Raw genomic sequence first — 56,637 nt, forward strand, 5'->3', positions numbered from 1 at the left:
GTTAATGATGGACGAAGAACCCCAACGCCAAGGTAAACAGCTTGTCTTCGTCCATCATTAACCTTCCCTAGATCAGCAATGCCCTAAGACTACCGTACCCTCGTATCCACTCCAAGTAGCGAGGAGCCCTGCATATTTTAGAAAACAAAATAACCGCCTACTTGGATAAAGCCAAAGATAGTAGCAAGGGATTACCGAAAAATCAAAAGTTATTGGATGCAATTCAAAGTATACACGTAGCAAGCATCAATTCCCTGTGGACGGATGATCTTGATGCTTTTCCAAAAAGCCCCAAAGAAGCATTCTGGTGGGAGGTATGGTTACCGATACGTAGCGACAGATCTGCGGTGATCGAGCAATTCACAAAACTGGCGGAGGGATTAGAATTCCGGGTCGCCAAAGGGTACATTGAGTTTCCTGAACGCACGATTTTGCTGGTCTATGGCTCGCTGGAACAGATGCAGCGATCTGTGTTGACATTGAACAGTATCGCGGAGCTGCGACGGGCGAAAGAAACCGCCGATTTTTTTGATTCTCTGCCACCGGATGATCAGGGAGATTGGGCAGATGAATTGCTACAGCGAGTGACGGTTCCTCCGGCAGGAGGTATCGTACCGCATGTATGTTTACTCGATACCGGGATCAACGACGCCCATCCGCTGCTGACTCCGGCAATTACGCCAACAGACACCCATACCGTTGATCCGGGATGGGGAAAGAACGACGTCGTTGGACATGGCACCGAAATGGCCGGCCTGGCGTTGCTGGGTAATCTGACATCAGCTCTAGCTTCTGCAGGTCCCATTCCAGTTTTTCATCGCTTGGAATCTGTAAAGTTGCTGAATCAGAATCATTCAAACGGCGGCAATCCGGCAAACCATGGCTACCTCACGATTCAGGCCGTTAGCCATCCAGAGATCACTGCGCCGACAAGAAAACGTGTTTTCAGCATGGCCGTCACGGCGCGAGATGCCCGTGACAGGGGGCGTCCTTCAGCATGGTCGGCCACTGTGGATCGGCTTGCGGTCGATTATGACAACCAAGGGGAGACTCCGCGCCTGTTCGTTCTCTCTGCTGGGAATGTCGATGATCCTAATGCTTGGACAAACTATCCGTATAGTAACACTACTGACGGTATCCACGATCCGGGGCAAGCTTGGAATGCGTTGACTGTGGGCGCAAATACGGAGTTGATTCATATAACAGAGCCGGATACTGATGATTACCGCCCAATCGCCCCTATAGGGGGCCTTAGTCCTTTTAGCACCACCTCGCAAACGTGGGCACAACATTGGCCACTTAAGCCGGATGTAGTGTTTGAAGGAGGCAATGCCGCCATTACGTCCTTGTATGGAACGCCTTACGCAGAAACCAAAGCAAGTTTAAGCCTGTTATCTACTTGTGCCGAACTCACAAAACGCCTCTTTACGACTACCAATGCAACCAGTGCTGCATCTGCGCTGACAGCCCGTATGGTGGCCCGACTAATGGCGGAGTATCCCAATCTGCGTTTGGAGACGATCCGTGGATTGATAGTTCATTCTGCGGACTGGACACCGGCTATGAGGAAGCAGTTTCTTACCAATCCTACAAGCCCCAGCAAGAGCGATGTTGTCAATCTGACTCGCCATTGCGGTTTCGGACAACCTGATTTGTCTCGGGCTCTATGGAGTGTCGAGAACTCGTTGACGTTGATTTGTGAAGCCGACCTGAAGCCATTCATAAGGGAGGGATCGAAAGAGCCCAAGCTACGAGACATGAACTTGCATCGCCTACCTTGGCCATTGGCGGAGCTGGAGGAATTAGGTGAAATGGAAGTAGAGATGCGGGTTACGCTTTCTTATTTCATAGAGCCGAACCCTTCGGCTCGCGGTATCAAGTCACGCTATCGCTACGAATCTCATGGGCTGCGCTTCGACGTAAAAAGGCCGCACGAGTCTGAGACTGAGTTCCGTGAGCGAATCAACCTTGTTGCCAGGGATGGGGAGGAAAGCAGCGGTACAAGCAGCAGCAACGATCTGAATTGGATGTTGGGGACACGTAATCGTCATAGGGGTAGCCTGCATTCTGATATCTGGAAAGGTCCTGCAGCAGATCTAGCTAGTCGGGGCATGCTGGCTGTGTTTCCGGTGAGCGGCTGGTGGAAAACACGCCCCAAACTTGAACGTTACAATCAACGCGCGAACTATTCTCTACTTATATCTATCCGGGCACCAGAAATCGATGTAGAGCTCTATAATGCGATAGAGAGCCAAATAAAGGTAGCTGTAAAGGTTTAAGGCATCAATTTCCTCTTGACAGACTTTATTTCCAATAATCTGTATTTGTTCATAAATAGTCATTATCTATGGAGCCTTACCGTCGAGTTATATGCCGTACAGATAGGGCGCGCAAAGCACATGATTCCGGAAGGAGACACTTGTTTCTTCCCCAGATGGCAGGAGTTGTCCTTTCCTGGCACCGCTCGAAATGGACGTGGCGTGTATTACCTGTCCGACCGCAAGATTCTCCGTGCGCGGGCCGCGTCCCATAGCCGGGACGTAGCTATTCTCACACCAATCGGTTGCCAGAGGGGGCATGGCGCAAGGACGTTGCCGCACCCCCCTTCACTCCTGCTCTGACTTGTTATCTTCCATCAGCCCTCTGATAACGCCTCTCTCCGCGTCTCGCTCGCTGGTATCATATTTCCCCTCGCCAGCAGGTTTTTCCCCGGCGAGTGCATTGAGTTCGGACTGAGTGGCTGCCAAGGCTTCCTTCTCTGCGTCTGACACTTCCTCGACAGGCCCCTGCCCATTGGGCGCCTGCTCTTCCGGTTTTTTCTCGATATGGGGGATTGGCAGCGTTCCGCCCGACTCGCCCAGAATGGCTTTGTAGTCTTTCCTGGCCCCGGGGATGGAATCGCTCTTCTCCGGCCACCGAATGGATGCCCGATCGAGCCATTCCGGATTCTTGAAATAGAGCAGCTGCTGTCCATAAATGGGGTGGAAGCCTGCCGCGAATACCAGCATATCGCCCGGGGTCTTGATATTGGAGCCTTCCTTTTCCGGTCCCCGCAAGGTCATGACCTCGTCAGCCGTCAGCAAGGGGCGGGACTGGTAGCTGAGGCTCGTCGAATAGCCCTTGTTCTGGCTGAACATGGAGCCGTCGAAACTCTGGTTGTCGTTTTCCATGGTCACCGTACGGGTGCCCAGCATGTCAGAGATCCACTTGGCCGTCTCCACCTGGTTGGGCGCGTAGGCCGCCCGGATGTGGCAGTTGCCAATGATGGTCTTGGCCCCGGCCTTGCCGTAGCCGTGGCCTTCATCTTCCAGCTGGGCAATGTCCTGGGTGATAAGGTACAGCTTGACGTTGTAGCCTGCGAGGAAGGCGATGCTGTCCAGGAATACATCGAGTTTGCCCAGGCTCGGGAACTCGTCGAGCAGCAAGAGCAGCCGATGCCTTCCCTTGGCGACGATTCGCCCGTCTTTCGCTTCCAGGCGTTCTTCCGCAGTGAACTGGGAGGCAATCTGGTTGAGCACGAGGCGAATGAGGGGCTTGAGCCGGTTCTTGTCTTCCGGACTGGTGACCAGGTACAGAGAGACGGGTTGTTCGGCGTCCTGAAGGTCGGCAATGCGAAAGTCCGAATACTCGGTCCACTTCGCGACGATGGGATCCCGGTAAAGGGACAGGAAGCTCATCATGGTCGAAATGACGCCCGATTTTTCATTCTCGGCCTTGTTCAGCATCTCCCGCGCGGATTGCGCGATGACCGGATGCACTTTGGTGAACTGGCCGTTGCCGTCCCGCCAGCCATATTGCTCATCCGGGTCATGCTCCGTCTGCATCATGCGCTCAAAGGCTACGTCCACGCTTTCCAGCGTGGGATCGTTGAGATAAGCGGCAACGCCCCGCAGGGTCTTGTCCGGCATGGCGTAGAGCACATGCAAGATGATGGACGTGAGCAGGGCAAAGCCTGTTTTCTGCCAGTGATCGTTCAGGCCCTTGCCATCCGGGTCCACAATCATCGTGGCAATGTTCATCACGTCCTTGACTTCGTACTGGGTTCCGACACGCACCGCATCCAGTGGATTGAAGTGGCAACCTTCTTCGGATACCGAGCCTGGTGAAAACTTCAGGATGTGGTGGCCCATGGCCTTGCGGTATCCCGCCGTCAGGTTGAAGTTTTCCCCCTTGATGTCATGCACGACAACCGAGTCTATCCAGCCGTCCAGCAGCGTGGGCAGGACCAGGCCCACACCCTTGCCGGATCGGGTCGGGGCAAAGACCAGGATGTGCTCTGCCCCTGTGTGCTGGAGTGGAGTGGCCACCCCGTTCTCGACAAAGGCCCCCACATAGCAGACATGGGGGGAGTCGAACCGGTCATAAACTGTCGGCTCCGGGATCTCTGACAGGCGTTTCTTCTCGCTCTCCGCCCTCTTCTTCCGCCACTCGGCGGCCTCCTTTTTCCGCTTTTCCTGCCGGTCTTTCCATCGGGCCAAGTCGGAATCTCCCTTGAGCCCCTTCGCAGGGTGCAAGCCAAGCCAGGGGCGCAAGGAGTCCATCACCGTCTTTGGCGGGCAAGCGGGCAGGAGCGCCGCGCGGATCGCGTCGCTCTTGCTCGCCCAATGGGCTGACCCATGCACAGGATTGTCCAGGACGGCTTTTTGCGCGTCCTTGTGCTTTTTCCCGAGTATCCCCGCCGTAAGCATACCCAACACCACCGCTGGCAGACCGGCATCATAGAATGCCTGGTGAATCACCGGGTAATGGATGTTCAGGAGCATGGGTCGCAGGAAAGGTAGGGGATTATACAGACGCCAACCGTAAGGCAACGCGATGTAGGCATGCGCCTTCTGGATAAAATCATCGGTCCACTGGTAGCCAGGAAACACGTCCCTGGCCACATAGGATATGCCTAGCGTGTAACCGAGGACGCCAACCGCAACGCCGACGAGCGTCGTCTTGAGCCTGCCGCCCCGGGCGAGGCGCTGGACCTTGTAGTCGGAGACGGTGGAGTTGGGAGCATGAATCTTGTTTACCATCTCGAAGTCCTTATGGGAGAACCGGCCAGGGGCGGGAGTCGCCTGATGGTGCAGGCTTTACCGCCTGAGCCGGTTTTGCCTGCCAGCGAAATTGAGGAAAGGGATTGATCGGCAGTGCCTTGTTTCCCTGGGAGACGGTGCGCAGTCCGCCGTAGTCGGCAGGCTTGCAGCCGGCAGACGCGAATGCTCCAGCGGCACCCAGTATCCGGTTGGCGTATTGGGCATCCCCCCAGAGCCGCCCGGAGTTGTACGCTTCAAAGGCGTGGTAGAGCGCTTGTTGGCCCCGGTAGCCGCTGGCCAGCGCCTGTTGCCAATCCATGTGCAGGATCTCGCTGCCTGCCCGAAGGTTAGCGCAGGCATTGAAGGCTGTCCTGGGAGTGAGCCCGAAGGCGGCGAAGTTCCCGGTATCCACCTGGGCCAGCCCTACGTCGACCCGCTGGCCAGCGGCCATGGCTTTCCGCAAATACTGGATGGCCTGATTCCGACTGCCGGGAATGACCATGCTCCGCGTGCTGTTGTTCCACATCGCCAACGGGTTACCACCGGACTCCACCTGCACAATGGCGGCCATCGTCCGGGCAGCGACCATAGGGGCGCATTCAGCACTGATCTGGGGCAGAGCGATCATGCCCTCCGCCCGCGCCGATTCCACAGCCACCAGACTCCTCCGATAAACGCAATGCCCAGGACCGCCGCCAGCAGGACTTCTCCGGTGCTCATACCCCGCATGAGGCGAAAAATGGCTCCATAAATCAGCCCATGGATCAGCGCGGAGATGATGGTGTGCGCTAGCCCGTGAGTTGCACCCTGCAAGGGTCCTTCCGGCAATGCCGCATGATAGTAGGCGTGATGCCACATATCAGAGATCCTCTTTTGTCGCCACCCGCTCATCCAGGATGTGGTCAATCAGCGCGGAGACGCTCCATTTTGATCCCTGGAAGCGCTGGAGCCGCTCCAGCACATCTGCAGGCAGGGTGATCGACATGGGGCGAAGGCGGCGCCCCGGGTGCTGTTTCTCCCGGCGCCGGGCCAGCTCTTGCAAGCCCTCATCGGACAGGGAGCGCACTTTCTGTGTCACGATCGTCGTTCGCTTTTCTGGCGAAAGCCCTGTGCAGTCGTGCTCCGTCCGGACGATGATGCTTCCGCGCATTTTCTACTCCTTATCCATAGGGATTGAGATTCGGCCCAAGCGCAGGCTCATTGCCTACCAATCCCGTCTGCATGGCCGGGTTGTAAGGGCCGGGGAACACCATGTCATGCGCCACCACCACCGAGAACAGATAGCCAGGATGAATGGTGATCGTGGGTGCTATGTCGATGTACTTTTCCAGCAGCTGGGATTCGGCTTCCCCAAAGGTCTGTGCCAGGGATTGCTCGCTGTCCTGAAGAGCCACATTCCCGGACATCTGGCCTGTCACACTGGTTGAAGTGGACGGAGAGGCAATCGCCATCCCTGCATCCACGATCGACATCAATAACGCATTCTTGAAGATCAGCCAGGTGTGGTCATTGACCTCCCCGGCGAAGCCTGCGTATCCAGCACCGCCTGCCCCTTCGTATCCCGGCAGGTTCATGGTGGTGCCGTTCGGAAACTCAATGCGTGTCCAGGCAACGGCCAGCCGGTTGATGCCCAGGGCGGTCTGTGTGTCATAGGTGCCTACCAGCCTGGCGCCGGCAGGGATCAGGAGCGTTGCCCCGTTCACGGACGAATAGACATCCTCGCTGACCACCGCCACGATCTCTCCCGGCAGATAGCTCTTGATTCCCGTCTGCAAAACGGCGGGGATGACCGATCCAGAAAGAATCTCGTAGGGGCTCGTCTCCCGTGTCACCAGGGGCGGCGGGGCCTTTTTCTTTGTTTTCTTCGCTGCCGACTGTTCCGCGCCCGGCAGGGATGCTCCCGGCAGGGCCATAGGGAGAACAGTCGAGGCCTGCGCGGACGGCGTTGACCCCTGTGTTTTCCAGGCAAGGCCATCACCGGACCCGCTTCCCGCGTTCCCCGTACCCAGGGCGTACGCGAAGGCGGTGTCCTGCGCTGCGTAGGGATTCTTTTTGGGTCCTGTGGACACTGGGGCTGGCGTTAGATGGGACGGTCCACCCGCGCTGTTCGTGGCCGCGGTTGCCGACGTGCCCGATGCCCCTCCAGGAGCGGTTGGCTTGTGGTAGTGTTTCCGGTGCACCGGGGCGGCAGGTGCACCAGTCCCACTCGCCGGTTGAATGGTTTTGGCCTGCGCCTGCGGCTTGGCGTTCCCGAATAACGAGTGGCTTTGCAGATACTCATAGCCGCCATAGGCGCCCAGTCCGACCACCGCAGCCGCGATATAGAGTGGCGTCCGCTTGATACGTGTCGCCATCTGGTCCCTGTCCGGCTTGACCTCTATCCCGGGCTGACCGGCTTGTGGGCCTTGCTGCCCGCCAGGGCCTTTGCTGCTATCCATGGCGGGCTGTTGCCCTGCGGGCGGCAGCCCCTTCTTTTTCTGGAGCAAATCGGAGAAAAAGTCTTTGCCGCTTTTCATGTTTACTCTCCTGCCTCGTTCGTGAGGCGAATTTCGGCCAGGTGATTCCAGTTACCCGTGAGCAGATCGATGCGGTAAGGGACGGCCCCCACGGCAAGCGTGGGGCCTTCCATGCGGTAGCTCACCAACAAGGACTTTCCCGCTTTGTTTCGCACCAGAACCATCGGGGTTTTTCCGGTGGGCAGGTGAATGAAGGTCGCCTTCTGGTTGCTGACCACGCTGATCGGCTGGATGGGCTTGCAGTCGCCCGTGAAACACTGCGCTTTCCAGTCGAGATCGGCATGTGTGGCATTCACATGCGGAGTATTGGCATGCGAAGCTTTGATGATGAGGGCCGTGGCCTGCTTGTCCTGGTCGCGTGTTACCGCTTCCCGGGGTTGGGGGATAACGTGAGGGACGCGATAGAAGGACAGGACCGGAGTGAACCGGGAGGTGCCGCTGACCAGGCCCACGGTGTACGTCAACGGATAACCATGTGGGCTGGTCGCCACGATCTGGATGCTGCCTTTGAGTCCGGCAAAGCGGGGCATGATTTCCAGAATGGGATGCCTGCCGGCTGCAGTCTCCTTCACGACCCACTCGGCGCTTGGGGCGCCGGCCAGGGATACCGGCTTGACGCCCTTCCCCAGGATGACCACTGAGAAGTTGCCAGGGGCGGTCTGAAGCACCGGCAGGACCTGCCCAAGCGGCACGATGACCTCTCCGCCCGGGCGCGTGAATACGGGGAGTTGTGAGAGCGTGCCCAGGGCAAAGGCCCGCACCGATTGTTGCTCCACCGCCCGGATGGGCTCGCCATAGTGGATGTTCATGCTGTGCTGAAAGATCTGGGCGGTGTTCACGGTCCCGGCAATCGGCGCGGACTGTCCCGCAACCCCCGGCACCTTCACCGTGGATGCCATGGAAGCGGGCACGCTTGCTGCCATAGCAATGGTGGCCATAATCAACACAGAATGTTTTTTCATCGTCAACACAACGTAGCGCATGTTACTTCCCCTCCTGCTGGATGGTGACGAGCTCAGAACCCAGCCGTAACAGGATTTCGGCAGGAACTGAATCGACGACATAGGTGTTGCCACGGATCTGGGTATCGACTCCGATCAGGTGTCCACTGGCATTGCGGGCTTGCAGGATGGGAAATCCCCCGTGGCTCGCCAGCCCCTGGGGCATGTCGATGAAGGTATGGGTCCCATCGTCATACACGCGCAATGGACGAATCGGTTTGCAGTCGTTGGAACTGAACCATCCACCGCCACCGCAATGAATGGACCAGCGAAGATTGACGTGGTTGAGACGGATATTGGGCAGAGGCAGTACACGGGGCGTATTGCCTTTATGGTCGGCAGCCGACTGAGCCGTTGGTGCGTTGTCTGCCGTCTGCAAGTCTGCTGACTGCAAGTCTGTTTTCCAGGAACGGACCTCGCCCCCGCTATCCTCGATCTTCAGGGCGGGAACATAGCGCACTGCGTCACTGACCAGACGGATTTCATAGTTGATGGGCCTGCCCTGGTCGGTCGCGGCCACAACGATGTTTTGGTGGAGCCCCTTGAATTTCGGGCTCAGAAAGATTTCCGGCTGTTTCCCAACCAGCGCCTGTTGCACATTCCATTCCGACTTGCTGATCCCGACGGTCGTCACGGGCTTGACGCCCTCGGGCAGCTCGATGATGCAGGTGTGCAGCGGTGAACAGACCAGCACGGGGCGACCGGCAAGGCTGTTGACGGTCCCGTTCGCGCCGCCGATCACCGGAAGGGTGTCGTCCATCGCCCGTGACGCTGCCAGCGACTGACGGGCCAGCATCCTGGTTGGGGCACTCTCTGGCCCCTCGGGCGGTGTCGCGATGGACTGTTGCCACACCTGCGCCGATGCCATCTGCGCGGCAGCCTCCGGCGAGATGGCCGGGACTTTCTGGCCCGCAGACGTGGTACCGCCAGATGCGGATGGTGTCGCTGACGGATGGACTGCTTCGGTTTTCGTCCCTGCAGGCTTCGTTGCCGGATTCCCCTGCAGCGAAGCGATCGGCTTCACCGGCGGCAGACTGGTATCCACGGCCGCCAACGCCAACCCAGGAAGTACGGCGAGCCCCAAAGAAAGCAATGCCTTGGTTTTCATGTCATCGTCCCCTTACACCTGCGGGCTGAAAGCAAAGTGCGTGATGTAGATGCCGAATGGATTGCCTTTCAGGACATTGGGGTTGTTCGATGGCGGGACCGTCGCGTAAGTAACCGTGCCTTGCCAGTTCTGCTCGCCATCCACGCCGCCATGCGGGCCATAGTGCTTTACCAGGAAATCGACGATGTACGAGCCACCCTTGCCCGTCACCTGCCCAACGGGAACGGCGCTCTGAATCGTGACCGTGTTGCCCTGCGTCTTGTTGGAATAGGCCGCGTAGGGATTGTGCTGCGCGTAGAAGGCATCCAGCGATAGTTCCGCGCTCGATGCGATGTAATGATAGGACTCGTCGATGAAGTGCTTTTGCACGTGCTTGTCCGGGCTGCGCGTGAAAGCGAGCCAGGCAAAGCGGGAAACGATGTGCTGCACCACCGGCTGGGCGAAAGAACCGGCACGCACGGCCTGCGCCAGTTCCACAGCCTTGCCCAGTTTGTCCACTTCGACGACATAGGGCACCACATGGACACGGTCTGCCTCGTACACCATACCCGCCCCAAACAGGGCGGCAATGCCGATGGCCGACAAGGCAGCGATGCGCCAGTTTCGCGCCTGCGCGATGTAGGAGCCGTAGCGCTCAAGCCATTCCTGGCGGGCTGCCAGATAATCGGGATTGCTCGACATGAAAAAACCCTCTCAGTTGATTCCTGAGAGGGTATAGATCAAGGGGTGGGGGGATAACCGGGGCTCGCGCCCGGCGAGCGAGGGTATATCCAGCGGAGTGGATGTTGGGTATCCTGGGTCATGGCTGAATTCTGTAGGGGGGTGCGCATATGTCAGATTATGCCTCAACGGAGCCAGGTGGCGAACCGTTAAGCGCATGGGACTACCGTTCTCTATTCCTTCGGGATGAGACCGCGTTCGATAAATTTTACTGTCCATACTGCGATATCAGGCTAAGTAGTGTGCTGATATATGAAACTGGAGAGCTATCGAAGTCTCCCCACTTCTCAGCAAGGTTTGGTGCCCATAGATATGGGTGCGACGGAACACCTGATAGCGTTCCAAGCCATGTTAATGAACCAACGAAAAGACACTATGTGAAAAGTGTCATGCATGCGCCAGAAGTTCTGATTACTCGTCCTGCACCGCGAGCGAGCAATACCGCGCGCAATAGCAGATCTGAACCTCCGACGCCAGACGAAGTACGAAGAAGACGACGGGAGGCTGGAGTTGCTGGCCTGGCAAGGCCAAGGACATATCTATTGCAACCATTGGTAGAAGTTCGCAACGCTGTTCTTGCCGAAGGCTATGAGTTATTCGGGAGAGACCATCTCCATGAAGGCAAGAGAAACGAATGGTTTAAGAAAAATCTGGAACAAATGCCATTGACGCTGGACGATGATACAAACTATGACGACGCTTTCCGTACCCCCCGATATATCAATTGGAATAATGATCGTATTTATCACGGGAAAGGCGTTGTTATAGGTTTAGATGGATGTTACAAAATAACTAGCGAAATAGCCGCAAAAGTCCCCAATTTGGCTAAGATCCAATTTTTTGTGAAGATAAACACTTCTGCTTTGTTGAACCAAAATTCGCCGCGCTCACATCATGCACTATGTCAAAGGCTAAATGATCTATGCCAGCCAGACAAAACTATTAAGTGGTACGCCTACGGGAGGCCAGCCATTGGGGGGCGTGGCTGTGACGTTATCGTTGATAGCCTTGATTACATTTATATCAAGTAGTTCCGTCGATGATAGATATGACCGCCTCCTGCCAATCTACAAAGAAGTCTCCGTGATCATTCAGAGGATGCAGCACTTTGCAGGAACACCGGAGTTTTGATTCCAAAAGCCTTGTGAGACCGATGATGTAAGCAAACTGCGGAAGCTCAATGGTGGTCTCGCGCTTATTCGGGAATGCGGGTATTGATCCCAGCCTGAAGCAGCCATCAACCTCAGCATAAATTGTACAGAAGATGGTCCTATCTTCCAGCTGACCATGGGAAATCTCGATAAATGGTTGGTGACCATGCGCCCCAAGTACTGGATAACATTCGGGAGTTGGGATTGTTGACACCAAACCATTTACGAAACAGGCCATCTCCAGAAAGTTCGATGACGTGTTGTCATTCGTCATCATATTGCAATGTCCTGCAAATCAAATCGCGCCATGCGGATCTCGAACCAGAGATTGGAGACATTGGCAGGCTGGCCGGCAGGCAGGGGACTGGTCATGGAAAACCCTCTCAGGTGGGATCCTGAGAGGGTATAGATCGGGGCCGGGTGAGATGATCGCGGGGCATGATCAACATCTGTCAACTGCGGTTGACATGCGAGCACATAGCAACTATGGTTGTCATATGCTTGAACTCATAGAAACCAACGTGTTCAGAGAATGGCTCGAAGGTCTGCGCGACCACCAAGCCCGCGCAAGGATTCAGGTGCGGATGCGCCGATTGAGCCTTGGGAATCCTGGAGACGTGAAGCCTGTAGGTGAAGGCATCTCGGAAATGCGGATTGACTACGGTCCTGGCTATCGCGTCTATTTCATGAGGCGCGGACCAGTTGTGGTGGCGCTTCTGTGCGGCGGAGACAAGGGGAGCCAGGAACGGGACATTGCTTTGGCAAAAGCCATTGCAACGCAATGGAAGGAGTAATGTTATCATGGAAGTGCAATTCAGACGCTACGACACCGTGAATTACCTCAAGACTGAGGACGATATTGCGCACTATCTCGATGCTGCGATGGATGATGGCGACCCCGCGTTGATTCTTGCAGCGCTGGGAGACGTTGCCCGCGCCCGCAACCTCAGCCAGCTTGCCCGCGACGTAGGCATGAGCCGCCAAGGATTGGACAAGGCCCTTTCCGGAACAGGGAACCCGAGCCTGGTAACGGTGCTGAAAATAACCCAGGCACTCGGCCTGCGGCTTTCCTTCCAACCAGCACACACAAGCAGTCACCCATCGGCTACAGGGCGGTTCGAAAAACTCCCCATTTCCAGTAAAATGCAGGGAGCCGATTGGAAGGGAGAGCAACCATGGCAGGACTGGTAGGGCAAACAGGATTTTTCCCCGGAGACCGCCGGTTGCGGGAACTGGATTTGCTGGGCGACGGCCTGCCGCTGCTCAACCGGCTCATTCCCTGGGAGCGCTTCCGCCCAATTCTGGAGAGTGTGCCGAAGGCCAAGCCCAAAGGGCCGGGAGGGAGGAAGCCCTACGACCGGATGCTGCTCTTCAAGATGATGGTGTTACAGCAACTGCACAATCTCAGCGACGAACAAACCGAATACCAGGTTCGGGATCGCCTCAGTTTTCAGCGTTTCCTGGGGCTTGGGTTGGAGGAAGCCGTACCCGATAACACGACCTTGTGGCTATTCCGTGAATCACTGGCCCAGGCCAAACTGACGGAGCGACTGTTCACGGCCTTCCATGCTTTTCTGCGGGAAGCCGGCTACGCCGCACGGGCCGGGCAAATCATCGACGCGAGTTTTGTGACGGTTCCACGGCAACGGATGCACCGGAAGGAGCGGGAACAGGTCAATCAGGGCGAAACGCCCCAGACGTGGCAGGATCAGCCCGCCAAGCGCCGCCAGAAAGACACCGATGCCCGCTGGACCAAAAAGAATGGCCGCAGTTTCTTCGGATACAAGAACCATATCAACGTGGACAAGCGCCACAAGCTGATTCATCAGTACATGGTCACGGATGCCGCTGTGCATGACAGTCAGTGCCTGGAAGCGCTTCTGGACCCGGAGAATCAGGGCGTACAGGTTTTTGCGGACAGCGCCTATCGTTCAACGGAAGCGGAGCAAATGCTATGTCAAAAAGGTTACCGCAGCCGAATCCACGAGAAGGCGCAACGCAACCGCCCCTTGACCAAGGCCCAGGAGTTGGCCAACACGCGCCGGTCACACCACCGCGCACGGGTTGAGCATGCCTTTGGCGCCATGGTACAGCAGGGTGGTAAGTTTCTGCGCACCATTGGTATGGCTCGCGCTGAAGTCAAAATCGGCATGATGAATCTGGTCTATAACATGCGGCGATTTACCTGCTTAATGCAGCAATCGGTGGCCAGGTAGGGATCAATCCGTCCAAAGCCCACGAAAAAGGCTAAAAATACTGGAAATACGCAGATAAAGTAGGGATAATGCGTAAAAATCGCCTGAAAGTGGCGAGGAAAGGGGAATATTCCATTCTCAAGTCGTGAAATTTTTGTTATTCGAAGTGCCCTACAGGGGCTTAACCAGAGTTGCTACGGAGCGCTTTCTTGTGCGTCTCATAATAATACGCCGTATAGACTGGCTGCTGACTCCCGCAACCACAATTTCAGCGTGAATCTCCAAAAAAATCTTTATTTATGAATCGGCGCACTTGCTTTGATCTTGGAAGGATGTCGATCATTTTTTGTAACGTCGGCGGGTCAATCCTGACAGGGTGGAGTCTAAAGAGTGTGGTTTCTACATTCTGGCACAGGTCCACTATATTTCTTATTTGCGCATGCGCAAAATCAGCATAGCTGTCATGTGTGACGAATGGGTGGCACCCAACAGGCACTCGGCACTCATGAGAACAGCCAGTGATAGCAGTACAAATTGGAACCAAAAGGAACTGATCCTGATCACCGTAGGCTGGTAACTTTTTGGGACCAAACACAATCACAAATAAATGATCGCCAGATGGCCCGCTTGGAATAAATAGAGCGACGCCAGGAGAAAGAACCATATTAATATAATACGTTATTTTTTGTTTTTTCTTGGATAAATGCCATTTTCTCCAAGTTCTCGCAAATATCCTGTATGGCTACAGGCGTGTAATTCATACTCCTCAGCATGGTCTCCATAGAAATAGGGCGACTGGAATTGCCCGGATCTTCCCATTCCGGGCAGTTTTCCGGGTTATGGGTGTATTCCCTTATATCGTGAGCCGAATAACGACAGAATTGATTCCATAGATTTTCAAGAATGTCCAAATCCGCTTCGCTCAATTCAAGCAAGTCATCAGCATGTTGTATCGGTGCATCGCTGCGTAGATAGAGATAATGCCCGTTTCGTTCTGAAATGAGTTCATCCCAGTGTTCACCACCCTGCCTTTCATCGGGTGCTGAGTTGATGAGGTTCAACGTATTGGATAGAACGGGTCCATGTTGCATCGAAAACAACGCATCCCCAATCATGGGAGAAGCATACTGCTTGTAAGATTCCCGTTCGGCGAGATACATGAGTTTCATGAGCTTCAGAACGGAAACGTTTGCGTCTCTCTCTCGCGCCTTAATAAGAAAGAACGCTGCCACTTGGGCAGCTTTCCGGGCATCGAAAGGAAAGGCCGAAGGTGCTGATATCATGTATCGTTCCATAGGTAATCTCCTGCGTGCTCCTTGTAGCATAAACGTTTGACATGACGCAAGCACGTTCGACCACATGGTCTCTGACCCTTCCTGCACACATCCGAGCCAATCAGGTCCAGAGGGCCGCTACAGGATGAGTGTCCGCAAATGTATCCCGGTACGTCAGGAACAGGGTCGGGTGCAATCATGTCACGCCGCAGCCAATGTCTGCGTCAGATCCCGGACCAGCCAGGTCCAATGGACCGCTGCCGGGTGCCGGATGACATGCGCCTGCCAGTGGGCCAGGAACACCTGAGGCTCCGCGTGGATTTTCAGTACGAGTTCCACCGCCACCCACCCGAATATCAGCAGCAGAGGAGCCACAAAAATCAGGAACAGGAAATGCTTGCCGTAGCCGTAGCGGAAGGGCAGGAACAGGACGAAGGCGAGGGCCTTGATGGGGAGGCTGAAGATATACGCCCAAAGCTCGCCGTCCCCAGGCCGGGCGTGAAGCTCCGCCACCTCGCGTTCTATCTGCTCAAGGTAATGGTCCCGCTCGCCATTAGGTTTATAACGAAAAATCGTTGCGGTCATTTCAGATATCCTGGCCCGTGGCTCTGCCAATCCCGTTGTTAGTGGTATACCGTCACGGATATCCCGCCATGTCAAGAGCAGGCCATCAATCAAAATCTCTTGGGTGACTGGTATCTATGGCGTTCTTCTGGACTTGATTTGATTTTGTTGTAGCTATTTCCTCCACATGTTTTTGAAATCTATCGGCAAAGTCCTCCTTCACCTTATCCACCACCCCCTTCGGCTGCCCCTGCATCTGCTTCATCTGCTCGACCACATCGTCCATCGTGGCACCGCCACTTGCGGGCGCGCTCGGAGCCGGAGCCGCCGTGCTTCCCTGACCGCCACCGCCGGAAGGCGCACTGACGGGCTTAGGAGTCGGAACCGCATTGACCGGAGCGGGCGGCGCATCGGGATGGGGTTCACCCCCTGCAAAGGGTTCGCTTGCGCTCATTTCCTGATCGTTCTGCTTATCCTGGCCCGCTTCCTTTCCAGCTTCCTGGATCGGTGCCTCGACACCCTTGGATGGGTTTTGCTGGCCAGTGGATTGCGTGCTGGTCGCTGGAGCCTGCACAGCCCTGGATGCCTGTGGAGCCTCATCACCCGTCGAACCGCCAGCGCTGGGGGCAGGGACAGCGTTCCCCTCGCCCGCGCCGGAACTCGCACCACCACCTGCGGACATCGCTCCAGCTTCCGGGGCCGCCACACCAGCCGCCGCGCTGGTCTCTCCCGCACCCGCGGCTCCGGCAAGGCCGCCGCCTGCAAGGCTGCCAGCGCCTCCGGCTGCACCGCCTCCAGCGCCCGCCGCTGCGGAGAGTCCACCAGCGGTGAGACCGCCAGCCGCACCAACGCCTAGGGCCGCCACTCCCGCTCCAGCCGCTACCGTACCACCGGCGATCATCCCGCCCTCTTTCGCAAGCTCCCCGCCAGAGAAGCTGGACTGGCCGGAAAGCAGGCTGCTGGCAATACTCGAAGCCTTTCGGGGAAGCAGCGCGATCACCGCGCCCAGAATGAGCACCTCGAACCCCGCCTGGAGCGGATTGGTGACGTTCTCCAGGATCGTCTTGATCAGCGGCACGATGCTGTAGGTCACCAGATACGCCAGCGCGGTCAGGACAAAAAGACGGACACCCACGTTGATGGCGTAATCGAAGTAACTGCCGACATACTTTGCCGTCCAGCGCAGCCCGCCGCCGGCCAGCATGATCACGCCCAGGGCGATCACCAGGTAGCTCTCGATCTGGACCATCAGGAACTCCAGGGCCATGACCAGAATACCCATCCCCGCCAGCAGACCAATGATCCCCGCCAGGAGGGTCTCTACCAGGAGCGATGCCGGATTGCTGCTGGCGACCGTTTTGGCCGCAGAAGAGAAAGCCGCAGAGAAGTTACCACTGAAAATGTCGCTGAAGGTATTGCTCGCGTTGTGGGTGGCGGCAGCTATTGGAGACAGCACGATCCCGAGAAATGCCTGAAGAGCCTCCGTCGCGATCTGCCCGGGCGTCACAGCCGTCACTCCAAGCGCGTGCGCTCCACCGGCCAGACCATTGATGATGTCGGGAATCCAGGTCCCGGAGTTGTCCAGCAGGGTCAGAAAAAACCCCAGCGTCACCACCTTCTTGATGATACCGGCAAAGAGATCTTCGTGCCCACGCTTTTGCAGAACATGGTTCAAAAAGAGGACGGAGAACTCGACCGCCGCCAGGACGTAGAACAGATCCGTGGCCGCCGTTTGCATGACACTTTGCCAGGGAAGAATTTTGCCTCGCAAAAGGCTTTGTACCTGGCCCAACGATCCCGAACCCGCTGCGAATGAAATGGCGGGGACGGCACCCAGAAGCATGCCCACGACCCACGGAAACCTGCGTAGTCCACGCATAAGCCCAACCTCTTTATGGCAGCAATGCAGGGTTGTTCGTGCCGCCAGAGAAGAGTCCAGCCGCCGCCTCTTCATCCGACCGTACCTCGTGCGCCGTCCGGCAGTTCTTTTCCTCGCTGCCTGACAGCTTCTCAGCCTTGGCGCAGAAGGCAATTTCCTTTTTGAGTGCTGCCTTGTGCGTCCGATAATAATGCGCGGTGTATACTGGCTGGTGTGCGCAACCGGCCAACATGGCGCCTAGTACTGCGAGCAATAGGGCTTTTTTCATCATCATCTCCTTCAAGGCAAAAGACTTGGGTTGTTCGTGCCACCGGAAAAGAGCCCGTCTGACGCTTCTTGCGCAGTCACGTTCTTTTCCGCCTTCTTCTGCCGCTGATACGCCAGTACCGCATCCTGTCCAGCCATGGTGATCTGCTCCAGTTGCTGGATCGACTTGGTGGTGACGTTGGCCGCAGCCACGGCGGCAGCGGCCACCTGCTCCCGGCCCTGAGCGGTTTGTGCTTCATTCTGAATCGTCTGCATGGACGAGTCCTGAGTGGCGAAGTTTGCCGCCGCCAAGTGCTGGGACTGCAAGGCGTCTTCCATGTCGGTGTTGGTCGTCTGGTTCCAGTTGGCATAGACGGAGGACAGGTTCTGGATGGAGCTGCCCGCTCCCTGATACTCCTGGGCCAGCTGTGCCCCGATATTCTGCCCGGCATAACCCAGGGCCTGCGCCTGGCTGTAAATGGACGTGAGCTTCTGAATGGATCCCACCAGCGGATTCCAGATCCGCGCGAACATGGACGCAGGCATGTCCAGGGTGTTGGTCACCATGTTCTGATAGCGCTCGATATCGTTGGCGTACATGCTGATCTGTGTCGTCACTTCCTGCGCCTGCTTCGCCAACTGCTCAACAGACGTTGCTTCCTGTACAATCTGTTCTGGGAAAGTGGCCCCGGCTATTTCACTGACGGCAAAGGCTGACGTTGGTAATAGAGCGAGGATCGCGCCCAAAATAAATGCATTGCTTTTGGTGCTCATCGAAAACCTCCCAGCGCCGGTCACGGCGCTATCATCTGGACTCCATGGGTATAGATCAGGGCTGGGTGGAGATGCCTGTCGCTTACTGCGATAGCGATTGCGTCAGCGTATTGGCCTGGGCCGCGAAATTCGCCACGTCGCCGTTTATGGGCACCATGTAGTTGCTGACCTGATTCATGTCGTACCCCAACGCCTTCACCAATTGCGTCCGCTCTGTGTACTGCCCACCCATCAAAGGCCCAGCCGCCGCGAGGCTGCCGCCAGCATGGCCGCCCCCAGCAAGGCTCCACACGGACCCGCCCTCCAGGCTGGCAAGCAAAGGCGCCAGAGCCGGTTCATCCGTCACCGCCTGCTGGGCAGAAGTCAGAATGGTGGACGCCGAAATCTCGGGAATGCTGGCCGATCCTGTCGGGCAACGATCTTCCAGTCGCGGGAATAGATCATTGGAATACCGCAGGTACCAGCCAATCGGTGCCCCATCATCGGGTCCCGGAATCCACTGCACCGCCGAGAGATTCGGGTAACTACCAATGCCCGGGTGCGAGTTGCCCGCCAGAGGAAGCGGTTGGAACGTACTGTTTGGCCCAAAGGCGGCCGCAATCTGCTGCCCCACCCCGTTCAGCAGACGGTCCAGGGCATCGGCCGCCGATTCCACCCGTTTCGATTCCGCCTGCACGGTGGCCAGGCTCGGCGCGGACGAGGTCTTCAACACCTGGCGGGCCTGGGCGTTCATCAGGTCGGCGACATCCTGCACAATCTGCGTGTCGATCGCCTGCATGGCATAGGCTTCCGCCTCCGCATCTCCCGCGAGATTCAATCCGCCCGTGATCAGTTGCCGGATCTGGTCGTCCCATCGCACGTTATGGCATTGCTCAATGCCGAATGGGGTCTGAACACGCGGACCGATGCCCGAGAGTCTGGCGTAAGACGCAACCTGCGCATAATTGGCGGCCTGTTGCTGCACGTTCCCCCAATCACTCGCAAGCCGCTGGATCTGTGCATTGTCCGCCTGGACGGCCTGCAATTCGGAGGATACGGTTCCAACCCCCTGCCCCACTTGGGGAATGGCCTGCAATGACGCCTGTGGGTTCACCGAAAGGTTTCCTGCGATTATCGCGGCGTTCTCCGCCTGTAGCTGCGCTATCGTCGCGGAATCGCCGCCCAGCGCACAAACTGGCAAGACCGCGAACAGGGACCCAAGAACCGCCACTTCGATCTGCTTTTTCATGCTCACTCTCCTTGGTAAAGGGACTCCGCATAGCTCACCCAACCATCCCGGATGCTGGGTGACAGACACTCTTTCAGCCACGCTATCGGCCAGCGATCGCCGTGCTGTGTCTTGAGCTCCGCTACCCGCTTGACCTCACGCGGATCGGAGACACCGCAAAAAGCCAGGGTGACCGGACCCATGCCAAACTGAATCCGGCGCTGACCCTCGGGTGTGGACAGGTAGTAGTCCTGCTTCGGCGTGGACATCGCCAACAGATCGATTTGCCGATCATTCAGCCCCATGTCGATATACAGGGGTCTGAGGTCCTGACTGGAGGCTGCCCGATTGGGCAAGAAGATTTTCGTCGGGCAGGATTCCTTCAGGACCGGGAGCAACGGGCTGTTCTTGAGGTCATTCAGGGACTGTGTGGCAAAAACGACGGCGGCATTTTTCTTCCGCAGTTCCTTCAGCCATTGCCGCAACTTCGCCAGAAACATCTCGTTGTCCAGGAAGGTCCAGGCTTCGTCGAGCAAAATGAGGGTTGGCCGCCCATCCAGCATCTGCTCGATCCGGTGGAACAGATACAGCAGTACCGGAACCGTTACCCGGCGCTCCGCCGGACTGCCATTCATCAGGTGGCTCATCTCGAAAGTGATCATGCTGGCATCGGCCATCGACAGTCCGTCGCTCTCGGCATCAAGCAGCTTCCCCGTTTGCCCGGTCAGGGTGTAATACTGCAAGGCATCCTTGATTCCCCGGTTCTGGATCATCTGGACCAGCGCCGTGAGCGATCGTCCGGATTCCCGGGCCAGGCCATGCACGGCGTCACGAATGGCCGAACGCTCCGTAGAGGTGATCGTCATGCCCTGCAAGGTGGCCAACGCCTCCACCCAATCGGCAGCAAAAGCCGCCTCTGCCGGATCATCGACGTGCTGCAGGGGTGCGAAGCACAGATTGGACGTCGGGCCGTTCAGGTCATAATGCTGCCCCCGCATCGCCTCGGTGAGGGCGTAGAGACTCATACCCTTGTCGAAGCCGATCGCCCGGCTGTCTGGATAGCGTTGCCATTGCGCCGCCAACAGGGCCAGGAGCGTACTCTTTCCGCCCCCGGTCATGCCGGCAACCAGACTGTGCCCCAGATCGCCCACATGGAGATTCAGTCGGAACGGCGTATTTCCCGTGGTCGCCGCGTACAGCAGGGGCGGGGCCTTGCCGCCTGCGAGGGCCCTTCGGCCATCCGGCAGTTTCATCAGTGGGCTCGGGCAACGCGCTTCACCGGCCCAGATCTCCGTCTTGGGCGCGAAATCCGCAAAATTCAGCGAGTGCATCAGGGGCCGGCGGATGTTCTCATAGAGATGACCGGGGATGCTCCCCAAAAAAGCCTCCACCGTGTTGGTCGTTTCCAGGTGGGCGACATAGCCCGCATTGTCAAAGAAGGTCTTGATCGCCTTTATCCGATCAGCGAGCACTTTTTCATTGGCGGAACGCAGCACGACGGATAGCGTGAAGTTGCCAAACTTCACAGCGCCCTCCCGCGCCTCATTGACGGCCTGCTTGGCGTCATAGGCGAGGTTTACCACCGTATCGTCGGCGGACAACTGTCCCTGGGCTTCGCCCGTCATCTTCTCCGTAAGCAGGGACTTCATGTTGGCCCGGGAGCCAAACCAGCGATCCCGGATCTTCGCCATATCCGCCACCGCATCAGACTGATCGAGGGGCAGGAAGCGGAGCGTGTAGCGTAGGGGAAAGGGCAGGCTATGCAGGTTCTCCAACATCTCGGGGAAGGTCATGCCTGGATAGCCCAGAACCGTTACGACGCGGATCTCTTCCCCGTCGATGGACGGCTCCAACCCGCCAACAAAATCATGGTGCCCAATAAGGGCATCCAGATACGCTGGAATGCGGGGCGCATTGACGCGATGCGTGGCCCCGGTCAGGCACTCATGAACATGGGTAAGCAGGGCATCGGCATCCATGGCCTTCACCCGGTATCCGTGCCTGAAAATACCCAGGATGACTTCGATCATCTGCCGGTAGCGGGCCAGCGTGTCCCGGAATGCCGCATCGGCCAGTTGCTCGGGTTGTTTACCGGCTTTCTTTTGGATCATGGACTGTGCCAACTGTACTTCAGCATCGATGGGCGTTCGCCAGGTGATGGTGATGGCATAGCGGCTCACATAGTGATTGGTTTCCGATCCAAACTGCGCCCGTCTCTCGGCCTCGATGAGGCGCGACACCGGGTCGCGAAAGGCGCACTCCGATTCGTCGATATAGCCGTCGGCCGGCTCGCGAATCGCCGTGACATGCACGCCCCAATCCGTGCCCAGTCGAGCGATGGCATTGTTCCAGGTGGCCGAGAGCGCCTCCAGATCCTGCGTGGACTGGCTTTCGAGATCAGGTCCGTCATAGCGGAACCCCGCCAGAAAGCTCCCGTCTTTTTGCAGCGCGATGGCCATTTCCCCGGCATCCGTCTGCCAGCCATCCACCAGAAAAGCGATGTTCAAAAGATCGGGAAGGCCCAGGGCCTTATCGCGGTACTGTTTCAGGGAGCGCATTATTTCTTCTTCCTCATGAGTTTCGATAAGGCCCTGAGCACGCCACCAGACGCGGCACTTTGCGTTTGTTCTTTGGGGGCCTTGTATTTGACCGGCGCATAAGCGCTGGCCCCGCCCAGGTAGACGGATTGCTGGCTCCAGTGGCGACGCACAACGCCAAAGGATTGCGGGTCGTGTTTTGCCAGGAAACGCAGAAACGACTGCCCCACTCCGCCGACGATGAGACCCACCGGGATGAACCAGAGAGAGACCAGAATCGGTATAGAGAGACAGACGAACCAAAGGGCAAATGTGGCCTCCCGCTCACCCCCAGCGACGAGCATGGGCCTGGTCAGGGAGGGGTGGAGCGGGAGACGGCGGGTAAGCTCCGCCGCCATGGCCTAGAGCCCCACGACGTGCAGGGCATGCGATGCGGCGAGGCCCATAATGCCCACATGCCCCATCGTGGCACCGCCGGTGATGCTGGTGGCGAGCGATTTCGCATTGGCCATGGCAATGCCGCCGACCGTTGCACCCAGGCCAATCATCATGGCCTTCTTGTGCTCGCCGCCATGCCACCAGGCAAGGCCCGTAGACACCACGCCGCCAGCGGCGACCAGCCCGCCCATGTCCTGCATACCGGTCAGGACCGTATTCAGCGGCCCCGCAATGGGAGAAAACACACCGCCGGACGTGGACGCGAACGCCATGCCGGGGGCCAGGACCATCAGGCCCGCCGCGCTGACCTTGCGAACTCCAGAAAATATTGCCTTCAACCGCTTTTTCATGTGAACACCCTTTCGTGGACGGACACTCATTTGTCCTTGCGCGGGTATAGATCGGCGGGTTTTGGTATACCCTGCATTACACCGGAAGTTCGCGCAGTCGCTCGCTATTGCCAGGCTGGCCATCCAAGGTCTGCCGGGACTCCAGAAGCGCACGGGCGCAGACGACAATAAGTTGCACGCACATCCATGAATACACCCCTTGCACAAAACGAGGGAAATGGAGGGTTGCCCGTTAGTCTCCCGACAGTGACTTGCGGAAATCTGTGTGTATAATACACACCATGACGAGCTCAGAACTGATCAAATGCCTGGAGTCGGCGGGATGGTTGCATCGAAGCACAAAAGGTTCGCATCACGTCTATGTGCATCCCGATCACCCAGGGCATCTTTCGATACCGCATCCGCGTAAAGACCTGGGCACAGGATTGCTCCACAAACTTTTGAAGCAGGCCGGACTTAAGGAGGGCAACTGCAAATGAGATACCCAATCGCTATTGAATCTGGGGATGAGACCCATGCCTTTGGGGTAGTGGTTCCTGACTTGCCAGGCTGTTTCTCTGCCGGGGACACCCTAGACGAAGCCATCCAAATGGCCAAGGAAGCCATCGAACTGTGGCTGGAGGTGCAGATTGATGAGGGCGGAGATATTCCAGAACCTAAATCCATCACGGAGCATCAGGCCAATCCGGAGTTTGCTCACTGGATATGGGCGCTGGTGGATGTGGACCCAGCGATCCTCTCCGACAAGGCGGAGCGAGTCAATATTACCTTGCCTGCACGAGTGCTGCGACGTGTGGATGAGGCGGCCAAAAGCCGTCACGAGAGCCGTTCTGGTTTTCTGGCTCGCGCGGCCCTAGCGACGTTGCGCCGCGAGGCCTCTTAACTACCTCTGATTGGCGAGAAAAACGTCACTTCGTTTGAGGAATCACGAGATCAGCACGCCGTCTTTCACATCAAGAATGGCCGAAATCCTGCGGCCGGCAGGATGATTCGGGTCACGGGCAATCTGTAGAACGATGTCCACCGCCTCATGAATCAGCGTCTGCTGTGCGGGAACACCCGCTTCCTGGCAGAGTTGGTCGAGACGCAATAAGGCCGCTTCGGGGTTGTTGGCGTGCAGGGTGGCGATGCCGCCCGGGTGTCCCGTGTTCCAGGCTTTGAGCAGCGCCAAGGCCGCCTTGTCGCGGACCTCGCCCACCAGTATGCGGTCGGGCCGATAACGCAGCGTGAGCTTTAAGAGACGCGTCATGTCGATGCCCGCATCATCGTCGGTCAGGAACTGGACCACATTGGGAGCGGTGCATTGGAGCTCCCGGGTATCTTCGATAATCACGATGCGGGTACCGATATCTGACAGCCTGGAGATCCGGTCGATGATGGCGTTGGCCAGGGTGGTCTTGCCCGATCCCGTGCCACCGCTCACCAGGATATTCTTGCGGGAGAGCACGGCATCGGAAAGGGTGTCCAACTGCGCCGCAGTTATGATGCCCGCCTCAACGTACTGATCGAGGGTGTACACCGAACGGGCTGGCAGGCGGATACTGAAAGACGCACCCTCCACCATGGGCGGAATCGCGCCGGCAAAGCGGCTGCGCAGGAACTCGATGGGCATGGCCCCCTCGACGATAGGCCGATCACGACTCACCGTGGTATGCAGGTAGTCGGCCATGAGCCCTAACAGGGACTGGACACGGCTTGCATCGATCTCGCCCAGGTGGGATATACCCGACCCCAGGCGCTCGACGAAGACCCGTCCGTCGGGGTTGGCCATGATCTCGACGACACCCGTGTCATCAAAGAGGGCTGCGATCTCCAGACCAAGAATCCGCCGCATCTGCTCGATCCGGCGGGCATGGGCCTGCTGTTCCTGCTGATCGTGCGCGTTGATGTTCACTGATTTTCCTCCGCCGTTTCGATCCGCTGCTGAATCAGCTCTCCGATTTTTTTGAGGGCCTGCGGCCGGTCGCCTTCAAAGGCCATGCCGACCTGTTGGATGAATCGTTCATACCGGGCCAGCGCGGAAGCCTGGGTTGCCTCCTTCTCCGTGCCCGGTTCTGGCAGGTGAACCAGCATGAGTTTGACGAAGGTGTCGAGCATCGCAGCCAGAGTGTCGAGCTCGGCCTGTACAGCTTCGAGATCGCTTCTGGACGCCAGTATGGTTGCCGCAATCCGACGCTCAAAACCGGCCAGTTCGCTGCCATCTTCCGCCTCTGCGTCGAGCCCGCGCATGGCATACTCGGCGGTCAGTGCCGCCAAAGACATGCGCCGGGATGCGCTCGCCACCCGCACCTTGTCTGCGTAGCTGCCTGTGAGTTTGATTTTTACCGTGATGGGCAGTGCCATGAATTTACCCCTATAGCTATTATTCCATTGGGGTATAGATCGGGCGCGGAGACGATAGCTGCCCCAGGGAGCAGCAGATTCGGCGGGACGGATACTGGGCCATGCGCAAAGGGATCTGCGCTGGGATCCTATGCGAACGAAAGCCCGCCCCTCAATCAAAGGAAAATAGTTTTCTTTGCTTTTCGAGGATTCGGATATCCCGCAAAAAAACAGACATCGGGTAGGCCATGAGATCGTCTCGTTTCTGACTCCATTCGCCAAAGGCGGCAAGTACCCCTTGAAATACGACTGGCACGAAATAGAGTGAAAACGCCAAAATTACCGTCTCCAAAAAGCGAGGCGCAGTTTGCGCAGCATACAGGGAAGAGAGCACCAGAAATCCGTAGGCAAACAAAAACGATTTTCCAGCTTCAAATGCGGCGTAGTCCGGGCGGATCGAAAGGCCCAGCGAGATCAACGCCGACAACGTGGTGGTGACACTATGACTGCAAAAAACACCTGTGGCAGAGGATTGGATGCGATAAGCCGCCGACAGGATGCCGGAATGACCCCAGCAATGATCCGGTCAGACGTGCAGAGCTTCGGCGCGAATGCGCACACCCAAGGCTTTGGCTACCTTGAGAATGGTGGCAAAACTGGGATTGCCTTCTCCGGAAAGGGCTTTGTAGAGGCTTTCCCTGCCCATGCCGGCGTCATGGGCCAGCCGGGTCATGCCGCGCGCGCGGGCAACGGTACCCAGCGCCCTGGCGATGAAGGCCGCGTCATCCCCCGCCTCTTCAAAACAGGCGTCGAGATAAGCCGCGATGTCCTCTTCGGTTTTCAGGTGCTCGGCACTGTCCCATGTGTGCAATTCCAATTTTTCCATGATTCACCCCTCCAGTTGTCGTGCCAACTTCAATGCTAGGGCAATGTCGGCCGATTGCGTGGATTTGTCGCCTCCGGCCAGAAGCACGACGAGTTCCAGGCCAAACCGCTTGAAGTACACCCGATAGCCGGGACCGTAATGGATACGCATCTCGGATACGCCCTCTCCGACGGGTTCACAGTCGCCAAAATGGGCCAACTCCATGCGATCGATTCGCACCTGAACGCGCGCCCTCGCCCTGCGATCCCGCAGGCCATGGAGCCAGCGATCAAAAGTCGCCGTCGTTTTGATGCTGATCATGTGGAGGAGTGTATCCCAAATTATACACCTGTCAAGCCGCTGGGTCCGGTTGTGAGGAGTACGCCGCTCAGTTACCGTACAACCATCCCGAAGCCCGCCAGCAGGCGGTTCACCCAGGGTATCGAAATCACGGAGCCATATACTTCGGACTGGTATCGCAAAACACGATCCTCGGCGCTGCCTTGACGCCTTTTCACGCCAAGGCTGATCCAGTAGCAAGTGTATACCAACACACTGAACGCGAAGTCCCCAATTTTGTCCATTCCCGCTCCCAAATCGCTACTCGATCTCCGATCCCCGCTGCGGCTTTGCCTGTTCCCGGGCCTGTTTTTTCTGTCGTGCCCGTTCTTTCTCTTGTTGCTTGCGCTGATCCAGAAGCCGTCTGTGCCACTCCGCCGCAAAGCCGCTAGTCGGGTCCATCATTTCCTTGGGCGGATTCCGTCGTTCATGCGCCAGTTGGTCATCCAGTGCCACTTCGGGAATCTCTGTCCGTTTCCAGCCCTGGTCCGGGATCTCGATACCGTAGTCCTTGACGGTAACGCCACGGTCGAGGCCAGTGAGGGCGACGAGATGACGCAGCCCCAGTTCCTGCCGTCCACGGGCTTTCTCTATCGATCCCGTCTGGTAGACGATATGCGCCCGGTTATCGACGCCCTCGATGAGCACGAAGCTCCGGTCATATTGCTCATCCAGCCCCGTACCCAGCACACGTCCCACCAGGCGGTCGCCTGGCCGAATCCTGGTGACCTGTGGCGGACAGCGCGGCTCCGTCATCAAAGCCCGCGCCTCGGCCAGCATCTTCGTCCGGGTCTGCAATACCTGGAGTTCCTTGAGGGCCTTGTCCCAACCGGGCTCCAGTCGCCAGAGATTCGCCCCGATCTTGTCGGCCACCCCAAATTCCACGAGCTTTTCCAGGCGGGCGAGCCGGAGTCGGCGGTTTTCGCGCACTTTGTCATCCAATAAGTGGGTAGGCGATTCATCGACCAGTGAATAGCCTTGCAGGCGGCCGCCTTGCGGCGCGGGCGTCGCCTTGTCGAGAATCCCTCGATCGAGACTGGTGAAGCGCCGTTGATCCAGCTCCCGCTCCCGCGCCGCCTGGATTTCCCGTTCGCTGCGGTAGCCCAGGCTTTCCGTGAGAATCTCCTGGGCTGCGGCACGCATTCCCCGCCGAATCAGATCCGGCTCCAGTTCCAGCTTGCCCTTGCCACGAATCAGCAAGTGAACATGTGGGTGGCTGGTGTTGTGGTGGTCGATGGCCGCCCACTCATAATCCCGCCCGATCTGTCGCTGGATGCGCGCATTGAATCGGCGCGTCAGATCCCGCAACGCCTCTGGCCGGAGTGGATCTTCGGGTGCCAGAATGACCTTGAACAGGTGCGGGTCGTTCTCTTCCTGCCAGGAAGACAAACGCGACGACAAGTTGACGCTCTCGGAATCCCGGTCAAAGCCCTGGCCTTTCTCGCCGTCCTGCTGCGCGCCTTCACGACTCAGGTACTTGCCATGGGCTTGCCACTGATCCGGCCCCTTGCTCCGCACATAGGACACCTTTACCGTGCAGCGACGCCCGGCAGGCTGCAACGCCGGCCCTCGGGACGACGGGGCCTTGTAGAAATTGCTCCCGACATGAGGAAGCAGGCTCTTGATCAGGGAGCGTGCCGCTCCAGATCCGTGTTTCCCCCTTGCTCGATGCACCTTGTTGTGAACACGGGATGCGACCGGGCGGTTGTGCCCCCGCGGGGATCGGTCGGGAGAAAGCTGATCATCCAGCGTTTCCGTGGATGAGAGAAAGCGCCCCTTGCGGGTTTGCCCAGGTGGTGTTTTGGGTTTCATCAGAACAGCGAAGACAAGGGAAGCGCGATACCCGCGAGAAATATCCCGATAGCCGCCAGTCTCCATATCGCTTGCTGCTTCTCACCGCCGGCTTCCTTGCTCGCCTCCCAGATGATTGCCCCAGCCAGGGGAAGCAGGACCACCCCAACCGGGGCGCCGAGATATGCGGCGGCAATCCTGGGCAGGACGCCGCTATGGGTGGTCGGCTCCCAGAATGGATACCGACCAGACGCGACGATATAGCCATATCCCATGCCCAGACCCGCTGCCAGAAGAGCCATCGCCCAGCCCAGCAGGACGACGACAGAGGAATGATGGGACAGCGCATGACGGGTCACCCGGTCCTCAACAGTGGCCAGCAACCGTGTCATATCCGGATCGGAAACCATGATGTTCGCGGGGGCCGCTGCCGGCAGGTCTGCATCCTCATGCGGGAATACTTCTCGAAGTTCATCGGACTCTTCGGCGACAGTGACCGAAAGATCCGGCGCCGAGGCAATGGGGGGCTGCGGATTTTCAGGAAGGCCTCCCTGCGACGGGTCATTCGCTTGCAACAGGAGATCCAGGCGATCACGGATCTCCGCGAGCAGGCTTTCGACATGGGCGGAGTCGCCCTCCGTAATCGGCTGCCGCTCTGCCATTCTGGGGCTGCGCCCTGCAAGGGGCTTGCGCCCTGCGGTGGACGCCCGCTTTGCATCTGCCGTCTCCCGCTTTCGCGGCGGGGGAACAGGTTCTGCCATCAGCTTTTGGCCTGATGCCTCCAGTTGTGCGATTTCGTCCAGTTCATCCATGGCCATACCCTGTCATCAAGAACATCGACAGGGTATAGATCAGCGCGCAGAGGGATAACCGGCCTCAGAGTCCAATGCCTTTGCCCTTGTCCACTTCTCGCTTCTTCTCCGGCGCCCGATATGGGGCGGCATCCTTCGACGGGCCAAGCTGATTCCCGCGCTCCTTGAACGCCCGTTCGTAGATGTCCCTGGCCATTGGACTGCCAGGCTCCAGGGCAATCCCACGCTCCATGGCAACTTTCACCGTCTCTTCCAGGAAGGCACGATTGCCCTGGAAGCGCACCGGCTCCCCAAATCGGTCCACGGCGGCCTTCAGGCCAATCTCGACCGCTTTTTGCCGCTTCTCCGCTGCTTCATGCCCCAGGCCCAGCATCGCGCGGTTCGTCACCGTCACCTTGTCGCCATGATCCAGCACATAGGGCTTGCCTTTGGGATTGGCGAAGAGGACTTCCGGCGGGTTCTTGCGCTCGAATCGTGGCTTCTCCGGCGGCATGAGCGGCTCAGGGGACTTCTGGGATGTCCCTGGCCAATCCGCAAGGGGGTCGGGTTCCGTTATCGTCTTTTGCTGCGGCTCCTGATCGGGCTTTTTCCCGGTCGCGTCCGCGATTTCCGCTTCAACCGATTTTTCAGGCGCTGGCTGTGCGGGTTTCGCAATCTCTGGCCCTGCAGTCCCCTGGGCCAGCGTCTCTCCGACATTCAGGGCCTCGCCCTTCTCCTTCTCCGGGTTCAGGGATGGCCCGAAACTCAGGCCCTCGGCATCATGCCCCGGCCCATCCCAGCGTCCCTCGTGCTCAAGACGTGCGTGGATCTGGTTGGCCACAAAGCCTTTGCTATGCGGGTTTTTGTCAATGAGGTTCCGGATTTCCCGATGCAGCGGGTCATCCTGGGGAATGAACGCGCGGTTTTCCGCGTCCATGCGGACGATGTGAAGCCCTGGGTTCTTCTCATCATTGCTGGCCACTACATCCATAGGGCCGTAGGACAAAAGGTGATCCAGTTGTGCTGCCATGTGACCTCCGCGCAAAATTGCCTCAACCATAGGCCGCCGCATCCCCCTGTGGATTCACGACGGCGGACTGGTAGGAACGCACATCGACACCGAAGATCGCCGCCACCTCCTCATCGGGAAGCTGATCGGCAACGCCGACCTGCCCGCCGATTCGGGAAAGGTACTCCAGACTCTTGCGAACCACGGACAGATCCCCGGTTTCCGAGCGAAAATAAATGACCTCTGGCGATTCATCGCGAATCAGCGCCTCGATGGCCAGCTGATACCCGCCCCGCCCCTGGGGATCGTCCACCGGACGTAGATGATCCGGGTGACCGCCAATCCACAGATTGCACTGGTCCTCCCTCTTCGGGGTTTGACGGGAACCCGTCAGCACCTTGAAAAATCCAAACATAACCGTCTCCTTACAGTTCTATGCCCAAGGCATGACCGGCAATTTGTTTGCCGATCTCCTTTTTCAGCGCCTTGCCGGGCGTTTCAAAACCCAGCTCTTCGGCCCTCTCGGCGAGCTTGTCCACACGCCGTTGTGCGAGAAATCGCTGGGTGGACCCGACCGGGAGCGATTCAGGGTCAGGCAGTTCACGGAGTTGCGCGAGGATCAGCGCAACCCGCTCCCGGTGCGCGGTATCCCCTCGCTCCAGCTCTTCCTCGGCCCACTCCAGCAGTTCTTCGGCCAGGCTCATAGCTGCACCCCTTGGGAATGCTGCTTCTCCTGTGCTTTAGCTGGAGCTCTTTGGGCCTCACGCGTCGGTACCGGGTTGAGCATCTTCGGATCCACGCCCAAAGCCTGTTCGATGGCCTTGCCCTCCCGGTGATCCGGGATCTTCTGAAGCGCGTCGTTGGCCCGCAGACGCCCTGGGTGCTCGTGAATCTGCTCCAGAGTGTCCTTCCCCTCCAGATCCTGGCCCTTGGCGAAGATGCGCACATCCACCTTGGAAGGCTGTGTCTCAGAGGGCTCCGACCGGGACAGCGAAACCAGCAGTGGAGCACCATCCGAAAACCGTGCCTCCGCCTGCAAGCCGCCGAGTTCTCCCGGGTGAAATTCCAGCGGCACCTTCTCGTACTCGCCGGGCTGGCCGCCGCGCCGCTGCAAGGTCCCCACCAGGTGCCCGTCTTTCTCATAGGCGGACATGTTGTGCCAGGTGCCATCGCGATCCTTGATGCCCGCATCCAGGGCCGGGAATTCGCCGCGCTCGTTCGCTACGGTCTTCGGCGCAATCCCTTGCTCCACCATCCGCTCAGACAGACCAGCGGCAACCTCCGCGAAGTAGCTCTCCCGAGTGCTGGCGGCGATCTGGTTCAGGATCTTCTTGTCCTTCATGCCAGCATCCAGCATCGGCTTTTGCGCCGCCTCCACCCGCTCCCTGGCCTTCTCGAAGTGCCCGGGAGTGGCCGGAACTTCCTGCCCGTCAGGCCCCTTCATGGTCGCAACGTGATCCACGAAAGTCCGACCATCCCGCTCAGTCTGCTTGGCAAAAGCGCCAATGCTCACCTCGCCACCCGCATGTTCCCGCGTCGCCGTGTCGAGCTTGGTGATCAGCCGCTGAGCAAACTCGGAGCCCATGTCCGCCGACAGGATGGTCCTGCCGGCTTCGTTCTCCAGCGTGACGCGCAACTTCCTGAAGGTCTCCCCATTGGCCTGCGTTTCAGCTACCTCCGCACCCACCAGATTGCCTTTCAGCGCCTGTTCGTACCGTGCCCCATGTTCCTTCAGTGCGTCGCGGACAATCGCCTTGTTCTCCGGGGAGTACCCCTTCTTCCATTCCGCGTCCCCAATCTGTTCTCGCGCGGTTTTCAGGGCGGCATTGGTCTGTTCATCGTTGACCAGCACAAAAGCATCTGCCAGGTTGTTCCGTTGCATCATTCGGGTAGCCATCACTTTCTCCTTTTCATTTCCAGAAAAAATTGCTCACAAAAACTCCGGTACCTACTGTTTCTATATCTCCACACCCTGCTGCTTCTGCTGCTCCGGCCGGCGGGCTGAGGCCTTGGGAGCAACACGCGCCGGGTTGAGCGTCTTCAGGTCCACGCCCAAAGCCTGCTCAATCACCTTGCCCTCCGGGTGATCCGGGACCTTCTGGAGCGCTTCATTGGCCCGCAGATGTCCCGGGTACTCATGAATTCGCTGCCAGGCGAAGACTGCGGCGTCCCTCGACTGGGAAAAGACCTTCATATCCACACCGCCATCCCGACCACGGGAAAGGCCAACCGCCAGGAGTTCCCCGGACTCGCGCTCAAACTTGGCCACCACCCCATAATTCACGTCAGGCTGAAAAACACCGGCTGGCATCGTCTCCACCAGACCCGTTTCCGCATCGCGCCGCTGCAAGGTCCCCACCAGACGGCCATCGTTTTCCTGCACGGAAAGGTTGTACCAGTCGCCGTCGCGGTCCTTGATGGCCGCAGCCAGCGCGGCGCTCGGGTCGCGGACAGCGATACCGGGGCTCACACCAGGGCTCTGGGAAACCGGCACAGTGTCGAGCCTTTGGACCGGTTCTGGTGCTGCCACCGTCTGCTCAGGCGGCATCAGCGCGTCCAGCTTTTTGATGACATCCCGCGCGGCATATACGGCATTGCCCGTCCACTGCCGCTGCCAGGCACTTTCCGAAGGCGCCCAACGAAAACCGCTCGACTTCATGAGATTGCGGACCGCTTCGTCAGGCTTGCCATCGAACCGGAACTGAATGCGGTTGATCTCCTTGTTCTCCCGAACCGTTCCCCAGGCATACGGTGTCTCACGGTCCTCCAGGGCTTGGGCCTTTTCCAGGACCTGGATACGCTCTTCCAGCCGCCGGATGTTGGCGTTATTGTTACTGAGGGAGTACGACGCAAAACCCACGGCCCCCATGACATCCGGGGTCAGGATCTGTTGTGCCTGCTCCGGCTTGAAACCCAGGTGCTCCAGGGCCGCCTGCTGCGCCTCGGGGCCGTCTTTTTGGTGCTTGCGGATGGCGGCGTTGGCCGCCTTCATGCGCTCTTGGGAAGACTTCAGATTCTCCACCCGCTCCCTGAGCTTTTTCACGGCATCCGGATCGTCCGCGCTGATGGCGTAGTCGTTGACCCCCTTGGCGCGGCGTTCGTAATACTCTGCCTTCTTCAGCAAGTCGAAGCCTTTGCCAAAGTTCTGGTGGATGCGTGCACGATAGCGACGGTCGCGGCCTTCACTGTGGTGGCCAACCAGGATCGGCTGACCAAAAGGGATGGCGTCCGCCATGCGCCTGGCCTGCTCGACGTGCGCTTTCGCCCGCGCCCGCGTCTTATCAGAAAGGGCGCGATAGCGCTCCTTACGCGCCTCGATTTTTTGCTCGTAGGCGTTCTTCCCGGGAGCTTCTGGTGCTTTTTCCTCTTTCTGAAGATCAGCAGCTGGTTTTGGGGTAACCCCTTCCGGCGCAATCCCTTGCACAATGTCCGCCTTCTCCAGGGCGTTACGCACCATACCATCGGCGTCCATGGCCAAAACCCGCTTGGCGAAGGCTGTGAAACGCACGTCCTTGACGCGGGAATACTCGCCCCGGTCATTGACCAGATGGTACGTGGTTGCCGCGCCCTCCTTGCCAGAAGCAATGCGATCCTGGCCGCCCGCGACTTTCAGCGTTACATACTCCTGTCCATTCACCACCTGGCCACCGACATCCACGCGCAGGCCCTTCAGATCCGCCCAGGCGCTGACCAGGCCATCCTGCAAGCCCCGAGCTTTCCGTTCCCGCTCCGCCAGCGCATTGCTTTCCCGCAGGGCCTGCGCCTTTTCAGGACCGGCCCACTCCAGCAACTGTGCGACCCGTTCTTTTTGGGTCTTGCCCAGTTTTACACCCGTCATGTGCGTAAATACCTCTTCCGATCCCGGGTTTTGGCTGTTGTGGCCAATCATTCCCAGCAGGGTTTTGAGATCCTTGTCCTGAATCGCCCCGACCACTTTTCCGATCATCGGGCTGTCCGGACTTGCCTCAATCCCGTGCTTCCAGTAGGTCGCCTGCGCGATTTCCCGGGGTTCGCGCAGGCTGCCGGATTCCAGCAGTGCCTTGCCATGCTCCCTGAGCCGCGCCTTGAAAGCGTCCCTGATTTCCCGGTCCAGATCGTGAAATCGCTCGCCAAGCCGTCTTGCCTGGTCATGGGCGGTTTGGACGGCGGGCAGATCGGAGATCTCTTCCGGAGCGAACGCCTGCGCCAGGCGTAATTCCGGGGCCGACGATCCCCGGTTTTCTCCCTCCCGGAGGATCCCAAAGGTATCGTCCACGCCTGTGCGGAAATCCCGCATCATGTCGGAGAAGCCCCGAAAATCCGCCGGAGCCAGACGCTCGGAGCGCTCGCGGACCGCCGTCACCAGTTTCTCTTCCCGCTGTGGCAACTGGGCGTAAAACGCCTGGTACTCCTGAAGTGCCTGTTCCTTGCGCAGATCCACTGGGCGATGCTCTGGCGGAAGCAGGTCGGGGTAGTGCTCCAGCTTCACCTCCAAAAGGGTCCGGGGCGCAAAGTGATAATCGAGTTCCGCCCCGGCACGGGTAATCTCCGGAATACTGATGTAGCCCAGTTCGGGATGGCCCAGACCTAAGTCCGCCAGACCAAAAGCTTGCGTCTGGTTCGGGAAGCCGTTCCCCTCATTGGCGGGATCTCCGCGATCCTTCTCAAGGATGAACCACTGGGCACCATTGGAACCAAAATAGCGCAATGAGACTGGGCGCTCGCTGTCCGGCACGCCGTCGGTCTCATAGGTCGCCGGCATCTGCCGGATAATCTCCTGTAACTCCTGCATCTTGTCCGAGAAAAAGACTTTTTCCTCGCTGCTGCGGAGCAACTGGTCTGTCACCAAAGCCTGTTGGCCTCCAAGGAATGGCCGCACCTCGTCGGGGACCTTCGTCAAAGGTTCCGGTGCCTTGCCGTACATGAGACTGTGTTCGGCATCAAAAGCCCGGACCACACCGAAGAATCGGTCCCGGCTGGCGGCGAAATCGAGCTTTTCTGAAGCGATCTCGGGCGGCACCACACCACTGACCTGATGACTGAGAGCTGCATCGAAGCCCTCACGAGACATCATTCGCCCGGCTGGGGCGACTTCCCATTCCCGATCGGAGCGGTAGAGGTCCTGCAACCGGACTTCAGAGTCATCGATGCGGGTAACGATGGAGGGAGTATTCCAGTCTGCCCCGAATTGATTTCTCCGGGTTATCACGAAGTCTCCGACCTGAATCAGGGGGGCTTTCTCTGCCTCTGGAGCGAGAGCCCGGTCGAATCCCACGGCCTGATCCAGAGCGATCTCGCGGAACTGTCCGTCCCGGCCATATACCCGTGCCTCAATGCCCTGGTCTGGCCCCGTCTCCGCCCGCAGGTGATAGCGGATATCGCCGCCAGAGGTATCCAAGGCCGCGATGATCCGTCCTGAGAAGGGACTGGATGTCACGCCCGGTTCATGCGGTTCAAAACGCACGAAATCGCCGACCTGGGGTCGTTCCATGCGCCGAGCGCCTTGGTTCAGTTGAGACGCGACGAGACCCACCGTGGCCGGACTGAGGCCCACAGCCTCGCCGTAAGCCACCGGGCTTTCCTGTAGCGCTCTGGCCCATTGCGCGGAACGCTGGGGATCGGTACGGCCTTGCCGCTCAACGAAGGCTTCGGCATTGGCGACGGGATCGCTCAGTCCGGCAAAATTCGGGTGTTCGCCTTGCCGGATGCGGGTGCGGTTTTCAAGAAACGCAATCAGCTCCGGGTCCAGGGCGCGTTCCGGCAAGGCTGCCGCCCGCAAGGCCGCCGCCTGCAGGGCCGCCGCCCGCTCCGGCTGCCCACGCGCGGTTTCGACCGCCATGAGCACGGCGAGGCCCGCCCGATCGCGCGAATCGTCCATGCCTATGGTGCGTTGGTACGCATCGGTCTGCGGATCGATGGCGTCCAGATCCGGACCGGGGGTGACAGCGCCCGGGATGTGTTCCACCAGGTCGTTAGGCAGTACCGTGGGCGCGATGTCGTCCGCCCCGTCCAGGCCGGGGGTGCCGTTGGGCCACCGGTAGATGCGCCTCAGTCGCGTTGCTTCGCCGGGCTGGGCGGCGTCAAGCACCACGCCCTCAACCTCTTGCCCAATCTCATTCCTGTACCGGACGTAATCGCCACGGGAGACGGTTGGTCGCTCCTGCTCCACCAGCAATTCCGGCGTCCGTTCGATCAGATAGTCGCTGATCCCCTGGGCATCCTTGATGGTCTGCATCAGGATCTGCTTGCGCTCTTTTTCCGGCAGGGCTTTGAGCCATGAGGCAAGATAGGCGGCTGAATTACCCATCTCGCGCCCCTCTTCCAGGTCCTGGGATGCAGGATCAAAGCCAATCCCCAAACTCGCTGCGGTCATGGCCGCGGACATCTCCGCCCGCAACTCCTCGATGGCGTACTTCTCACTGCCGAAGGAGTTTTTCAGATCGCGGTTCAGTCGTCTCTCATGACCTGTGGCATGGGACAGCTCGTGCAGGAGGGTGGTGTCATGCCCCACAGCCTGCTCGAAAGATTCCACGGGAGGCATCTGCACCCGGTCCTCCGACGGACGATAAAACGCCCGGCCGCCGCCGTACCGCAATTCCACGCCCAGGCGCTCGGCCAGCTTCGGCAACCGATCATCGGGTTTCCCCTCGATCTCCAGACGCGGGGACCGCTCCAGCGGGGGAATGCCGTCTATCTGTGATGCGTGAAACACCGTGTAGTAACGGACACCAAGCCGTTCCTCCACGGGCTCGATGTTCTGGGCGCCCTGCGCCCAAAGCCTCTCTATTTCCTCATCGGTGCGCTTGTGCTCGTAACGCGACCACTTTTCGATGGGAATCCCATGCTCACCCTTGCGCACCTGCCAGCCCTGCTCCTGGGCCTGCTTGTAGGTACACCAACGTGGATCGGACGGGTCCGGAGAGAACATCATGAGATTTTGGTAGTTCACCCCGCTGTAAGGCTTGCCTGTGACTGCATTGACCGGGGCCAACACATCGCCGGCTTCCCAGGGCCTTTGCCAGGAGGCAGTTCCTGCCCCGATCTGTTCAATCAGTCGGTCGGCAAGCTCAAGACGGGGATCTTTCCTATCGGTGTTGTTCCCTGAAGGGGATGGGGCGGGGACGGGCATCGTACTCTCCAGCGCAGTTAATCTTCGACTGGAGGGTATAGATCGGGCGATCGTGGTATAGCTTTATCGGGCCGAGCAGCGCCCTGCCCGGCATAGAGACGCAGTTGCTCTGCTGTGCTTTAAAATCAGGATGCCTTATAACTCCGGCCCACGTTTTTTCTTCCCTGGCAGCACCTGCTGGACTTTTTTGAGATCAAATTCCAGATCCTTCCGCAGACTGGATAGCAATCCGCTGACCGTATTCTCGAAATATTTCTCATACCCCTCCTTGCCAAACACCCTGTCATGTTGTGTTTGCGGCAGGAATCGCGCCATCTGCGCACGAAACCCCTCTCCACCAGCAATCACGGGAATCGCAGCAATGGCGCGATCCAAAAACCGGGGGAATTCATCCAATCCATAATCCGAGACTTTCTTTCTGACCAGTTGGGTATCCAACTGCGCTCCCTGACCAGATAACCACGCGATATCCCAAATATCCCGATGCCTGATCCGCGATGGGGTAAACTCCATCTCCTGGCCAATCATTCTGGAAATGGAAGCAGGAAGCGCAATCAGCTTGTCCGCCAGAATCTCATCCCTGGACTCGACCGCCACCAAAGGTTGACTACGCCCCTCCAGAACGGAATAGTTAATCCGCAATGGAAGAATATCCCTGGAATAGGCCGGTACGTTGGCGATTTCCAGTTTGATCTTTTGCCGTGGCACGTCCGGACGATCCGGACTGGTCTGGATCGTGACCATCCATTTATCTACCCGCACTGTCCCATCAAATGGAGCATCCCTGGGCTCCCGGACTGTGATATCCAGGTCAAAGCGCTTGCCAATCTTCCCGACAATGCAGCCTTTGACGGCAGCCATACTCCGGGCGGAAAAATTCTTTCCACCCGCAAAGTCAAGGTCTTCACTGAATCGCTCAGAACCATAACATAGACGCAGAGAGGTTCCCCCCTGAAACACCATATCCTTTAACAGCCCCTCTTCGTCCAATGCGCTAAAAATCTCATAGTGCAGCAGTTCCTTCTCCACCACGGGACGCAAAAAACCCAGCCCGTCACCCCGCATGGCCGCATCTACATATTGCGCAAAATCTTCTTTATTCATCATCCACCTCGTCCCGATCAATCAAGTCTATGTTCCGTCCTACACGATGGAGATCCTGGATGGCAGCCTGCTTTCTGGCAATACGCAATGGACGCCCCTTGACGACTAATGTTCTTTCCAGAAGATCCGGAATAGTGCGCTTGGTGTGCGTGAATTCAATAGCCCCAAAGGGGGTCTTGTGGAGCCCTTTCGCGCCTGTGGTCATTACCGTCAAGCGATCCACAGGAATCTGTGAGATCACACCATATTCCGAGAGAATACTTTCCAGAGAAACGTAATTGAAATCTCCCGGGCGCAGGGCCTGCGCGATCCGCTCGATCAGCCAGCCCCGGTGACGCGGCACAGCTGGACCAAAAAGGTAGATGCCGCGAGCGGCGCGAACCAGAAGGTTGTCCTGGCACATGCGCTGCAAGCTCTTCTCCAGCGCTTTCTCATCCTCTTCCGGAAAAATCTTCTCCAGGTCTCGTCTTGAATAGACGACAAGCCCCTTCTGTTCCAGGGCGGATAGGCGATTCAGCAGATCCAGTCGTTTCATGTGCGCGCGAACCAGACAGTTGTGTAGGGTTTCTATACACATAATAGAATCTGCCATGTCGCTTGTCTATCAGGCAGAAAATCCGCGAGCGCATCCAGTAGGTGTCCCTTTGGTTGCCTGCCCGGCAAGACCATCCCATTTCGGATGTTTCGATTATTCGTTTATTTCGGTTATACTTCCTCCCATAATGCTGTTTGAAACTCCCTGGAGGCTGCCATGACCACACTCTCTCCTACCCATTCGTTGCCGACGGCCGAAGAAGTTTCCATCGCCCGCGAGAGCGGCCGGGCGTTGTCCGCCTTCCTTCAGACCCGCGCGGAAACCCAGCAGATCGAGATATTCAACGACCAGGGTACGTCCCATCCGGTGCGCGTCCCGGTGTCGGCGCTGCGCCTGCTCGTGGACGTCCTGACCGAAATCGGTGAGGGCAACGCGGTCAGTATCATCCCGATCCACGCCGAACTGACAACACAGGACGCAGCGGACGTACTCAATGTCTCGCGACCGTTCCTCGTCCGGTTGCTGGAGCGCGGCGAGATCCCGTTCCACAAGATCGGTACTCACCGTCGTGTCCGCTACCAGGACGTGATCGCGTACAAGGAGCGGATCGACGCTGAGCGCAGCAAGGCCCTTGATACACTGGCCGAGCAAGCCCAGGCGCTCAGGATGGGGTACGAATGAATGGGTTCGAACTTCATCGTCATCTACGACGCGTGCGTGCTCTACCCGGCGCCGTTGCGCTTTCAGGCGCTTTGAAATGGCGCCATTACGCCGCACATCGGTGGCGCCATATTGCCGGTCAGTGACAAGTGGCGCGGCGCTCATGCCCCTGATACGCCACTTGAGGAATCCATCCGGAGTGATCCAGACGAATCTCCGTGACCAAGCATCGGGATTTTCGGGTTAGCCAGGATGCTCCGGGCAGATCTGGCCGGACCGGATTGGAAATGCCCGTTCCCTGCGGAAACAGCACCACCCCGTGGCCCGCCTCCAGGGTGCGCAGAATCACCCGAAGCGCCATGGGTGATCGTTGGTCAAGGGCGACCATGCGCTGATGGCCGTTGACCAGGCCATACCAGGTCAGCGCCCTTCGCCAGAAAGAGTGGCGGGCATAATCGGGATCGACGGCGAAGAGGTAGCCGCAGTGGCCGCCAATCTGATGCAGATAGCGGACAACGACTGGGCCGTCCAGCAAGGACGCATGAGGACGGACAAGGATCAGGTGACCCGGCATGGTAATGCTCCCGTAAGTGCTGATGGGAGGGTATAGATCATACGCAGGGCGGGTATCGGAGCATGCGGACAGTGAATCCTCCCGCGACTAAGCCAGGACTGTAGTCGGGGCTTCGTGCTCTGCGCATGGCGAAAAATTCAGCACCCGCTAGGCATGGTTGGGACTGAGAACAAATTTGCCAAGAAGCGCACGACCTAGCGTAAGAAAATCTGTGCAGATGGTGCTATCCTAGGAGAAGTTTCAGATCGGACAAAAATTTCGATGAGCACTGAACATTTTCGGATTACCTACGATGGTCCAGCCCTGGATACGCACGAAATGGATGTGCGGGATCTGGCTCCCGCGCTGCTCTCTCTGGCAGACGCTTGTGATGCTGCCAGTCAGGCACTGTTTGGCCCGAAGAGCAAAATGGTGGTAAACGTCAAGGCGTCGTTCAAAACCGGCAGTTTTGGTGTAGACCTTACTTTGGCATCCTGCGTGCTCCAGTCAACGATAAACTGGTTTGCTGGTAAGGACGGGCAAGGACTGGCCAATGCGACAGCGGTACTCCTGGGGTTGGGGGCTTTTGGCGGTGGCGTCATCGCTGCTCTGAAATGGTTGCGCGGACGAAAAATTCACAGGATAGATATTCACGGGAACAAACGAATTCTCATCACGGAAGATGAGGATCAGCTTGAAATCGAAGAATATACTCTTATTTTGCTTCAGCACCGCGAATTTCGGGAAAAGCTCGAAAAAGCGTTGGACCCCCTGGACTGTGATGGCATTGAGACTATAGCGTTAGGCCGGGATGAATCTGTCGATGTCACTGTTAGCAAAAAGGAGCGTGGATACTTTGTTACTCCACCAGCCACAGATGAGATTTTGTTCTCTGAAGAGCGAACACAGGCTTTCTCTATCGCTAATCTGGCGTTTCAAGATGGCAACAAGTGGAGACTGTATGATGGGCAGGCGACCGTATTTGTGTCTATTGAGGATACAGACTTCCTCCTTCGAGTGAACACCGATAAGGAATCTTTTGCAAAATCTGACGTTTTGATTTGCCGCGTCCGGGTCACGCAATGGCAAACAGATGCCGGGGTAAAAACGGACTATGCCGTATTAAAAGTTCTGGAACACAAAACTCATGCCACACAGCTAAAATTGCCCACGGTGTAGCCTGAGCCTTCCTGGAGCATTACCATGAGCACTACCGTCGACACCTACGTCCGCGCCCGCATTGACACCAACACCAAGGAGCGGGCCGCCAGCGCGCTTGAAGCAATGGGGCTGTCGGTTTCCGACGCTATCCGTCTGCTAATGCTGCGCATCGCCGACGAACACCGCCTGCCTTTCGACGTGAAGGTGCCCAACGCCACCACCAAGAAGGCCCTTGCCGAGCTGGAAGCGGGCAAGGGCCAGAAATTCGCCAGTGTGGACGATCTGATGGCGGATTTGCATGCGGACGATTGACCGCTCCTCCGTTCAAGACCGCGTTGCCTGTGCTGCAGGGACAGTTGGTGCATAGTTTGGGTGGTATCCTGTAGCACAAAACCATTCGGGTCTTTAATCCGAAGTTTCCGCATGGCGTGTCTGCTGGAAGGGTTTCCTCCTTCAGGTGCAAGCTGCAACAGATGCATCCCTTATTGCGCTCGGTTGGCTGTCGCCAACTCTTGGAGAAATCGGGGCATGTTAGGAGTGCTACGTTATGTCACCAAAGAAAATCACCATCGCCGAACAGGATTTGACCGAAGCGTACCAGCGGGAAATCAGCGAGATTCTGGAATTTCTGGGCCAGAATATTGCGGAGTGTCTAATCACGGACGAGTCCAGTATTTACGACTTTTCCATCTGCTACCCTGAAGATGAGTATCCGGAGGATGACGATACCAGAGGGACCTACCAGGAGGCTGTGGACGCTTGGAAATCATGGCTGGAAACCGCATGGCCAAAACATTTTCCTGGGGTGCCACTGGGCGTTGGGAAAGATCGGTATTTGGTCAGCCTTGCCGCCAGGATACGGGAGAGCCGAAATGTGCAGTGATGTTGCAACCTGTCACCATGGGATCGGACCACGACTGTTTCAAAAGCGGCTGCAAGCGCGAGGCCAAGGGCCAACACCGCGCCACACTGGATGACGCCAGCCGCCGGGGTGGGTCGCAACGGGCGTGCCAGAGCGAAGCGGCAGGCGCGGGCCGTTGCTAAGAGGCTGATATCGAAAGAGATGACAGCACGGCACCCCTTCTTTATCTTGCGTTCCCTTCCAATCAGTAAAGCTGGTTCTGACACGAACTCATTTTACGTTCCCTTCCAATCAGTAAAGCTGGTTCTGACACGAACTCATTTTAGGCTTCCCGTCGTTTTTTCGACCCGGGTCATATGCCACGGGGTATTGCTCTCTGGCTCGCTAGTTCAGCGCTTCTGGCGGCAGGATGGGCATTCGCCGACTGTTCGTGGAGGGTGGTTGCCGTGCTGCCGATAGAAACCCTGCCGCATTTGGGATTGGTTTACTGGTTATCGCCTCTGGCGAATGCAGGAGTGCTTTTCTGGCATTAGGACGCTGCTGAAAAAGTCCGTGGTATACTGGGCCTGAGCTTGGAAGTTTGGAGGTCGAAGAGATGTGCGGTGCCAAAGTTGAGACACAGAGCATGTTCAGCTATCTCTCCCCGGAGCAACGTGTGCCCCAGGATCACCTCTGCGAAGCATCCGGGTGATCGTGGATCGTTCCTTGGCGGAACTGGATGGACACTTCAACCAGATCTACTCGGACCTTGGCCGCCCCTCCATTCCCCTCTCGGTGGATGGCACGCTTCTGGAGGCCTGGGCCTCACAGAAATCCTTTCAGCCCAAGGACCCGGAGGATCGCGGTGGTGATGGCTCCGATTTCCGGGGGCAAGAGCGCAGCAATGATACCCACGCTTCCGTGACCGACCCCGACGCCAGGCTCTACAAAAAAAGTTCCGGAGAAGCCTCCCGCCTAGCCTATCTCGGTCATATCCTCATAGATAACCGACATGGACTGATTGCGGGAGAGCAGGTGACGACCGCCGATGACAGTGCCGAGGCGGATGCCGCTACCCAGCTGGTGGACGATCTGGGTGGTAGCCAACGCATCACCCTCGGTGCCGACAAGGGCTACGACCGTCAGGGCATTGTTCAGGATCTGCGGGACCGAAACGTCAAACCCCATGTGGCGTGCAAGCCGAAGGGATCCGCTATCGACGGCCGCACGACCCGCCATGCAGGCTACGCCATGAGCATTCATGTGCGCCGGCGCGTCGAGTCCATCTTCGGCTGGATGAAGACGGTGGGTGGGGTGCGGAAAACCCGATTCCGTGGCCTGGAGCGGGTCAGCCTGCATTTCTCGATGGTCGCCATCGCTTTCAATCTGGTCCGCATGGCGCGATTGGGGATGGCCTGATGGCAGTACTGCGCCCAGAATTCAGAAAATGGTCGGGAAAGACCGCAAAAACGGTCAAAACAGGCATGGTGATGGCTTCCATTCGCCCATTTTCGACTGACTCAGTCACAGTCATAGAGTTTTTGCTGGTTTTTCCGCAGCCTCCTAACGCGGGAGTATCTCAACACTCCACTCCCGAGTGTCGACCGGGAATGTACGATTTATAAGTACTGCGGTGTGGTGCGACCGGGCGATGTTGTTTGATGTGGTATCCACTAGATAGCGCGCTCGATGAATCGGCTAATTTCGGCTTTGCTATAAGCCATATCTAAGAATTGATGAGCAAAAAGGGAATACATGTCCAGGCTGACTGATTTAATTGCCCGAGCTAAGGCTAGGGACCCGCAGTTGGGAGCTGATCTGGCTCGCGAGTTCAAGGTGCTTTCCTCGCGGTTGCCGTTTGGCCTGAACTTCGAGCGTCATAGCCCGGAGGCTGTGGATCTGCCTCGTTGCCCGGTCCGCAAAGGCGACAAGGTGCGCGTGCTGCCGAAGCGCGGCTCGGTCAAGAAAGGCGACCAACGCCTGTGGCAGGTCAGGACCTTTCATAAGGCCAGGAAAGTGGCCGACTTGGAACTGCTGGGCACGGATGAAGCCGAAACACAATCGGTTGGGCTGGATGATCTGGTCGTCGTAGCCGAATTCCGCGACACGATCTATCCCGGCTTGGTCAGTACCGGCAAGGTCACGCGCGGCGGCGAAAAGCCCTTTCACACAGTCATTAATGGCGAGAACTACCACGTGCTGAAGGCGTTGACCTATACACACCGAGGCAAAGTGGATGCTATCTACATCGACCCACCTTACAACTCGGGCGCGAAGGATTGGAAATACAACAACGACTACGTCGAAGGTGACGATCTGTATCGGCACAGCAAATGGCTAGCGATGATGGAGCGGCGGTTATTGGTGGCGAAGCAATTACTGAATCCGGCGGATTCGGTGTTGATCGTAACCATTGACGAGAAGGAGTATCTGCGGTTGGGATTGCTGTTGGAGCAAGTTTTTCCCGAAGGAAACTTGCAGATGATCAGTAGCGTGATCAATCCGAAAGGAACTGCCCGAGCTAACGAGTTCTCCAGAATAGACGAATACATTTTCTTCTTGACGCTGGGCAATGCGAAGTTGACGCGCTGGAGTCGGGACATGCTTACCGATCGCGACTATTCTCAGGACGAAGGCGTCCGATGGCGAGGTCTTGCACGCACAGGACGGAAAGGGCTGCGGCCACACAATCCTGGTTCGTGGTACCCCATTTACGTCAAGGCAGACAGCTCTGGCATCCACTCTGTCGGTGACACAGTGCCAATAGGTAAAGATGATCCAAAGGAAGCGCCCAAAGGTGCCATTGCGGTTTGGCCCCCTTCCAGCGACGGGCAGCAATACAGTTGGTCTGTCGTCCCAGAAACGCTTCGCGAGTTGATCTCCCGTGGGGCGGTTCGCCTTGGACGTGTGGATTTAACGCGAAACTCGGTTCCGATTTACTACCTCTCCTTCAACCAACTTCAATTAATCGAGGAAGGTGTTATCAAAGTCACTGGGCGTGACGCTGACGGATCATTGCAGACTGTTTATGTGGAGGGCAGTCGATCTACAGCTCCTAAGACTGTTTGGAACATGACTTCTCACGATGCGGGCAGTCATGGAACAAACATTATTCGCACGTTGTTGCCGGGAAGGCGGTTTCCTTTCCCCAAATCACTATACGCAGTCGAAGATGCGCTTCGTTTCTTCGTCGCCAACAAGCCAGAAGCCATCATCCTTGATTTCTTCTCGGGCTCTGGCACCACTGCTCACGCCGTGATGCGCATGAACCGCCAGGACGGGAAGTGCCGCCAGTGCATTTCGGTTACCAACAACGAGGTGGCCGCCGACGAACAGAAGGCGCTGCGCGAGCAGGGCTTGCGTCCTGGCGATGCAGATTGGGAAAAACACGGCATCTGCGACTACATCACCAAGCCCCGCGTGGCTGCCGCCATCACTGGCAAGACGCCAGATGGCGAGCCAATTAAAGGCGACTATAAGTTCACGGATGAATTCCCAATGGCTGAAGGCTTCGAGGAAAACGCCGAGTTCTTCACGCTAACCTACGAAGCCGAGCAGTCGGTCAGCCACAACTTGGCCTATGCCCGTATTGCACCCCTGCTGTGGCTTCGCGCAGGCGCACGTGGTAAGCGCATCGACAAGCTGCCCACCGACGGGTGGGCGGTAGCCGAGGCGTATGGTCTGTTGGCCGAAGTTGATCAGGCGACTCCGTTCATCGAAGCCATGACACGGGCCAAGGATATACGCATGGCCTTCATCGTCACCGACGACGATCGCCGCTTCCAATCTGTCGCCAAGCGACTGGCCAAAGGAGTAGAGCCTGTGCGCCTGTATGAGTCGTACCTGACCAATTTTAGCTTCACCAACGGAGAATGAAAGAATGAAATTTACCCTCAAGGACTATCAGAGCGATGCGGTGCGCGATGCCCTAGCTAATCTCAGGAAGGCTCATCGCTACTGGTATAACGAGGGCGACAAGAGCGCCTTCTCCCTGACCGCCGTGACCGGTGCGGGCAAAACGGTTATGGCTGCCGCCGCGCTTGAGGCGCTTTTCCACGGCGATGACGAATTCGATTTCGATGCTGACCCCGGTGCAGTGGTGATTTGGTTTAGTGACGACCCTTCGTTGAACGAACAGACCCGTTTCCGCCTGCTGGAAGCCAGTGACCGTATCAACCACAGTGACATGGTGGTGGTCGAACACCCCTTTAGCCGGCCCAAGTTTGAGGCCGGGAAAATCTACTTCCTTAACACGCAGAAGTTCGGCAAGAACAGCCTTCTAGTGCGCGGTTTCGACGACAAGGGCGGCTTGTTCGAGGGGCGCCCGGATGCACAAGCTTACACTCTATGGGACACCATTCAGAACACCATCGAAGATCCCGATCTGACACTTTATCTGGTGCTGGACGAGGCGCATCGTGGCATGGGCACGCCGACTGCTGCCAGCGAAACGGCCAAGAGCACCATTGTGCAGCGAATCATCAACGGCGCAGCAGGGGTAAAGGGCATCTCTGTGGTATGGGGCATCTCGGCCACGGTGGAACGCTTCGACAAGGCCATTGCTTCCGCAGGCCAGCACGTCAAGCTGCCGAATGTGGTGGTCGATCCGGTCAAGGTGCAGGAATCTGGTCTTATTAAGGATGACATCCTGCTTGGCGTACCGGATGAAATCGGCGATTTCGATACCGTGCTGGTGCGACGTGCTGCCGATAAGCTGAAGGAAGCGACCGACGCCTGGGCCAAGTATGCGCGGCAGCAGGAGTCGAGCGAAGTGGTACCGCTGCTGGTGTTCCAGGTTCCCAACATGCCTGATCCGAACGAAGTCGGGCGCTGGCTGGATACTCTGTTTGCGCGCTATCCGGAATTGCCGGCTGATTGTGTGGCGAACGTGTTTGGCGAGCATTCCACGCAGCATTTTGGCCAGTACGAGGTGCCCTATATCGAACCGCAGCGCGTGCAGGATTCGGCTTGGGTGCGCGTTCTGGTCGCCAAAGACGCCATCAGCACTGGCTGGGACTGCCCGCGTGCCGAGGTGATGGTTTCGTTTCGTAGCGCAAGTGACAAAACCCATATTACCCAGCTGTTGGGCCGCATGGTGCGCACCCCGTTGGCGCGGCGCATCCCTGGCAACGAGCGCCTGAATTCGGTGGAGTGCCTGCTGCCCAAGTTCAACCGTAAGACGGTGGAGGATGTAGTCAAGGCTCTGCTCAGTGGCGACGACACTTCGCCGCCGACTGGCCGCGTTTTGGTCAATCCTGTGGAGATGACGCCCAACACGGGGGCTTCAGCGGTCGTATGGGAGGCCTTCGAGGCGCTTCCGTCGCAGACCCGGCCACAAAAAAGTGCCAAGCCGGCCAAGCGCCTGACAGCACTGGCACAAGAGTTGGCTGACGATAGTATTCTCGAAGGGGCGGGCAGGAAAGCGCACGCTGCGTTACACGCGGCCCTGGACAAAATCCAGACCGAAAACGCCGAGAAGATCAAGGCCAAGCGCAATTCAGTGCTGGAAGTGGACGGCAAGACTGTGGTCGCCAGCCTGAAGAACAAGACCATGACCTTCAATGAATTCTGGGAAGAAGCTGACATCGCGGTCATCGACGATGCGTATCGTCGCGCGGCGCGCATCTTCAGCCCGGATGTTTCGCGCAGCTATGTCGAATATCTGGCCGACAAGGTGGCAGATCGGGAGGCTGACACCGAGGAATACTTGGAAGCCATTATGGAAATGCGCGTTACCGTCGCCGGCCTGGGCCTGGTGACAGAGGTGCAGTCTTGGTTCGACGCTGAAGCCGACATGCTTGCGAAGGCATGGCTGGCCGAATATGCGCTGCAGATCAAGGCGCTTAAGCATGATCGTCAAGAGGCTTACCGGCAGATCGTTGAGATGAGCACCGAGCCGCAGGATGTGAGTCTGGTCAGACCGGAAAGCAAGTTCGAGATGACCAAGGTCCGCGAGAACGACAAGGAAACCGCCCTGCAGACTTGGAAGCACCACTTGTTGAGCGATGAGAATGGCAATTACCCGGCGCTGTTGAACGACTGGGAAACGAAAGTCTTCGAGACCGAAACCAAACATGAAGATTTCGCATTCTGGTATCGTAATCCGCAGTATCCGGGCCAGTCGTCTCTGGGCATCGCCTACGTCGAAGCCGATCAGTACAAGATCGTTCGCCCCGATTTCCTCTTCTTCGCCGAGCAGGATGGCAAGGTGGTAGTTGACTTAGTAGACCCGCACAGCCTGCACTTAGCCGATGCGCTGCCCAAGCTGCAAGGGTTGGCGTTGTATGCCGAGCATCATTCCCATGCCTATCGGCGAATCGAATCTGTAGCCGAAGTGAAGGGCAAGTTGCGGATCTTGGATTTGAAACGACTAGATGTACAGCAGGCAATTGCTTACGCGCAGGACGCAGTCAGCTTGTTCGGTGGGGGCTTGGCAGATGATTACAAGTGAGTCTCTCGATGGAAAAATGTTCTTGCTTGGAAGACTCTTGCCGAGAGGCAAGGGTGTATGACGACGGAAGCAGAGGCGCTCGCCAATATCCTTGCGTGGTCTGCTGATTGTCCCGGCTGGCAGCGCGACGCACTGCGGCGGCTTGCAACGCAAGCTGTCCTGGAGCCGGCCGAGATCGACGAACTGGCTTCCATCTGCAAGGGTGACAACCCAGCGGTTCCGCTGGAAGCGGGGCATCTCCGCAGTTCGAACCACGATCAGGGAGAAGTCTATTTGCGGCAGGTGCATGGAGTCCGGCATGTCAATGCCTTGGCTCCTGACCAACGGCTGACGCTGCACCGTGTCGGTTTGACAATCATCTATGGCGACAACGGATCGGGAAAATCCGGCTACGCGCGGATTCTCAAGAAGGTTTGTCGCGCCCGCGTGTCTGGCCGAGCCGAGGAAATCGCCCCCGACATCTATGACCCTGCGCCAGGTACGCCGAGCGCCACGATCGAATACGCGATCAGCGGTCAGAACCGCACTTACATTTGGCAGCTTGGGCAGGTTGACGACACCGCGCTTCCAGGCATCAGCGTTTTCGATTCCCGTACCGCGAACGTCCACGTGGACGATACAAATGACGTGGCTTACACGCCGTTTCCGCTCAAACTGCTTGGTGCGCTGGCGCAGCTCTGTAAGTCGGTCAAGGACAAGCTGGCAGCCGAGATCACGCAGATAAAGGCGCAAACGCCCGAAGTGATCAGGGCGCCGGCATGCAGCAGGGAAACAGCAGTCGGCAAGCTCATACCCCGGCTCACTGCCAACACTGCGCCGGCGACGGTCGAAGCATTGGCCACGCTCACGCAAGCAGAGCAAGACCGATTGGCTCAGCTCACGGCGGACCTGTCTGGTGATCCGGCTCGCGCGGCGCGCCAGCTTGCGGCGTTTAAGACCAAGGTTGATGGGCACATTGCGCGCCTGGATCGGCTTTTTGCTTCAATCGGCGACGATACCGCCGATAACCTGCGCCGCCATGCCCTTGATAGCGATGCCGCGCGTCGGGCGGCAGAAGCTGCTTCCAATGCGCTTTTCCGTGACGAAGCGTTGCCGCAGATCGGGTCGGAGGTTTGGCAGGCGCTATGGGCCAGTGCTCGAGCATTTTCTGACGCGGAGGCCTATCCCGAACGGCGCTTCCCCGTCACAAATCCTGGAAGCGTATGCGTGCTTTGCCAGCAGGAATTGATGCCTGTCGCCGCTGATCGCCTCAACCGCTTCGAGGTTTTTGTGCGCGACGACAGCCAGCAACGTGCCGAGGCTGCGCGCGTCACATACGATAGGGCGCTGGCAATGTTCAAGGGTGAGGCTATTTCGTTGGCCGAGCTTGCGAACATTCTGGCGACAGTCCGCGACGAATTTCGCCAGGATGCCTTGGCGACACAGATCAGAGACGGGGTCCTGCGTGCCCTGTGGCGTCATCGCCAGATCAGGCGACGCCACGCAAATCCAAGCGCCGCTATTGACGTGCCTGTTGCGGAATATCCGCGTCAGGCGCTGATCGATCAAATAGCGGACATTGAGGCTCGAGCGAACGCCCTTGTCGCTGAGGCTGGTTCTACATCTCATGCGGCCTTGCGCGCCGAAAAGGCCGAGCTTGACAATCGTCGATGGCTTGTCGGCATCAAAGCCGATGTTTTCGCCGAAATCAAACGGCTGAAGCAAGTTGCAAAGCTTGAGGCGGCCCAACGAGATACTGCCACCAATCGCATTACCACGAAGAGCACGGAGATCGCGCAGGCTCTAGTGACAGATGCACTTCGCACGCAGTTCGCGCGTGAGGTGGCAAGTTTCGAGATTGCTGGGCTTGCCGTAGAGCTTCGCCAGCAAAACAGCGCTCAGGGCATTCCCCGTTTCAAAGTCGCACTTACACGGAAGCCCATGGCTGCGGTGGGACAGGTTTTGAGTGAAGGCGAGCATCGTTGCGTTGCCTTGGCCGCGTTCATGGCCGAGCTCGCTACTACCGAAAGCAAGTCTGGCATCGTCTTTGACGATCCCGTTTCCTCGCTCGACCACATGCACAGGGAGGCCGTGGCCAAGCGCCTGGTTGCTGAGGCCGCTCATCGCCAGGTCATCGTATTCACTCATGACCTGGCATTCCTGTTCGAGTTGAATCGCGCCGCGGATGACGTTCAGCCCAAGCCACAGGTGGCGATCAGCTCGATCAGCAGAGGTGCTGACAAGGCAGGCTTTTGCCGCAGCGAGCCGCCATTCAAAGCGCGTCGGGTCAGTGACATCACCACAAGTCTGAGCAATCAGCTTGCAGGTGAACGCTACCATTTCGAGCAAGGCAATCACGACGAGTGGCGAAAGTCCGTCAAATCCATCGCCGCAACGTTGCGCGATACGTGGGAGATCGCGGTTGAAGAAGTTGTCGGGCACGTCATCCGGCGACTGTCCAACGAAGTGAAGACGCCTGGTTTGGTTAAGCTGACCGCAATCACTGTTCCCGATTGCGAGGCCATGCGGGACGGATTTGGTCGCTGTTCCGAGTTGCTGCATAGCGCCGCCGCTGCGTTGAACCGTCCTCTGCCGAGGCCGGAAGCACTGAAGGCCGAGATCGATGCCTTGGCTGATTGGGCTGACAGCCTTCTGCAGCGTCAAAAATCTGCTAGGCTGCTATGAACTCTTGGCGTACGCTCCCGGACCAGACGGACCACGGTCCGCACGGGAATCTCCCTTGGTGCGTGTCACCGTCTGGCAATATGGCGCCACCGAAGGTCGGCTAATGGCGCAATATTGCCAGACGGTGACAATACCTGCGCAATCAGGGTTGGTGCTCCGTGGAGCGTCGCGCCGGATAATGGGCAAGTTTGGTGAGGTGGGACCGAGTGAATCGGCGGATCGTGGCCCATCGGCTGCGCAAGCTGGCCGTCGCCATCAAAACCGTACACGCCGCAGCAGGGGGCGCGGCTGGAACAAAACGTCTGCCTGCGTCACGAATGGAATCTCGTCTTCACCCAGATCATCCATCGGAGCGGGGTGCCCACCGCCCCCGCCAGTCGATCCCTGAGATTTACCGGAGTAACCATCACTGGCACCACCATCCTCACTACGGCGGCCCAGCAACTGGAGGCGATCACCGATGATCTTGGTCGCGTAGCGCTCGACCCCCTCCTTGTCGGTATAGTTTTCGGTCTGTATCCGGCCCTCAATGTAGACCTGACTCCCTTTGCGAAGATACTCACCGGCAATCTCTGCCTGGCGGCCAAACAGCGTTACACGGTGCCACTCCGTGCGTTCCTGTGTATTACCCTCCTTATCCTTGTAGCGTTCTGACGTGGCCACACTGAAACTCGCGATGGCCTTGCCAGCAGGCGTATAGCGCATCTCGGGGTCCTGGCCCACGTTGCCCAACAAAATCACTTTATTCACTCCTGCCATGGCTTTCTCCTTGATGCATTGCGATCAGTCCTGTTCAGGCTCGGTATAGATCGGGCGCGGGTCACACGGCGCACAGATCCAATAGGGAACACTGGCGCGGAGCGTGCCGGTCGTACCAATCCGTAAGGCGCGGATTCAACCAGATCCTTTCTGTCCGCTCACGATCAATATCTTCTCCAACCTTCCCTGACCGGTTGGCGTGACAGGTATGAGCAAAATCTACATAGGACCATCCTTGCCCAGATTCTAAATGATCAGAATATACATCACTGGGATAGCCAGAGATCGCGATATAGGCATCACATGCTGAGAGCACCCGAAGCAGGTTTTCATGATCCTGGTCACTCATCTCATCAGCATATTGCCCGTCTCTGCGGGTAGCCTGGAGATAAGGCGGGTCACAGTAGATGACGGCGGAAGAGGTATCGAATCTCCGGACAACCGCAATGGCATCATCATTCTCGATCAGTGCGTACCGCAGTCGATCCCGAACCAGTCGCAATTCCGAATCAATGATAGCGGCCATGGCCCGTGCTTTGTTGTCAAAAACCTTGGCAAAGGCCCACGCTGGATTTTTGCGCGTTGATTCGGCGGCGAACGCGGATCTGGCAATATAGAAAAACCGCGCAGCGCGTTCGAGGTCTGGCAGACTTGCCGGGTCCGGAATGGCCCGCCACTCGTAAAACAGTTGGCGCGAGTAGGGGGTGTTCTGCAAGTACCAGATCAGTTCGTCTGTGCGGTCACGGAGCACACGAAAGAAGGTCACGATCTCGCCGTTTGCATCATTGATGACCTCAATGCCGGAGGGACGACGGGCAAAGAATACCGCTCCGCCACCAAAGAAGGGTTCAACATAGGTCAGTTCCCGCGACGGCTCGGGAAGTCGGGCAAGAATCTCATCGGCGAGTTTTCCCTTGCCGCCCAGCCATGGGAATGGCGGATGTACCTTCATATGGAAGCCACCTGCAGTGCAGCCAGCACCTCACGTTCGCCATTCTCCCCACGAAGGTATGCCTTGCATGTGTCGAAAAGCGAAACCACCTCACAGCCGTCGGCCCTGCCAACGCGCAGGACCTGCTTGCGAATATCGGGCAAGCCTCGATTGCCCAGCAGTTCACGCAGCGATGCTGCCTCAAGGCTGATTTCGTCGGTGTTCTTCAGCACTTGAAGAAGACCGAGAATGGCGCGGTATTCCCTTGCCTCGGCCAGGTAAGGTATGAGCTGCTTTGCAGCGATTTGCTGGTTACCCACCTGAATCAGAAGGTCAAGGAACTCCCGCTGGTCGGCAGGCATCTCATAACTGTCGTCTTCCTCTTCCAGGTCAATACCTCCGACCGCGATGGACACCTGCTCCTCCAGCGAAAGTCGCTCGCTACTGCCTCGTGCCTCATGGTCTCCCCTTTCTTCCAGCGCATATTCCAGGCGAACCTCTGTTCGCACTCCATGAAGCGTGGCTTCCATTCTTTCCAGCTCCCGCATTTTCTTCTGCCGCTTTTCTCCGGAGAGATTTTTGAGTTCCGATCGCCTCTGCCGGATGACTCTTTCCAGCGATGCTTTTGAGAACGTCGGTTCGTGTGGCAACACAGATTCCGCATCAAGCCGTTTTCGATAAATAAAATCTTCCATGGCATCACGGGAGGCAAACCGGGTATGCACGTCAACGAATGTCGCAATATTGGGGTGCGGCACCGTTGCCAGGTCGTGCTTCTCCGTAAAGTGTTGCAATGCCTTGGTGGCCGCCGTGACGGCAAGATCGTGATGATCGTCGCGATGATCTGGTATAGACCATTCAGCCGTCCTGATTTTGGATTCGATGATCGCGGCTCCGCGCCGAATGGCTTCAGAGACGATCTGGTTCATCACGTGATTTTGGCGGGGGGTCAACTGGATGCTTTGCGACCAGCGCATCAGGCGGATGGCAATCTGAGCGCTGCAATCGTATCCCTTCGGAGCAAAATCACTCGCACGCAGGTCTTCCAGGAACTGCTTTGGCTCTGAAAAGAATGGGCCAAGGTCGATCAGGTAGGATGCCATGTCTCTGGTCGCGCTTCGGGCGCAAGCGGAGCGGACGGGATGCGGGTTCAGCATCGGGTGGCTTTCTGAGAGACGATCTACCTGCAGCTGCTGCTCATGATTTCTGTTCATAGTTCACCCCGCAGGCAGGCTGCCGTATCGGATTTGTACTCCCTCCCCCGACGATGGCTCTGCCAGTCAAAGAGCAGAAGCCCGCCATTCTGGCACAGCCGGTCGAAGGCGGCCGGACCCAGGTATTTCTCCACACCGCCAATGCTCTCGTTGGACAGGATGAGGGTCGGCTTCAGGTCGCGGTATCGGTGATCAATGACCTCGAAGAGATGCACCCGCTCTCCATCGCTGCCGAAGGTTTTCCCGACCTCGTCGATGATGAGCAGGCCCACTTCCGCAAACCCGCGGATGACCTCCAGCTCCGTGCTGTTGCCAATTCCCCGCTGCCAGGTCTGGCGGATCCGGGCAATGATGTCGTAGGCAGTGACCTGGAGCACGCTGTGCCCTTTGGCCAGCACCACGTGGGCGATGGCAGACGCCAGGTGGTTTTTGCCCGTGCCGGGATTCCCGCAGAGGACGAGACAGGATCCCTTACGGGTGTGCTCCTCGAAATGATCTGCGTAGTCCCGGCAGACATTGAGGGCCGTCTGCTGACCCGGGACATCGACCACATAGTTGTCGAAGCCGCAGTCAACGTAGCGCTTTGGGATGGCCGCGCTCTCCATGAGCCGACGGGAGGCCTGCTCCGCCGTGCATACTGGACAGACTGGCGACATGTAGCGGATGACATCCTGCTCATCCACCATGGAGATCGGGTAGCGGCCATGGCGCGCGCACTCGCGGTACTGGGGATGCCGGTCGGGCAGGATCGCCACGTTATTAGGATCGAACCCCCATCGGGCAAGGAGATCCCTGGCAGCATCGCCCGTGCGGACTAATGGCTGATGTTTATTCTCGGACTTCTTCGGTATTGCCATGGTGGCTCTCCTACAGGGCAATGAAATGAGATTCGGCAACGGCGACGGGCGGCAGGAGAGAGCGGTTGGGCGGACCATCTGTTTGCTTGTTCTTTGCTCCTTTCACTGAAGATCTCCCAGGATCTTTCAGCATCGCGGCGATGTAGCCGACATGAATGCCGCTGCCTTTTTTCTCCAGAGCGATCTCCGCCGCAGCCAGGATGTGTTCGTCGGAGTGGCGTGCGCACATCTCCTGCACAACAACCATGTGAGGGGCCGCACGGACGCCAAGCCCCCGTAGTTTCTTGCACAACGTGCCTTCGCGGGTTGCTGTCGGCATTTGAGATGGCTCTGGTGGTGTCGTTTCCTGAAACGTTTCACCTGCCGTTTCGGAAACGTTATTAACGTTTCTTCTCTCTCTCTTTTCTCCCTCTCTTTCTTTTCTGTGAAACGTTTCAGCCGTTTCAGGAAACGTTTCGGTGAAACGGTCTTGAAACGTTTCAGCCGTTTCACCGGCTTGGGTAGAGTAGTGTGCTTCCTCAGTTCTGTTAGACTGAGCGTTTTCATGCCTGGCCCTCTGTGCCGCCCGCCAGCGACGAAGGCGCTCACGATCCTTGGCGCGTGGGTCCGAAGGGCTTGATGTCGGCTGTTGGGTCTTGTTGCCCCAGGCATCCAGTACCATTTCGGCAAGCACGGGATGGTACAGGCGGCCATCGGAGCAAAGGGAGAAACCATGCAGCGCAATAGTCCTGACTTTCATCCACCGCCGGGGAGAACCTCGATATCCAGCGAGGGACGCCAGGATATTGTCATCGTTGGGAAGACTACCAGCAGGTACTTGCCGCATGGATTCGGTCCATAGCTTTACAGCGGAACCGAACTCCTCATTGCTGGCCAGGTGGATGAAGTCGCTGGAATGAAGTCGGCTCAAGTCCAGCTTCATCCAGCAATAGGAACGCAGATCAATGTCTGCTGGTACAGGTGGGGGCGGAAGCTCTGAACAATCCAGTTTTTGTGCATCACTTGGCATGGTCTCTTCCAGCCTTCCCAGCCGTGCGAATAGGCGCCAGGAGTGATCGCGCGGCTGGAAACGCAATCCGGGTGCCCCCGTTTCCTGGCATAGAAGTGGTGATAGGTGATGCGTTCATGCGGCCCCCTGGTCTCTGATCCCGCCCAAGGGGCCGAAGATGTCGGGCCGGAGTTCGGCACGGGTGACGGCACCGTATGTGCTCATGCGGATTCCCTTTCAGGCTCTGGGGCCTGGGGAGAGGCGGCACCATTACGTCGTCTCCGGGAGTCAGGGAGTCCAGGCGGCAAGAGCTTTAGACGAATTGCCGCACCGACCAATCTGTCGGAGGTGTCTTGGGGCAACTCTTCGGGCCACTGGTAAACGGCTTGGCGACTGATCCCAAGCGCATCGCCAACGGCTTTCATGGTGCCGCCGAAGATCCGTATCGCGTCCTGTTTTGTTCGGATGGTGCTCATGATGAATAGTAAAGCAATCTTCACCATTTTAGTCAAGGACACTTTCCCTTGCGGTCAGTATGCTTGACCACATGGACGACATCGGCGATCGCATCAAGAAAATCAGAAAGCGACTGGGATTGACTCAGGCAGAACTGGGGAAGCATGCGGGCGGATTGAGTAAATCCGCTGTCCACCAGTGGGAGAACGGTGGAACAAAGCCGGCATGGGATGCCTTAACTGCCCTCCGAAAGAATT

General features: G+C 57.9%; 55 protein-coding genes and 1 pseudogene (1 of these 56 only partly in view). 16 read left to right on the forward strand and 40 right to left on the reverse strand.

Going from position 1 to position 56,637, the window contains the following annotated elements:
• Positions 1-161: 161 nt before the first annotated feature.
• Positions 162-2,279: a S8 family peptidase gene (locus H7F08_RS06175; RefSeq protein ID WP_227487820.1), complete on the forward strand. Its 2,118-nt coding sequence runs from the start codon at positions 162-164 to the stop codon at positions 2,277-2,279.
• A gap of 327 nt (positions 2,280-2,606) precedes the next feature.
• Here the strand turns inward: H7F08_RS06175 and H7F08_RS06180 are convergent, their stop codons facing one another.
• The 8 genes from H7F08_RS06180 to H7F08_RS06215 are packed head-to-tail and all read right to left on the reverse strand — an operon-like array spanning position 2,607 to position 10,327.
• Complete coding sequence (locus H7F08_RS06180; protein WP_193640115.1) at positions 2,607-5,021, reverse strand: type IV secretory system conjugative DNA transfer family protein; 2,415 nt, start codon at positions 5,019-5,021, stop codon at positions 2,607-2,609.
• Between the two features lie 10 nt (positions 5,022-5,031).
• Positions 5,032-5,679 (reverse strand): lytic transglycosylase domain-containing protein, encoded by a 648-nt coding sequence (locus H7F08_RS06185; protein ID WP_237747522.1) that lies wholly within the window; start codon positions 5,677-5,679, stop codon positions 5,032-5,034.
• On the reverse strand, positions 5,646-5,879 hold the full coding sequence (locus H7F08_RS06190; RefSeq protein WP_031575584.1) for a hypothetical protein: 234 nt from the start codon (positions 5,877-5,879) through the stop codon (positions 5,646-5,648). The genes H7F08_RS06185 and H7F08_RS06190 overlap by 34 nt, the downstream gene beginning before the upstream one ends.
• Position 5,880: 1 nt before the next feature.
• Complete coding sequence (locus tag H7F08_RS06195; RefSeq protein ID WP_193640116.1) at positions 5,881-6,171, reverse strand: hypothetical protein; 291 nt, start codon at positions 6,169-6,171, stop codon at positions 5,881-5,883.
• 10 nt (positions 6,172-6,181) lie between these two features.
• Positions 6,182-7,537 (reverse strand): TrbI/VirB10 family protein, encoded by a 1,356-nt coding sequence (locus tag H7F08_RS06200; RefSeq protein ID WP_193640117.1) that lies wholly within the window; start codon positions 7,535-7,537, stop codon positions 6,182-6,184.
• A gap of 2 nt (positions 7,538-7,539) precedes the next feature.
• The gene (locus tag H7F08_RS06205; protein ID WP_193640118.1) at positions 7,540-8,520 is read right to left on the reverse strand and encodes a TrbG/VirB9 family P-type conjugative transfer protein; all 981 of its coding nucleotides are present in this window, start codon (positions 8,518-8,520) and stop codon (positions 7,540-7,542) included.
• Position 8,521: 1 nt separating this feature from the next.
• Positions 8,522-9,646, reverse strand: a complete 1,125-nt coding sequence (locus tag H7F08_RS06210) for a TrbG/VirB9 family P-type conjugative transfer protein (protein ID WP_193640119.1) — start codon at positions 9,644-9,646, stop codon at positions 8,522-8,524.
• Positions 9,647-9,658: 12 nt separating this feature from the next.
• A complete protein-coding gene (locus H7F08_RS06215; protein WP_193640120.1) occupies positions 9,659-10,327 on the reverse strand; it encodes a type IV secretion system protein in 669 nt (222 codons plus the stop codon).
• A 581-nt stretch (positions 10,328-10,908) separates the two neighbouring features.
• Between H7F08_RS06215 and H7F08_RS06220 the strand changes: the two genes are divergently transcribed.
• Entirely contained in the window at positions 10,909-11,397 is a 489-nt protein-coding gene (locus H7F08_RS06220) for a hypothetical protein (RefSeq protein WP_193640121.1), read from the forward strand.
• On the opposite strand, the gene H7F08_RS06225 is transcribed toward H7F08_RS06220, so the two are convergent.
• Complete coding sequence (locus tag H7F08_RS06225; protein WP_153940398.1) at positions 11,390-11,794, reverse strand: hypothetical protein; 405 nt, start codon at positions 11,792-11,794, stop codon at positions 11,390-11,392. The genes H7F08_RS06220 and H7F08_RS06225 overlap by 8 nt on opposite strands.
• A 220-nt stretch (positions 11,795-12,014) precedes the next feature.
• Here H7F08_RS06225 and H7F08_RS06230 point away from each other — a divergent pair, with 220 nt between their 5' ends.
• From H7F08_RS06230 to H7F08_RS06240, 3 genes are read left to right on the forward strand one after another with little or no spacing between them, the layout of a single operon-like run.
• Positions 12,015-12,311, forward strand: coding sequence for a type II toxin-antitoxin system RelE/ParE family toxin (locus tag H7F08_RS06230; protein WP_075324072.1), 297 nt, complete (start codon positions 12,015-12,017; stop codon positions 12,309-12,311).
• Positions 12,312-12,318: 7 nt separating this feature from the next.
• The gene (locus H7F08_RS06235) at positions 12,319-12,708 is read left to right on the forward strand and encodes an addiction module antidote protein (RefSeq protein WP_153940397.1); all 390 of its coding nucleotides are present in this window, start codon (positions 12,319-12,321) and stop codon (positions 12,706-12,708) included.
• Entirely contained in the window at positions 12,693-13,733 is a 1,041-nt protein-coding gene (locus tag H7F08_RS06240; RefSeq protein ID WP_153940396.1) for an IS5 family transposase, read from the forward strand. Before H7F08_RS06235 ends, H7F08_RS06240 begins: the two co-directional genes overlap by 16 nt.
• A gap of 644 nt (positions 13,734-14,377) precedes the next feature.
• On the opposite strand, the gene H7F08_RS06245 is transcribed toward H7F08_RS06240, so the two are convergent.
• The 9 genes from H7F08_RS06245 to H7F08_RS06285 all read right to left on the reverse strand — a co-directional run bounded on the left by H7F08_RS06245 (position 14,378) and on the right by H7F08_RS06285 (position 22,981).
• Positions 14,378-15,007, reverse strand: coding sequence for a Panacea domain-containing protein (locus tag H7F08_RS06245; protein ID WP_170286682.1), 630 nt, complete (start codon positions 15,005-15,007; stop codon positions 14,378-14,380).
• 180 nt (positions 15,008-15,187) lie between these two features.
• On the reverse strand, positions 15,188-15,571 hold the full coding sequence (locus tag H7F08_RS06250) for a hypothetical protein (RefSeq protein WP_227487821.1): 384 nt from the start codon (positions 15,569-15,571) through the stop codon (positions 15,188-15,190).
• Between the two features lie 85 nt (positions 15,572-15,656).
• The gene (trbL, locus tag H7F08_RS06255; RefSeq protein WP_227487827.1) at positions 15,657-17,393 is read right to left on the reverse strand and encodes a P-type conjugative transfer protein TrbL; all 1,737 of its coding nucleotides are present in this window, start codon (positions 17,391-17,393) and stop codon (positions 15,657-15,659) included.
• Positions 17,394-17,442: 49 nt separating this feature from the next.
• Complete coding sequence (locus H7F08_RS06260) at positions 17,443-17,697, reverse strand: EexN family lipoprotein (RefSeq protein ID WP_193640122.1); 255 nt, start codon at positions 17,695-17,697, stop codon at positions 17,443-17,445.
• Positions 17,698-17,708: 11 nt separating this feature from the next.
• Positions 17,709-18,449 carry a P-type conjugative transfer protein TrbJ gene (gene trbJ / locus H7F08_RS06265; RefSeq protein ID WP_054608922.1) on the reverse strand — a complete coding sequence of 247 codons (741 nt, stop codon included), beginning with the start codon at positions 18,447-18,449 and terminating at the stop codon, positions 17,709-17,711.
• An 82-nt stretch (positions 18,450-18,531) separates the two neighbouring features.
• Complete coding sequence (locus H7F08_RS15440) at positions 18,532-19,677, reverse strand: hypothetical protein (protein ID WP_227487822.1); 1,146 nt, start codon at positions 19,675-19,677, stop codon at positions 18,532-18,534.
• 2 nt (positions 19,678-19,679) lie between these two features.
• Positions 19,680-22,214: a conjugal transfer protein TrbE gene (locus H7F08_RS06275; protein WP_153940392.1), complete on the reverse strand. Its 2,535-nt coding sequence runs from the start codon at positions 22,212-22,214 to the stop codon at positions 19,680-19,682.
• The gene (locus H7F08_RS06280) at positions 22,214-22,591 is read right to left on the reverse strand and encodes a VirB3 family type IV secretion system protein (RefSeq protein WP_153940391.1); all 378 of its coding nucleotides are present in this window, start codon (positions 22,589-22,591) and stop codon (positions 22,214-22,216) included. The genes H7F08_RS06275 and H7F08_RS06280 overlap by 1 nt, the downstream gene beginning before the upstream one ends.
• Before the next feature lie 3 nt (positions 22,592-22,594).
• Positions 22,595-22,981, reverse strand: a complete 387-nt coding sequence (locus H7F08_RS06285; protein WP_153940390.1) for a TrbC/VirB2 family protein — start codon at positions 22,979-22,981, stop codon at positions 22,595-22,597.
• 281 nt (positions 22,982-23,262) lie between these two features.
• Here H7F08_RS06285 and H7F08_RS06290 point away from each other — a divergent pair, with 281 nt between their 5' ends.
• Positions 23,263-23,460 carry a type II toxin-antitoxin system HicA family toxin gene (locus H7F08_RS06290; protein ID WP_153940389.1) on the forward strand — a complete coding sequence of 66 codons (198 nt, stop codon included), beginning with the start codon at positions 23,263-23,265 and terminating at the stop codon, positions 23,458-23,460.
• Positions 23,457-23,864, forward strand: a complete 408-nt coding sequence (locus tag H7F08_RS06295; protein WP_193640123.1) for a type II toxin-antitoxin system HicB family antitoxin — start codon at positions 23,457-23,459, stop codon at positions 23,862-23,864. Before H7F08_RS06290 ends, H7F08_RS06295 begins: the two co-directional genes overlap by 4 nt.
• A gap of 42 nt (positions 23,865-23,906) precedes the next feature.
• On the opposite strand, the gene trbB is transcribed toward H7F08_RS06295, so the two are convergent.
• The 14 genes from trbB to abiEi all read right to left on the reverse strand — a co-directional run bounded on the left by trbB (position 23,907) and on the right by abiEi (position 38,902).
• The gene (gene trbB / locus H7F08_RS06300; protein WP_153940387.1) at positions 23,907-24,875 is read right to left on the reverse strand and encodes a P-type conjugative transfer ATPase TrbB; all 969 of its coding nucleotides are present in this window, start codon (positions 24,873-24,875) and stop codon (positions 23,907-23,909) included.
• Entirely contained in the window at positions 24,872-25,324 is a 453-nt protein-coding gene (locus H7F08_RS06305) for a hypothetical protein (protein WP_153940386.1), read from the reverse strand. The genes trbB and H7F08_RS06305 overlap by 4 nt, the downstream gene beginning before the upstream one ends.
• 151 nt (positions 25,325-25,475) lie before the next feature.
• A complete protein-coding gene (locus H7F08_RS06310; RefSeq protein ID WP_153940385.1) occupies positions 25,476-25,790 on the reverse strand; it encodes a hypothetical protein in 315 nt (104 codons plus the stop codon).
• Between the two features lie 99 nt (positions 25,791-25,889).
• Positions 25,890-26,189 carry an addiction module antidote protein gene (locus tag H7F08_RS06315; RefSeq protein WP_012536655.1) on the reverse strand — a complete coding sequence of 100 codons (300 nt, stop codon included), beginning with the start codon at positions 26,187-26,189 and terminating at the stop codon, positions 25,890-25,892.
• A gap of 3 nt (positions 26,190-26,192) precedes the next feature.
• The gene (locus tag H7F08_RS06320; RefSeq protein WP_153940384.1) at positions 26,193-26,489 is read right to left on the reverse strand and encodes a type II toxin-antitoxin system RelE/ParE family toxin; all 297 of its coding nucleotides are present in this window, start codon (positions 26,487-26,489) and stop codon (positions 26,193-26,195) included.
• A gap of 279 nt (positions 26,490-26,768) precedes the next feature.
• On the reverse strand, positions 26,769-28,025 hold the full coding sequence (locus H7F08_RS06325; RefSeq protein ID WP_319803965.1) for a DUF3363 domain-containing protein: 1,257 nt from the start codon (positions 28,023-28,025) through the stop codon (positions 26,769-26,771).
• 293 nt (positions 28,026-28,318) lie between these two features.
• A complete protein-coding gene (locus H7F08_RS06330) occupies positions 28,319-29,110 on the reverse strand; it encodes a hypothetical protein (RefSeq protein WP_153940383.1) in 792 nt (263 codons plus the stop codon).
• A 64-nt stretch (positions 29,111-29,174) separates the two neighbouring features.
• Positions 29,175-30,119 (reverse strand): LPD7 domain-containing protein, encoded by a 945-nt coding sequence (locus H7F08_RS06335; protein ID WP_226831445.1) that lies wholly within the window; start codon positions 30,117-30,119, stop codon positions 29,175-29,177.
• 22 nt (positions 30,120-30,141) lie between these two features.
• Positions 30,142-30,513 carry a hypothetical protein gene (locus H7F08_RS06340; protein ID WP_031571674.1) on the reverse strand — a complete coding sequence of 124 codons (372 nt, stop codon included), beginning with the start codon at positions 30,511-30,513 and terminating at the stop codon, positions 30,142-30,144.
• Positions 30,514-30,523: 10 nt separating this feature from the next.
• The gene (locus H7F08_RS06345; protein WP_031571677.1) at positions 30,524-30,802 is read right to left on the reverse strand and encodes a hypothetical protein; all 279 of its coding nucleotides are present in this window, start codon (positions 30,800-30,802) and stop codon (positions 30,524-30,526) included.
• Positions 30,799-31,995, reverse strand: a complete 1,197-nt coding sequence (locus H7F08_RS06350) for a hypothetical protein (RefSeq protein WP_193640125.1) — start codon at positions 31,993-31,995, stop codon at positions 30,799-30,801. Before H7F08_RS06350 ends, H7F08_RS06345 begins: the two co-directional genes overlap by 4 nt.
• A 60-nt stretch (positions 31,996-32,055) precedes the next feature.
• Complete coding sequence (locus H7F08_RS06355) at positions 32,056-37,206, reverse strand: DUF3560 domain-containing protein (RefSeq protein WP_193640126.1); 5,151 nt, start codon at positions 37,204-37,206, stop codon at positions 32,056-32,058.
• A 135-nt stretch (positions 37,207-37,341) separates the two neighbouring features.
• Complete coding sequence (locus H7F08_RS06360) at positions 37,342-38,313, reverse strand: nucleotidyl transferase AbiEii/AbiGii toxin family protein (protein WP_080707782.1); 972 nt, start codon at positions 38,311-38,313, stop codon at positions 37,342-37,344.
• Complete coding sequence (gene abiEi, locus H7F08_RS06365) at positions 38,303-38,902, reverse strand: type IV toxin-antitoxin system AbiEi family antitoxin (protein ID WP_080707783.1); 600 nt, start codon at positions 38,900-38,902, stop codon at positions 38,303-38,305. The genes H7F08_RS06360 and abiEi overlap by 11 nt, the downstream gene beginning before the upstream one ends.
• 159 nt (positions 38,903-39,061) lie before the next feature.
• On the opposite strand from abiEi, the gene H7F08_RS06370 reads away from it, so the two are divergent.
• Positions 39,062-39,526: a helix-turn-helix domain-containing protein gene (locus H7F08_RS06370; RefSeq protein ID WP_193640127.1), complete on the forward strand. Its 465-nt coding sequence runs from the start codon at positions 39,062-39,064 to the stop codon at positions 39,524-39,526.
• Positions 39,527-39,644: 118 nt separating this feature from the next.
• Here H7F08_RS06370 and H7F08_RS06375 read toward each other — a convergent pair whose 3' ends face one another.
• Complete coding sequence (locus tag H7F08_RS06375; RefSeq protein WP_193640128.1) at positions 39,645-40,079, reverse strand: 1-acyl-sn-glycerol-3-phosphate acyltransferase; 435 nt, start codon at positions 40,077-40,079, stop codon at positions 39,645-39,647.
• A gap of 261 nt (positions 40,080-40,340) precedes the next feature.
• Here H7F08_RS06375 and H7F08_RS06380 point away from each other — a divergent pair, with 261 nt between their 5' ends.
• From H7F08_RS06380 to H7F08_RS06410, 7 genes and pseudogenes are all read left to right on the forward strand, one after another.
• On the forward strand, positions 40,341-41,237 hold the full coding sequence (locus H7F08_RS06380) for a hypothetical protein (RefSeq protein WP_075322254.1): 897 nt from the start codon (positions 40,341-40,343) through the stop codon (positions 41,235-41,237).
• 24 nt (positions 41,238-41,261) lie between these two features.
• Positions 41,262-41,531: a type II toxin-antitoxin system RelB/DinJ family antitoxin gene (locus H7F08_RS06385; protein ID WP_075322252.1), complete on the forward strand. Its 270-nt coding sequence runs from the start codon at positions 41,262-41,264 to the stop codon at positions 41,529-41,531.
• A 235-nt stretch (positions 41,532-41,766) separates the two neighbouring features.
• A complete protein-coding gene (locus tag H7F08_RS06390) occupies positions 41,767-42,102 on the forward strand; it encodes a hypothetical protein (protein WP_075322251.1) in 336 nt (111 codons plus the stop codon).
• 574 nt (positions 42,103-42,676) lie between these two features.
• Positions 42,677-43,479 (forward strand): annotated as a pseudogene (locus tag H7F08_RS06395) (IS5 family transposase).
• A 336-nt stretch (positions 43,480-43,815) separates the two neighbouring features.
• Positions 43,816-45,936, forward strand: a complete 2,121-nt coding sequence (locus tag H7F08_RS06400; protein WP_031571698.1) for a site-specific DNA-methyltransferase — start codon at positions 43,816-43,818, stop codon at positions 45,934-45,936.
• 4 nt (positions 45,937-45,940) lie between these two features.
• On the forward strand, positions 45,941-48,511 hold the full coding sequence (locus tag H7F08_RS06405; protein WP_031571701.1) for a DEAD/DEAH box helicase: 2,571 nt from the start codon (positions 45,941-45,943) through the stop codon (positions 48,509-48,511).
• Positions 48,512-48,568: 57 nt separating this feature from the next.
• A complete protein-coding gene (locus tag H7F08_RS06410; protein WP_193640129.1) occupies positions 48,569-51,175 on the forward strand; it encodes an AAA family ATPase in 2,607 nt (868 codons plus the stop codon).
• A gap of 255 nt (positions 51,176-51,430) precedes the next feature.
• Here H7F08_RS06410 and H7F08_RS06415 read toward each other — a convergent pair whose 3' ends face one another.
• From H7F08_RS06415 to H7F08_RS15860, 7 genes are all read right to left on the reverse strand, one after another.
• Positions 51,431-51,934: a single-stranded DNA-binding protein gene (locus tag H7F08_RS06415; RefSeq protein WP_031572465.1), complete on the reverse strand. Its 504-nt coding sequence runs from the start codon at positions 51,932-51,934 to the stop codon at positions 51,431-51,433.
• Positions 51,935-51,995: 61 nt separating this feature from the next.
• On the reverse strand, positions 51,996-52,886 hold the full coding sequence (locus H7F08_RS06420) for a DNA adenine methylase (RefSeq protein WP_031572466.1): 891 nt from the start codon (positions 52,884-52,886) through the stop codon (positions 51,996-51,998).
• On the reverse strand, positions 52,883-54,079 hold the full coding sequence (locus H7F08_RS06425; protein ID WP_193640130.1) for a hypothetical protein: 1,197 nt from the start codon (positions 54,077-54,079) through the stop codon (positions 52,883-52,885). Before H7F08_RS06425 ends, H7F08_RS06420 begins: the two co-directional genes overlap by 4 nt.
• The gene (locus tag H7F08_RS06430) at positions 54,076-54,936 is read right to left on the reverse strand and encodes an ATP-binding protein (protein ID WP_227487823.1); all 861 of its coding nucleotides are present in this window, start codon (positions 54,934-54,936) and stop codon (positions 54,076-54,078) included. The genes H7F08_RS06425 and H7F08_RS06430 overlap by 4 nt, the downstream gene beginning before the upstream one ends.
• 10 nt (positions 54,937-54,946) lie before the next feature.
• Positions 54,947-55,945: a YdaU family protein gene (locus H7F08_RS06435; RefSeq protein WP_227487824.1), complete on the reverse strand. Its 999-nt coding sequence runs from the start codon at positions 55,943-55,945 to the stop codon at positions 54,947-54,949.
• A gap of 114 nt (positions 55,946-56,059) precedes the next feature.
• The gene (locus H7F08_RS15445) at positions 56,060-56,149 is read right to left on the reverse strand and encodes a helix-turn-helix domain-containing protein (protein ID WP_227487825.1); all 90 of its coding nucleotides are present in this window, start codon (positions 56,147-56,149) and stop codon (positions 56,060-56,062) included.
• Complete coding sequence (locus H7F08_RS15860) at positions 56,146-56,427, reverse strand: Cro/CI family transcriptional regulator (protein ID WP_413541256.1); 282 nt, start codon at positions 56,425-56,427, stop codon at positions 56,146-56,148. The genes H7F08_RS15445 and H7F08_RS15860 overlap by 4 nt, the downstream gene beginning before the upstream one ends.
• A 44-nt stretch (positions 56,428-56,471) precedes the next feature.
• On the opposite strand from H7F08_RS15860, the gene H7F08_RS06445 reads away from it, so the two are divergent.
• On the forward strand, positions 56,472-56,637 hold the 5' end (the start) of the coding sequence (locus H7F08_RS06445) for a helix-turn-helix domain-containing protein (protein WP_227487826.1). 281 nt of this gene lie beyond the right edge of the window; the window shows 166 of its 447 coding nt (coding positions 1-166); it begins with the start codon at positions 56,472-56,474; its stop codon lies beyond the right edge, outside the window.

The organism is Acidithiobacillus sp. HP-11 (genome assembly GCF_015100075.1).
Taxonomy (GTDB): Bacteria; Pseudomonadota; Gammaproteobacteria; order Acidithiobacillales; family Acidithiobacillaceae; genus Acidithiobacillus; species Acidithiobacillus thiooxidans.

Bases quoted from the DNA above. Each gene is read 5' to 3' on its own strand.
- H7F08_RS06180 (WP_193640115.1), bottom strand. From the start codon at position 5,021: ATGGTAAACAAGATTCATGCTCCCAACTCCACCGTCTCCGACTACAAG.
- H7F08_RS06190 (WP_031575584.1), bottom strand. From the start codon at position 5,879: ATGTGGCATCACGCCTACTATCATGCGGCATTGCCGGAAGGACCCTTG.
- H7F08_RS06195 (WP_193640116.1), bottom strand. From the start codon at position 6,171: ATGCGCGGAAGCATCATCGTCCGGACGGAGCACGACTGCACAGGGCTT.
- H7F08_RS06200 (WP_193640117.1), bottom strand. From the start codon at position 7,537: ATGAAAAGCGGCAAAGACTTTTTCTCCGATTTGCTCCAGAAAAAGAAG.
- H7F08_RS06205 (WP_193640118.1), bottom strand. From the start codon at position 8,520: ATGCGCTACGTTGTGTTGACGATGAAAAAACATTCTGTGTTGATTATG.
- H7F08_RS06210 (WP_193640119.1), bottom strand. From the start codon at position 9,646: ATGAAAACCAAGGCATTGCTTTCTTTGGGGCTCGCCGTACTTCCTGGG.
- H7F08_RS06215 (WP_193640120.1), bottom strand. From the start codon at position 10,327: ATGTCGAGCAATCCCGATTATCTGGCAGCCCGCCAGGAATGGCTTGAG.
- H7F08_RS06225 (WP_153940398.1), bottom strand. From the start codon at position 11,794: ATGATGACGAATGACAACACGTCATCGAACTTTCTGGAGATGGCCTGT.
- H7F08_RS06230 (WP_075324072.1), top strand. From the start codon at position 12,015: ATGCTTGAACTCATAGAAACCAACGTGTTCAGAGAATGGCTCGAAGGT.
- H7F08_RS06235 (WP_153940397.1), top strand. From the start codon at position 12,319: ATGGAAGTGCAATTCAGACGCTACGACACCGTGAATTACCTCAAGACT.
- H7F08_RS06240 (WP_153940396.1), top strand. From the start codon at position 12,693: ATGGCAGGACTGGTAGGGCAAACAGGATTTTTCCCCGGAGACCGCCGG.
- H7F08_RS06245 (WP_170286682.1), bottom strand. From the start codon at position 15,007: ATGGAACGATACATGATATCAGCACCTTCGGCCTTTCCTTTCGATGCC.
- H7F08_RS06250 (WP_227487821.1), bottom strand. From the start codon at position 15,571: ATGACCGCAACGATTTTTCGTTATAAACCTAATGGCGAGCGGGACCAT.
- trbL (WP_227487827.1), bottom strand. From the start codon at position 17,393: ATGCTTCTGGGTGCCGTCCCCGCCATTTCATTCGCAGCGGGTTCGGGA.
- H7F08_RS06260 (WP_193640122.1), bottom strand. From the start codon at position 17,697: ATGAAAAAAGCCCTATTGCTCGCAGTACTAGGCGCCATGTTGGCCGGT.
- trbJ (WP_054608922.1), bottom strand. From the start codon at position 18,449: ATGAGCACCAAAAGCAATGCATTTATTTTGGGCGCGATCCTCGCTCTA.
- H7F08_RS15440 (WP_227487822.1), bottom strand. From the start codon at position 19,677: ATGAAAAAGCAGATCGAAGTGGCGGTTCTTGGGTCCCTGTTCGCGGTC.
- H7F08_RS06275 (WP_153940392.1), bottom strand. From the start codon at position 22,214: ATGCGCTCCCTGAAACAGTACCGCGATAAGGCCCTGGGCCTTCCCGAT.
- H7F08_RS06280 (WP_153940391.1), bottom strand. From the start codon at position 22,591: ATGGCGGCGGAGCTTACCCGCCGTCTCCCGCTCCACCCCTCCCTGACC.
- H7F08_RS06285 (WP_153940390.1), bottom strand. From the start codon at position 22,981: ATGAAAAAGCGGTTGAAGGCAATATTTTCTGGAGTTCGCAAGGTCAGC.
- H7F08_RS06290 (WP_153940389.1), top strand. From the start codon at position 23,263: ATGACGAGCTCAGAACTGATCAAATGCCTGGAGTCGGCGGGATGGTTG.
- H7F08_RS06295 (WP_193640123.1), top strand. From the start codon at position 23,457: ATGAGATACCCAATCGCTATTGAATCTGGGGATGAGACCCATGCCTTT.
- H7F08_RS06305 (WP_153940386.1), bottom strand. From the start codon at position 25,324: ATGGCACTGCCCATCACGGTAAAAATCAAACTCACAGGCAGCTACGCA.
- H7F08_RS06315 (WP_012536655.1), bottom strand. From the start codon at position 26,189: ATGGAAAAATTGGAATTGCACACATGGGACAGTGCCGAGCACCTGAAA.
- H7F08_RS06320 (WP_153940384.1), bottom strand. From the start codon at position 26,489: ATGATCAGCATCAAAACGACGGCGACTTTTGATCGCTGGCTCCATGGC.
- H7F08_RS06330 (WP_153940383.1), bottom strand. From the start codon at position 29,110: ATGGATGAACTGGACGAAATCGCACAACTGGAGGCATCAGGCCAAAAG.
- H7F08_RS06335 (WP_226831445.1), bottom strand. From the start codon at position 30,119: ATGGCAGCACAACTGGATCACCTTTTGTCCTACGGCCCTATGGATGTA.
- H7F08_RS06340 (WP_031571674.1), bottom strand. From the start codon at position 30,513: ATGTTTGGATTTTTCAAGGTGCTGACGGGTTCCCGTCAAACCCCGAAG.
- H7F08_RS06345 (WP_031571677.1), bottom strand. From the start codon at position 30,802: ATGAGCCTGGCCGAAGAACTGCTGGAGTGGGCCGAGGAAGAGCTGGAG.
- H7F08_RS06350 (WP_193640125.1), bottom strand. From the start codon at position 31,995: ATGGCTACCCGAATGATGCAACGGAACAACCTGGCAGATGCTTTTGTG.
- H7F08_RS06355 (WP_193640126.1), bottom strand. From the start codon at position 37,206: ATGCCCGTCCCCGCCCCATCCCCTTCAGGGAACAACACCGATAGGAAA.
- H7F08_RS06360 (WP_080707782.1), bottom strand. From the start codon at position 38,313: ATGATGAATAAAGAAGATTTTGCGCAATATGTAGATGCGGCCATGCGG.
- abiEi (WP_080707783.1), bottom strand. From the start codon at position 38,902: ATGGCAGATTCTATTATGTGTATAGAAACCCTACACAACTGTCTGGTT.
- H7F08_RS06370 (WP_193640127.1), top strand. From the start codon at position 39,062: ATGACCACACTCTCTCCTACCCATTCGTTGCCGACGGCCGAAGAAGTT.
- H7F08_RS06375 (WP_193640128.1), bottom strand. From the start codon at position 40,079: ATGCCGGGTCACCTGATCCTTGTCCGTCCTCATGCGTCCTTGCTGGAC.
- H7F08_RS06380 (WP_075322254.1), top strand. From the start codon at position 40,341: ATGAGCACTGAACATTTTCGGATTACCTACGATGGTCCAGCCCTGGAT.
- H7F08_RS06385 (WP_075322252.1), top strand. From the start codon at position 41,262: ATGAGCACTACCGTCGACACCTACGTCCGCGCCCGCATTGACACCAAC.
- H7F08_RS06390 (WP_075322251.1), top strand. From the start codon at position 41,767: ATGTCACCAAAGAAAATCACCATCGCCGAACAGGATTTGACCGAAGCG.
- H7F08_RS06400 (WP_031571698.1), top strand. From the start codon at position 43,816: ATGTCCAGGCTGACTGATTTAATTGCCCGAGCTAAGGCTAGGGACCCG.
- H7F08_RS06405 (WP_031571701.1), top strand. From the start codon at position 45,941: ATGAAATTTACCCTCAAGGACTATCAGAGCGATGCGGTGCGCGATGCC.
- H7F08_RS06410 (WP_193640129.1), top strand. From the start codon at position 48,569: ATGACGACGGAAGCAGAGGCGCTCGCCAATATCCTTGCGTGGTCTGCT.
- H7F08_RS06415 (WP_031572465.1), bottom strand. From the start codon at position 51,934: ATGGCAGGAGTGAATAAAGTGATTTTGTTGGGCAACGTGGGCCAGGAC.
- H7F08_RS06420 (WP_031572466.1), bottom strand. From the start codon at position 52,886: ATGAAGGTACATCCGCCATTCCCATGGCTGGGCGGCAAGGGAAAACTC.
- H7F08_RS06425 (WP_193640130.1), bottom strand. From the start codon at position 54,079: ATGAACAGAAATCATGAGCAGCAGCTGCAGGTAGATCGTCTCTCAGAA.
- H7F08_RS06430 (WP_227487823.1), bottom strand. From the start codon at position 54,936: ATGGCAATACCGAAGAAGTCCGAGAATAAACATCAGCCATTAGTCCGC.
- H7F08_RS06435 (WP_227487824.1), bottom strand. From the start codon at position 55,945: ATGCCAAGTGATGCACAAAAACTGGATTGTTCAGAGCTTCCGCCCCCA.
- H7F08_RS15445 (WP_227487825.1), bottom strand. From the start codon at position 56,149: ATGAGCACATACGGTGCCGTCACCCGTGCCGAACTCCGGCCCGACATC.
- H7F08_RS15860 (WP_413541256.1), bottom strand. From the start codon at position 56,427: ATGGTGAAGATTGCTTTACTATTCATCATGAGCACCATCCGAACAAAA.